This is a genomic window from Nocardiopsis sediminis (assembly GCF_042650565.1).
Classification (GTDB): Bacteria; Actinomycetota; Actinomycetes; order Streptosporangiales; family Streptosporangiaceae; genus Nocardiopsis_B; species Nocardiopsis_B sediminis.
In genome coordinates, this window is record NZ_JBHSBH010000015.1 from 767756 (window position 1) to 825426 (window position 57671).

At 73.0% G+C, this 57671-nt stretch carries 49 protein-coding genes (1 of these 49 cut by a window edge); 23 read left to right on the forward strand and 26 right to left on the reverse strand.

Annotated features, from left to right (window positions below):
• Positions 1–246: 246 nt before the first annotated feature.
• Together ACFOVU_RS25915 and ACFOVU_RS25920 are read right to left on the reverse strand one after the other, a co-directional pair.
• Entirely contained in the window at positions 247–1068 is an 822-nt protein-coding gene (locus ACFOVU_RS25915) for an NPP1 family protein (RefSeq protein ID WP_378537776.1), read from the reverse strand.
• A gap of 414 nt (positions 1069–1482) precedes the next feature.
• Complete coding sequence (locus tag ACFOVU_RS25920; protein WP_378537778.1) at positions 1483–1974, reverse strand: hypothetical protein; 492 nt, start codon at positions 1972–1974, stop codon at positions 1483–1485.
• Between ACFOVU_RS25920 and ACFOVU_RS25925 the strand changes: the two genes are divergently transcribed.
• The 4 genes from ACFOVU_RS25925 to ACFOVU_RS25940 all read left to right on the forward strand — a co-directional run bounded on the left by ACFOVU_RS25925 (position 1964) and on the right by ACFOVU_RS25940 (position 4534).
• A complete protein-coding gene (locus ACFOVU_RS25925) occupies positions 1964–2197 on the forward strand; it encodes a hypothetical protein (protein ID WP_378537779.1) in 234 nt (77 codons plus the stop codon). The genes ACFOVU_RS25920 and ACFOVU_RS25925 overlap by 11 nt on opposite strands.
• Before the next feature lie 124 nt (positions 2198–2321).
• Complete coding sequence (locus ACFOVU_RS25930; RefSeq protein WP_378537781.1) at positions 2322–3548, forward strand: sensor histidine kinase; 1227 nt, start codon at positions 2322–2324, stop codon at positions 3546–3548.
• Positions 3545–4147, forward strand: a complete 603-nt coding sequence (locus ACFOVU_RS25935) for a response regulator transcription factor (protein ID WP_378537783.1) — start codon at positions 3545–3547, stop codon at positions 4145–4147. The genes ACFOVU_RS25930 and ACFOVU_RS25935 overlap by 4 nt, the downstream gene beginning before the upstream one ends.
• Before the next feature lie 69 nt (positions 4148–4216).
• Positions 4217–4534 carry a hypothetical protein gene (locus ACFOVU_RS25940; protein ID WP_378537785.1) on the forward strand — a complete coding sequence of 106 codons (318 nt, stop codon included), beginning with the start codon at positions 4217–4219 and terminating at the stop codon, positions 4532–4534.
• A gap of 19 nt (positions 4535–4553) precedes the next feature.
• Here ACFOVU_RS25940 and ACFOVU_RS25945 read toward each other — a convergent pair whose 3' ends face one another.
• Positions 4554–5855 (reverse strand): hypothetical protein, encoded by a 1302-nt coding sequence (locus tag ACFOVU_RS25945; RefSeq protein ID WP_378537787.1) that lies wholly within the window; start codon positions 5853–5855, stop codon positions 4554–4556.
• Positions 5856–6220: 365 nt separating this feature from the next.
• On the opposite strand from ACFOVU_RS25945, the gene ACFOVU_RS25950 reads away from it, so the two are divergent.
• A complete protein-coding gene (locus tag ACFOVU_RS25950; protein ID WP_378537788.1) occupies positions 6221–7819 on the forward strand; it encodes a hypothetical protein in 1599 nt (532 codons plus the stop codon).
• A gap of 28 nt (positions 7820–7847) precedes the next feature.
• Here the strand turns inward: ACFOVU_RS25950 and ACFOVU_RS25955 are convergent, their stop codons facing one another.
• Entirely contained in the window at positions 7848–10016 is a 2169-nt protein-coding gene (locus ACFOVU_RS25955) for an NB-ARC domain-containing protein (protein ID WP_378537790.1), read from the reverse strand.
• A gap of 278 nt (positions 10017–10294) precedes the next feature.
• Between ACFOVU_RS25955 and ACFOVU_RS25960 the strand changes: the two genes are divergently transcribed.
• The 6 genes from ACFOVU_RS25960 (at position 10295) to ACFOVU_RS25985 (ending at position 19800) form a co-directional block, all read left to right on the forward strand.
• Positions 10295–10807, forward strand: a complete 513-nt coding sequence (locus ACFOVU_RS25960) for a hypothetical protein (protein ID WP_378537791.1) — start codon at positions 10295–10297, stop codon at positions 10805–10807.
• A complete protein-coding gene (locus tag ACFOVU_RS25965; RefSeq protein ID WP_378537792.1) occupies positions 10807–12222 on the forward strand; it encodes a hypothetical protein in 1416 nt (471 codons plus the stop codon). The genes ACFOVU_RS25960 and ACFOVU_RS25965 overlap by 1 nt, the downstream gene beginning before the upstream one ends.
• On the forward strand, positions 12219–13586 hold the full coding sequence (locus ACFOVU_RS25970) for a vWA domain-containing protein (RefSeq protein ID WP_378537794.1): 1368 nt from the start codon (positions 12219–12221) through the stop codon (positions 13584–13586). Before ACFOVU_RS25965 ends, ACFOVU_RS25970 begins: the two co-directional genes overlap by 4 nt.
• Before the next feature lie 14 nt (positions 13587–13600).
• Complete coding sequence (locus ACFOVU_RS25975; RefSeq protein WP_378537796.1) at positions 13601–14716, forward strand: ATP-binding protein; 1116 nt, start codon at positions 13601–13603, stop codon at positions 14714–14716.
• A complete protein-coding gene (locus ACFOVU_RS25980) occupies positions 14713–17646 on the forward strand; it encodes a DUF5682 family protein (RefSeq protein WP_378537798.1) in 2934 nt (977 codons plus the stop codon). The genes ACFOVU_RS25975 and ACFOVU_RS25980 overlap by 4 nt, the downstream gene beginning before the upstream one ends.
• 681 nt (positions 17647–18327) lie before the next feature.
• Positions 18328–19800, forward strand: a complete 1473-nt coding sequence (locus ACFOVU_RS25985) for an acyltransferase family protein (protein ID WP_378537799.1) — start codon at positions 18328–18330, stop codon at positions 19798–19800.
• Here the strand turns inward: ACFOVU_RS25985 and ACFOVU_RS25990 are convergent.
• Complete coding sequence (locus tag ACFOVU_RS25990; protein WP_378537801.1) at positions 19797–20393, reverse strand: hypothetical protein; 597 nt, start codon at positions 20391–20393, stop codon at positions 19797–19799. The genes ACFOVU_RS25985 and ACFOVU_RS25990 overlap by 4 nt on opposite strands.
• Positions 20394–20738: 345 nt before the next feature.
• Here ACFOVU_RS25990 and ACFOVU_RS25995 point away from each other — a divergent pair, with 345 nt between their 5' ends.
• Entirely contained in the window at positions 20739–21215 is a 477-nt protein-coding gene (locus tag ACFOVU_RS25995; RefSeq protein WP_378537803.1) for an NUDIX domain-containing protein, read from the forward strand.
• Between the two features lie 51 nt (positions 21216–21266).
• Here the strand turns inward: ACFOVU_RS25995 and ACFOVU_RS26000 are convergent, their stop codons facing one another.
• Together ACFOVU_RS26000 and ACFOVU_RS26005 are read right to left on the reverse strand one after the other, a co-directional pair.
• Positions 21267–22094, reverse strand: a complete 828-nt coding sequence (locus tag ACFOVU_RS26000) for a carbohydrate ABC transporter permease (RefSeq protein WP_378537805.1) — start codon at positions 22092–22094, stop codon at positions 21267–21269.
• Positions 22091–23095: a carbohydrate ABC transporter permease gene (locus ACFOVU_RS26005; protein WP_378537807.1), complete on the reverse strand. Its 1005-nt coding sequence runs from the start codon at positions 23093–23095 to the stop codon at positions 22091–22093. Before ACFOVU_RS26005 ends, ACFOVU_RS26000 begins: the two co-directional genes overlap by 4 nt.
• A 519-nt stretch (positions 23096–23614) precedes the next feature.
• Here ACFOVU_RS26005 and ACFOVU_RS26010 point away from each other — a divergent pair.
• Entirely contained in the window at positions 23615–24985 is a 1371-nt protein-coding gene (locus ACFOVU_RS26010) for an ABC transporter substrate-binding protein (RefSeq protein ID WP_378537809.1), read from the forward strand.
• Between the two features lie 108 nt (positions 24986–25093).
• Here the strand turns inward: ACFOVU_RS26010 and ACFOVU_RS26015 are convergent, their stop codons facing one another.
• The gene (locus ACFOVU_RS26015; RefSeq protein WP_378537810.1) at positions 25094–25513 is read right to left on the reverse strand and encodes a YchJ family protein; all 420 of its coding nucleotides are present in this window, start codon (positions 25511–25513) and stop codon (positions 25094–25096) included.
• A gap of 230 nt (positions 25514–25743) precedes the next feature.
• Here ACFOVU_RS26015 and ACFOVU_RS26020 point away from each other — a divergent pair, with 230 nt between their 5' ends.
• From ACFOVU_RS26020 to ACFOVU_RS26035, 4 genes are all read left to right on the forward strand, one after another.
• The gene (locus ACFOVU_RS26020) at positions 25744–26454 is read left to right on the forward strand and encodes a GntR family transcriptional regulator (RefSeq protein WP_378537812.1); all 711 of its coding nucleotides are present in this window, start codon (positions 25744–25746) and stop codon (positions 26452–26454) included.
• A gap of 50 nt (positions 26455–26504) precedes the next feature.
• Complete coding sequence (locus ACFOVU_RS26025) at positions 26505–27710, forward strand: MFS transporter (RefSeq protein WP_378537814.1); 1206 nt, start codon at positions 26505–26507, stop codon at positions 27708–27710.
• A gap of 109 nt (positions 27711–27819) precedes the next feature.
• Entirely contained in the window at positions 27820–28386 is a 567-nt protein-coding gene (locus ACFOVU_RS26030) for a Chromate resistance protein ChrB (RefSeq protein ID WP_378537816.1), read from the forward strand.
• Positions 28383–29573 (forward strand): MFS transporter, encoded by a 1191-nt coding sequence (locus ACFOVU_RS26035; RefSeq protein ID WP_378537818.1) that lies wholly within the window; start codon positions 28383–28385, stop codon positions 29571–29573. The genes ACFOVU_RS26030 and ACFOVU_RS26035 overlap by 4 nt, the downstream gene beginning before the upstream one ends.
• On the opposite strand, the gene ACFOVU_RS26040 is transcribed toward ACFOVU_RS26035, so the two are convergent.
• A complete protein-coding gene (locus tag ACFOVU_RS26040) occupies positions 29570–30268 on the reverse strand; it encodes a DUF998 domain-containing protein (protein ID WP_378537820.1) in 699 nt (232 codons plus the stop codon). The genes ACFOVU_RS26035 and ACFOVU_RS26040 overlap by 4 nt on opposite strands.
• Positions 30269–30336: 68 nt before the next feature.
• On the opposite strand from ACFOVU_RS26040, the gene ACFOVU_RS26045 reads away from it, so the two are divergent.
• On the forward strand, positions 30337–31071 hold the full coding sequence (locus ACFOVU_RS26045; RefSeq protein WP_378537822.1) for a TetR/AcrR family transcriptional regulator C-terminal domain-containing protein: 735 nt from the start codon (positions 30337–30339) through the stop codon (positions 31069–31071).
• A 16-nt stretch (positions 31072–31087) separates the two neighbouring features.
• Positions 31088–31795: a dienelactone hydrolase family protein gene (locus tag ACFOVU_RS26050; RefSeq protein ID WP_378537823.1), complete on the forward strand. Its 708-nt coding sequence runs from the start codon at positions 31088–31090 to the stop codon at positions 31793–31795.
• A 167-nt stretch (positions 31796–31962) separates the two neighbouring features.
• On the opposite strand, the gene ACFOVU_RS26055 is transcribed toward ACFOVU_RS26050, so the two are convergent.
• The 7 genes from ACFOVU_RS26055 to ACFOVU_RS26085 form a co-directional block, all read right to left on the reverse strand.
• On the reverse strand, positions 31963–33348 hold the full coding sequence (locus ACFOVU_RS26055) for a choice-of-anchor P family protein (RefSeq protein WP_378537825.1): 1386 nt from the start codon (positions 33346–33348) through the stop codon (positions 31963–31965).
• Between the two features lie 282 nt (positions 33349–33630).
• Positions 33631–34383 (reverse strand): ABC transporter ATP-binding protein, encoded by a 753-nt coding sequence (locus ACFOVU_RS26060; RefSeq protein ID WP_378537826.1) that lies wholly within the window; start codon positions 34381–34383, stop codon positions 33631–33633.
• Between the two features lies 1 nt (position 34384).
• Positions 34385–35431, reverse strand: coding sequence for an ABC transporter substrate-binding protein (locus tag ACFOVU_RS26065; protein WP_378537827.1), 1047 nt, complete (start codon positions 35429–35431; stop codon positions 34385–34387).
• A gap of 59 nt (positions 35432–35490) precedes the next feature.
• On the reverse strand, positions 35491–36348 hold the full coding sequence (locus ACFOVU_RS26070) for an ABC transporter permease (protein ID WP_378537828.1): 858 nt from the start codon (positions 36346–36348) through the stop codon (positions 35491–35493).
• The gene (locus ACFOVU_RS26075; protein WP_378537829.1) at positions 36348–37730 is read right to left on the reverse strand and encodes an LLM class flavin-dependent oxidoreductase; all 1383 of its coding nucleotides are present in this window, start codon (positions 37728–37730) and stop codon (positions 36348–36350) included. Before ACFOVU_RS26075 ends, ACFOVU_RS26070 begins: the two co-directional genes overlap by 1 nt.
• Positions 37731–37735: 5 nt before the next feature.
• Positions 37736–38836 (reverse strand): LLM class flavin-dependent oxidoreductase, encoded by a 1101-nt coding sequence (locus tag ACFOVU_RS26080; RefSeq protein ID WP_378537830.1) that lies wholly within the window; start codon positions 38834–38836, stop codon positions 37736–37738.
• Positions 38829–39875, reverse strand: coding sequence for an aldo/keto reductase (locus ACFOVU_RS26085; RefSeq protein ID WP_378537831.1), 1047 nt, complete (start codon positions 39873–39875; stop codon positions 38829–38831). Before ACFOVU_RS26085 ends, ACFOVU_RS26080 begins: the two co-directional genes overlap by 8 nt.
• Positions 39876–40527: 652 nt before the next feature.
• Here ACFOVU_RS26085 and ACFOVU_RS26090 point away from each other — a divergent pair.
• Positions 40528–42000, forward strand: coding sequence for an MFS transporter (locus ACFOVU_RS26090; RefSeq protein ID WP_378537832.1), 1473 nt, complete (start codon positions 40528–40530; stop codon positions 41998–42000).
• A gap of 49 nt (positions 42001–42049) precedes the next feature.
• Here ACFOVU_RS26090 and ACFOVU_RS26095 read toward each other — a convergent pair whose 3' ends face one another.
• A complete protein-coding gene (locus tag ACFOVU_RS26095) occupies positions 42050–43000 on the reverse strand; it encodes an ABC transporter substrate-binding protein (protein ID WP_378537833.1) in 951 nt (316 codons plus the stop codon).
• A gap of 265 nt (positions 43001–43265) precedes the next feature.
• On the opposite strand from ACFOVU_RS26095, the gene ACFOVU_RS26100 reads away from it, so the two are divergent.
• Entirely contained in the window at positions 43266–44063 is a 798-nt protein-coding gene (locus ACFOVU_RS26100; protein ID WP_378537834.1) for a siderophore-interacting protein, read from the forward strand.
• Between the two features lie 23 nt (positions 44064–44086).
• Here ACFOVU_RS26100 and ACFOVU_RS26105 read toward each other — a convergent pair whose 3' ends face one another.
• Positions 44087–45082, reverse strand: a complete 996-nt coding sequence (locus ACFOVU_RS26105; protein WP_378537835.1) for a LacI family DNA-binding transcriptional regulator — start codon at positions 45080–45082, stop codon at positions 44087–44089.
• Between the two features lie 218 nt (positions 45083–45300).
• Between ACFOVU_RS26105 and ACFOVU_RS26110 the strand changes: the two genes are divergently transcribed.
• Together ACFOVU_RS26110 and ACFOVU_RS26115 are read left to right on the forward strand one after the other, a co-directional pair.
• A complete protein-coding gene (locus tag ACFOVU_RS26110) occupies positions 45301–46278 on the forward strand; it encodes a glycoside hydrolase family 16 protein (RefSeq protein WP_378537837.1) in 978 nt (325 codons plus the stop codon).
• 326 nt (positions 46279–46604) lie between these two features.
• Positions 46605–48227, forward strand: a complete 1623-nt coding sequence (locus ACFOVU_RS26115; protein WP_378537839.1) for a BCCT family transporter — start codon at positions 46605–46607, stop codon at positions 48225–48227.
• 54 nt (positions 48228–48281) lie between these two features.
• Here ACFOVU_RS26115 and ACFOVU_RS26120 read toward each other — a convergent pair whose 3' ends face one another.
• The 8 genes from ACFOVU_RS26120 to infB form a co-directional block, all read right to left on the reverse strand.
• On the reverse strand, positions 48282–49616 hold the full coding sequence (locus ACFOVU_RS26120; protein ID WP_378537841.1) for a M16 family metallopeptidase: 1335 nt from the start codon (positions 49614–49616) through the stop codon (positions 48282–48284).
• 118 nt (positions 49617–49734) lie between these two features.
• On the reverse strand, positions 49735–52035 hold the full coding sequence (locus ACFOVU_RS26125) for a polyribonucleotide nucleotidyltransferase (protein ID WP_378537842.1): 2301 nt from the start codon (positions 52033–52035) through the stop codon (positions 49735–49737).
• 362 nt (positions 52036–52397) lie between these two features.
• The gene (gene rpsO / locus ACFOVU_RS26130) at positions 52398–52667 is read right to left on the reverse strand and encodes a 30S ribosomal protein S15 (protein ID WP_378537844.1); all 270 of its coding nucleotides are present in this window, start codon (positions 52665–52667) and stop codon (positions 52398–52400) included.
• 184 nt (positions 52668–52851) lie between these two features.
• Positions 52852–53829 carry a bifunctional riboflavin kinase/FAD synthetase gene (locus ACFOVU_RS26135; RefSeq protein WP_378537845.1) on the reverse strand — a complete coding sequence of 326 codons (978 nt, stop codon included), beginning with the start codon at positions 53827–53829 and terminating at the stop codon, positions 52852–52854.
• Positions 53830–54056: 227 nt separating this feature from the next.
• On the reverse strand, positions 54057–54947 hold the full coding sequence (truB, locus tag ACFOVU_RS26140) for a tRNA pseudouridine(55) synthase TruB (protein ID WP_378537847.1): 891 nt from the start codon (positions 54945–54947) through the stop codon (positions 54057–54059).
• Positions 54948–55043: 96 nt separating this feature from the next.
• On the reverse strand, positions 55044–55484 hold the full coding sequence (rbfA, locus tag ACFOVU_RS26145) for a 30S ribosome-binding factor RbfA (protein WP_378537848.1): 441 nt from the start codon (positions 55482–55484) through the stop codon (positions 55044–55046).
• Positions 55485–55490: 6 nt separating this feature from the next.
• Positions 55491–55787 carry a DUF503 domain-containing protein gene (locus ACFOVU_RS26150; protein WP_378537850.1) on the reverse strand — a complete coding sequence of 99 codons (297 nt, stop codon included), beginning with the start codon at positions 55785–55787 and terminating at the stop codon, positions 55491–55493.
• 158 nt (positions 55788–55945) lie between these two features.
• The coding region annotated (gene infB, locus ACFOVU_RS26155) for a translation initiation factor IF-2 (RefSeq protein WP_378537851.1) crosses the window boundary (this coding region is incomplete at its 5' end): on the reverse strand, positions 55946–57671 show 1726 of its 2048 nt. The annotated region continues 322 nt past the right edge of the window.

Sequence of the window (57671 nt, forward strand, 5' to 3'; positions counted from 1 at the left end):
CCCGCAGGCCGGCATCGACACCGCCCTGCGCCTCATCGCCCGGATCGACTCCCCCGAGGCGGCCGATGCCGTGCGCCGCGGCATCGGCTACGCCTGCTCCGGCGCTCCGTGAGCGGCCGGCCGTCGCGGCCCCAGTGGTCAGTGCTGCCGGCCGTTCCCCACCGCCGCCGGGTCGGCGGTGTGCCGGAGGAAGAACGGCGCCGGGCGCCGCTGCGGGCAGCGGCGCCCGGCCGGACAGTGCGCCCGCTACTCGCGGGGGTTGAACTCGATGCCGTCGGGCTTGGCGCGGTCGAGGGCGTCCTCGAAGGTGCCGTCCTTGAGGTCGAGCGTGGCGCTGCCGAAGTCGGCCGAGGTCAGCCGGTCACGGATGCCCGCCGGGAAGTTGTTCCAGCTCACCAGGTCGGGGTACTGCCACTCGCCGTAGTGGTTCTCGGGCGGGTCGTCGTGGTCGGCGGCGAACCGGAAGGCGTGGGTGCTCGCCCCGTCCTTGTGGTAGACGATCTTGGCGTGGGTCCCCTCGAACAGCAGCTCCGAGGCGGGCCGGGTGTCGTAGTCGCCGTGCGCCGACGCCGAGACGTACTGTGCCTGGTCGTCGCGCACCCACACCACGACGTGTTCGAGGTCGTGCCGGTGCCCGCAGCAGCCCGGGAGGACCTGGTCCTTCTCGAAATAGAGCGCGTACATGTAGGCGCACCAGCCATTTGCGTTGCACTTGGAGCGCGCGTAGGAATTGGTGTTGTCGAGATCGGACTGGTCGCGGCAGTCGCCGTTCAGCGCACCCGAGGTGTTCAGCCCCTCGGCGATGGTGCCGTCGGGGCCGATGGCCGGGGTGGGGTAGCAGCCGTCGGTGTCGTAGTCGAAGGCCGGCTGCCACTTGCCGTCGGGTTCGGCGACGCTGGAGGGCAGCGCCTGCGGCGGCGCGGCCCACGCGATGGCCGGGGGCATGACGACGACCAGCGCAGCGGCCCCGGCGAGGGCCCGTGCGGCCAATGACGCCGCCCGGCGCCACGGCCGTCTGCGCCTGCGCACGGCGTGATCATCCGTTCCGGCGTTGTCCGTGACGCTCATGAATTCGGCACCTTCCGATCGACGGGGGCAGGGTCCACCTGGCCATATGGCGTCATCGGAAAATGGCCGAGGGGGGATGGGTTCCAGCGGTACGCACACGCGCATTTCCTGCGGTGGCGACCGTGTACTGCGCGAATGAGGTAGAGCGGCGGATAATGCATCGGCGCCACGCGGAACGTCAATATAATGGCGCACACCGGTCACCGCAAGAGGCGGGCCGATCACTTTTCGCATCGTCACATCGCCGCATAATCTACAATTCGGCGAACCATTCTTTTTTCCCTGGAAAAGGACCCCGAAAACATCTGCCGCCGGGCGGGGGCGTGAACCCGCGGCGAAGCGCCGGTGGCCGCAGGAACCGTCCGTTTCGCGGCGGCCACCGGCGCTTGCCCCCTCCCCTCCCCTGCCACCGGGCTAAAACCCGATGGCGAGCTCGATGGCGATCACGATGTCGACCACACAGCACCACTCGGCGAAGGACCGGGACACGACCTTGTCGCGCTTGAGGTGCACGAGGTCCCAGACGCCGTGGAGGAACCAGCCGGCCGCCACCGCGTAGCGCCCCAGATCAGGGTCGACGGCGAGCCCGATCAGCGCGAGCGCACCGAACCCGAGCATCCCCAGAGCCTGGAGCCGGAATACGCCGGACCGGCGCAGCTGCCCGTCGACGGCCCCCCAGACCAGGACCACCAGTGCGATGGCGGTGAAGACGGCCGCCGGGGCGATCAGCTCCAGCCCCTCCAGGACGAAGATCACCGCCACACCGGCCACCAGCAGCGGCCACGTGGCCCGCCGCCTCCCCAGCTTGGCGACCACGAGGTACAGCAGGGGCAGGAGCAGCAGGATCCCGGAGAACGTCGCCACTCCGTCGTCCGACCCGGCCCCGCCCAAGGTCGTGACCGTCATCAGCAGCGCCATCGCCGTAGGCCAGCGGTTCACCAGCGTGCGGGGCCATTCCCTGCGCCCGGGCACCGCGTTCTCCGTCCTCGCGGAGTTCTCCGTGCCCGCGCCGACCTGGCGCTCCGCGCCCGCCCCGTGTTCCGTGCTCACCACGACGATCCCCTTCCGCCACCGGGGTGGGGTCCCCACCGCCGATGTCAGCCTCGCCGAGCGGGGTGGCCGCCAGTAGTGCCGAAACCGCATGCACCGGCGTGGATCCGTCACCGGGCCTGGATGACATCTGTCATCCGGGCGGGATGCGGCGGCCCGGAATCGGCCGGACCCGCCGACCGGTGTGCTGCGACAATTGCCCGGTGCGCGACGGTATGACCGACGACGGCGAAGGGCTGGGCGCCTTCCGCCGCGGCACCTGGTGGAGCCTCACCGGCACCACCACGGTGCTCCTGGTGGTGCTCATCGGGGCCGGGGCCCTGGACCCGCAGACCCCCCGGTGGGCCACGGTGATCGTCGCCGTCGCACTGCCCGCCACCGTGGTGGCCTGTCCCGTGCTGTTCCACCGTCGGCTGACGTCGCCGGCCCCTTCCCCCGAGGCACCCGGCGCCGCCCGCCCCGCTCCGCCCCTGCCGTGGTCGCTGCTGGGCGGCTCCGGGGCCGCCGTGCTCGGCGGGGTCCTGCTCGCGGTGGGCGATGCCGTGCTGTGGTCGCTGGCGCCGGCGGTGATGGTGTCGATCGCCGCAATGTTCCTCCCGCGCGGCGGCAGGAGGGCGCTCATCGCGGCGGCGGTGGCGGGCGCGGCGGTCATCGGCCTCGCCGCGGGCCCGTCTCCCGGCGGGGACTGGATACGCGCGGCTCTGCTCCCGGCCGGGGTGGTGGCGCTCACGGCGTGGACCACGCTGGGCATGCTGTGGGCGTGGGACGTCGCGGAGCGGCTGAACACCGGGCGGCGTTTGGCCGCGGAGCTGGCGGTCGCCCGGGAGCGGCTGCGGTTCGCCGCCGACCTGCACGACATCCAGGGCCACCACCTCCAGGTGATCGCGCTCAAGGGCGAGCTGGCCGCGCGGCTCGCCGGGCCCGACCCTGCGCGGGCGGCCGAGGAGATGCGGGAGGTGCAGCGGCTCGCCGCCGACGCGCTGCGCGATACCCGCGCCGTGGTGCAGGGCTACCGCCGCACGACGCTGGAGGCGGAGATCGCCAACGCGACCCGTGTGCTCGCGGCGGCCGGGATCGAGGTCGCCGCGGACGTCGACCCGGCGGCCGCCGACCGCCTCCCGGCGTCCGGCCGGAACCTGCTGGGGCTGGTGGTGCGCGAGGCGACCACCAACCTGCTGCGCCACAGCGGCGCGCGTTCAGCCGAGGTCGGCCACCGCATCACGGGCGGATCGGCCCGGCTGCGGGTGGCCAACGACGGGGCGGCCGCACCGTCCGGCACGGAGGCGGGCACCGGCCTGCGCGCGCTGGCCGAGCGCCTGGAGGCGGCGGGCGGCGGACTCACCTGGCACCACCGGGACGGGCGGTTCGTGGTGGAGGCCTGGTTCCCGCTCTCGGGAACGGACGCGGCGGCCGAGGGGGAAGCGGGATGATCCGGCTACTGATCGCCGACGACGAGGACCTTCTCCGGGGCGCGCTGACCGCGCTGCTGTCGCTGGAGGCCGACCTCGCGGTCGTGGCCGAGGCGGCCACCACCACCGACGCGGTGCGGCTCGCCCGTGAGCACCGCCCCGACATCGCGGTGCTCGACCTGGAGATGCCGCCGGCCGACGGGCTGCGCGCGGCCGCCGAGATCCGCGCCGCGCTACCGGCCCAGATCATCCTGATCACCCGGCACGCACGCCCTGGTGTGCTGCGCCGCGCGCTGGCGGCCGGGGTCAGCGGGTTCGTGCCCAAGACCACGCCTGCCTCCCGGCTGGCCGAGATCATCCGCGACGTCGCAGCGGGGCGGCGCTACGTCGACCCCGAGATCGCGGCGTCCGCACTGACCGAGGGCCCCTGCCCGCTCAGCGAGCGCGAACTCGACGTGCTGCGCGCGTCGCGGACCGGCGCGTCGGTCAACGAGATCGCCGCCCAGGTCCACCTCGCCCCGGGCACGGTGCGCAATTACCTGTCGTCGGCCATGTCCAAACTCGGCGCCGCATCCCGCCACGCCGCCGCCCACCACGCCTGGGAAGAGGGCTGGATCTAGGACCTGCACCGGGCCGGGATCCGTGGCCGATCCGGACCGGGGATCCGCGGGGCACTTTATGGTGGGGCGGTGAACAGCGAGACCGGAAATGAAAGGTCACCCGCCCGGCGGCTCGCCGAATTGTCGGGCGACGTCGTGAAGCGGCTGGCCGACCGGCTGCCCGCCACGACGACTGAACAGCTGCGCACCTTCCACTACGTAGGTGAACACGGCGAGCTCGCCGACTGCCTCGCGGCGGCCATCTCGAAGGCCCGCGTCCCCCTCACCGGCGACGAGCGCGACGCGGTGGCCGAGCTCCTCCGGTTGTTCGCGATCCCGACGGAGGGGCTCCATTTCGTGGATCGGCGCGAGGAGATCATCGCCGCGCTCAACGTGGTCGACGGATGACCGGCCGGACCGCGTCCCCTCAGGCTCCCGTCGTCGGGGCCCGGCCGGTGAGGGCTTCGGAGCGGTTCTCCCAGCCGGAGCGGATCAACCGCCGGCGCAGCGCGGAGCCGCCGCCGGTATGGGCGCAGACCCAGTCGAGTTCGGCCGCGAGCGTGGTGCCGAAGATCCCGGGGTCGTCGGAGGAGACGACGAACGGCACACCGGCCGCCAGGAACCGGTGCACGGGGTGGCAGGCGGGGTCGGTGATCCCGCCGATCCGCCGGTTGGAGGTCGGGCAGACCTCGATCACGGCGCCCGAGGCGCGGACCCGGCCCATGGCGTAGTCCTGGCGGCGGCGCACATCGTCGAGCCGCGCCGCGTCGTAGTCGGCGGTGACCGTCGCGGTGTCCGGGAGGGCCGCCAGGCGGGAGAGCTCGTCGCGCAGGGACGGCGGGTCGACCCGCACGCCCTCGGCGCGCAGTCCGTCGGCGTGGCGGAGGTCGTAGGCGATCTGGTCCCGGCGTTCGGCGACCGGCTCCGTGCGGGTGTGCGCGCCGTACATCCCGGGGTCCACGCCGAGGGCGATCGCGTGGCCGAGCCGGTGCGCCCCGGATTCGGCCGCCTCCTGGACCCATCGGACGGTGCTCTCCAGGCTCTTGTCGGTGAAGCTCTCCCCGACGTGGTAGAGGATCGCCAGCGCGCGATTGGGGTGGGCGGCGTTGAAGTCCCGCACCGCTGCGAAGAATTCCGCCTGGTCCTTCGGCGGCCGCCCCTCCTCCATGCCCGAGAAGTCGATGCCGGTCAGCACGGCGCCGTGCGGCCCGAGCGCGAGGTCCCGGACGCGTTCCCACCCCGTCCACGGGTCGCGGCGGTCGAGGGTGATCGCGAACCGCTCGATGACCCCCGTGCCGCTGCCGCCGGACAGCACCGGCAGCATGTCCGCGCTGATGCGCAGCTCCGCGTAGGCGAGGCCCTGCCGCTCCTGGTCGGCGCGGATCCCGGCGGCCAGCTCCGCCACCTCGGCCGCCGCCTCCTCCGGTCCGGCATCGGGGTTCCCCTCGGCCGATGCCACCCACAGCAGGTTGGCCTTGGCCTGGAACCGGGCGAAGGCACCGGCGTCGGCGTCATGGAACAGGAAGAGGTCCTCGAACTCCGCCGCGGCGCCGGCGTCGCCGCGCCGGTACCGTTCGACGACCTGACGCGTGGGCGGAACGGCACCGTAGGCGGCGGCCATCCCCGCTTCGTACCAGTCCCACAGGGCGTGGTCGCTCGCCGCGAGGCGGCGGAGGAGGTCCTTCGGGCGGACACAGCCGTGGAAGTGGAGGTGCGATTCGCTCAGCACGCGGCACACCCTCGCATCCGGAGCGAGGGGCGGCAACGGGTTTTCGGTGCGGCGGTCGCGGCGGGTGGACCCGCCACCGGGGATCCCGGGGCGGCTAAGCTGCCCCTACCGGCCCGCCTGCCCGAGAACCGCCGAAGGACTACGCCTGCGACGATGCCAACCGACGACTTCGCTCGCAGCACTGACATCCACGCACGTGAACGGCTAGGCTTTGACTATTTGGAGAGAGCCGGAGAGCCGGAGAGCCGGAGAGCCGGAGAGCCGGAGAGCCGGAGAGCCGGAGAGCCGGAGAGCCGGAGAGCCGGAGAGCCGGAGAGCCGGAGAGCCGGAGAGCGCGGTGGGCGACGTTCCACCACGAGCGCACCGTGCTCGTCATCGCCCGGACGTTCACCTCGCTCATCCGCGTCCTCGAATCGCTCGACGTGTTCCGCGACGATTTCCGGCTGCGCCTCCGGTTCTGCTTCGACGACACCTCGGCCTTCCGCCGCGGCGTCGCCGAGCTGCTGAGCCGCCTCGAAACGCCGCAGGTCGCCTGGGATGAGGCGGTCAAGGGCGAGTACGACCTGATCATCACCGCGAGCGAGAACGTCGACCTCAGCCCCTTCGCCGCTCCCGTGGTCGTCCTGCCGCACGGTGTCGGGTTCCAGAAGCACGTTCCCGACTCCCACAGCGACGGCCGCCGCCTGTCCGGGGTCGTCCCCGAAGCGTCGCGGAACTCCGCCGACGTCCGGCCCGTGGTCTCCCACCCCGACCAGCGCGAACGGCTGCGCTCCATCTCCCCGCGCCTCGCCGGGCACACGACCGTCATCGGCGACCTCGCCTACGACCGGGTGCGGGCGGGCCTGCGCCTGCGCGACCGCTACCGGGACGCGCTCGGGGTCGCCCCCGATGAGCGGCTGGTCGTGCTCACCTCGACGTGGAAGGACGAGTCCGCGGTCGGCGTCCGCAACGACCTGCCGGCCCGGCTGCTGGCCGGGCTGCCCGTCGACGGCCACCGTGTGGCCACGGTGCTGCACCCCAACATCTGGTTCGAGCACGGCCCCTGGGAGGTACGCCGCTTCTACCGCTCGGCGCTCGAGGCCGGCCTGCTGCTGCTCCCCCCGGACGACGGCTGGGGCGCGGCGCTGGCCGCGGCCGACTGTGTGATCGGCGACCACGGATCGGTCACGCTGTACGCCGCGGGCGCCGATCGCCCGCTCTTGCTCGCCGCCTTCGGCGACGAAGCCGTCCCCGGCACGGCGATCGCCCGGCTGGCCGAGCAGACCGGGCGCCTCGACCTCCGCGCCCCACTCGGCCCGCAGATCGACCGGGCCGTCGCTGCGCACGTTCCCGGGCAGCACCGTGCGACCGTCGACCGGGCGTTCGCGCACGTGGGCGAGGCCGCGGCCCGGTTCTCCGCCATGTGCTACGGCCTGCTGGGGCTGGACGCCCCCGAGGGCGGCGCGCGCACGCTCGCGCCGGGGCCGCCGGTCCCCCGCCACCATCGGGGGGTGACGGCGTTCGAGGTGCGCTCGCACATCGACCCGGACGGCGACGTGCACGTGGCCCGCTACCCCGCCGCGGTCCGTTCCGTCCGCGAGGAGCCCGACGGCCTGCGGCACCTGTGCGTCGCGGAGTCCGAGACGGACTCGCGCTTCGCCGACAACGCCTCGGTCGTCCACCTGGACGCCGAGCCGGCGGGCCCGGCGGACGCGGAACGCCGACGGCTGCTGGACCTGTTCCCCGCCGCCCTGCTGTCGGCGACGCCGGTCGGCGGCGGCTGCGACTGCCTGGTCCGCGGCGGCGGCACCGTTCGGGTGCGGTCCGCCGCCGGCACCGCGCTCCCCACCCTGACCGGGGTCGTCTACACCCTGCTGCGCACCGGCCGACTCACCAACGGGGACGTCCGGCTGCGGCTGGACGGGGTTCCCGGACGCGCCGCCGCGACGCCGATCCGCGTCGACGTCGAACCCCCGCCCGGCTGACACACTCTCCGGTGGCCCGGGGCCGCGGTCAGCCGAATCCGTCGAGAAGGGCCTGTACCTGGGCCGCGCGGGGGCTGCTCACCGCGGCGAAGAGGTCGCGCGCCTGCGACCAGTGCTCGCGTGCCCGGTCGGTCGCCTGCATGGCGGCGAAGAGCCGCCCGAGGAGTTCCAGGTTCTCCGCCTCGTAGTAGGTGTCGCCGCTCGCGTGCAGCGACTCGACGGCCGCGGTGCAGGCGGCCACGGCCTCCCTCGTGCGGTCGGCCGCCGTGTAGGCCGCCGCGAGGCTGCCCCGCGCCCGGGCGGCCATCCGGGTATCGGCCGGTTCCAGGGCCTCGAACGCCGCGACGGCGCCCTCCAGCTCGGCGATGGCCCGCGCGGGCTCCCCCTGCTTCATCCGGGTCTTTCCAGCGAAGTAGCGCGCGAGGGCGGCCCCACGCGGCGCCCGGGGATCGTCCGAACGCTCGTTGAGGGAGCGCGCACGCGCGAAGGCGGCGAGCGCCGCCTCCTCGTCGACCGTGTCCAGGTAGCGGCCGTGGAACTCCTGCACGGACGCCGCGAGGAGCAGGTCGTCCTCGTCGCGCACCAGATACAGGGCGCGCTCCAGCTGCTCGAGGGCATCGCCGGTGCGGCCCAGGTCGGTCAGCGGACGCGACACCAGGGCGCGCAGGCGGGCCTCGGTGGCGGACGCGCCGCGCCTGCGGGCGGCGTCGGCGCCGCGCGTGCCGGTCTCGATCCAGTCGGCCAGGTGGCGGTGTTTGAGGTAGAGCGCGGTGGCCGACTCGGCGATGCGGTAGGCGGGGGTGTCCAGGCCGCGGGCTTCGGCCTCGCGGACGGCGGCGAGGATGGTCTCGCGTTCGGCGCTCAGCCAGTGCAGGGCCCGCTGCGGGTCGCCGTCGAAGGGGTCCGGGACGCCGGCGGTCACGTCGGCGGGGTCGGTGGTGCGCAGCCGCGGCCCCATGACGGCCGCGTCCGCGTGGGCGAGCGTTGCCACGTAGACGTCCAGGCAGTCGGCGAGGACGGTGTCGCGGGCCTCGGCGCCGTCGTGCTCTTGGGCCAGCCCGGCGGCGTGCAGCCGGAGCAGCCCGTGCGCGAACCGGAACCTGTTCTCGGAGTCGGTGGTGACGAGTTCGGCCCGGCGCAGGGTGGCGAGGTGGCCGGCCACCTCCCCGGGCTCCCCGCGGCCCGCGGCCGCCGCGAGCCTGAGGTCGAACGCCCCGCCGGGCCAGCGGCCCAGCGCCCGGTAGAGCGCCGCCGCCTCCGCGGGCAGCCCCTCGTAGGCCACGTTGAACACCGTGGTCAGGGTGAAGTCGGCGGTGAAGGCCAGCGCCCCGAGCCGCCTGCGCTCGTCGGCGAGCTCGGCCGACAGCGCGGTCACGCTGAGCCCGGGGTCGGCCTTGAGCCGCCCCGCCACGATCACCAGGGCCAGGGGGAGCCCTTCACAGGCCGCGACGACCTCGGCCAGGGCCTCGTGCTCCGCGCCGTCCGCGAGGCGGTCGCCGCACCGCTTGACCAGGAGTTCCCGGGCCTCCTGCGGGCCCAAGGGCGGCAGGGTCAGCCATTCGGCGTGGTCCTCGGCGAGCTCGCCCAGGCGCGCCCGGCTGCCGACGGCGAGCACCGCGCTCTGCGTCCCCTGCGGGATCAGCTGGGCGACCTGCGCCGCCTGGGTGGCGCCCTCGACGACGACGAGCAGCCGGCGGCCGCTCGTGACGGTGCGGAACTGGGCGGCGCGGTCGTGCAGCCGGGCCGGGATGTCCTCCTTCGCGAGCCCCAATGAGGACAGCGCGTGGCCGAGCGCTTCGCTGGGGCTGGCGATGCCGTCGGGGTCGAGGAGGCCGTAGTCCACGTAGAGCTGGCCGCCGTCGAAGCTGTCGGCCGTGGCGGCCGCGGCCTTGCGCGCCAGCGCGGACTTGCCGATGCCGCGCGGCCCCTCCACGACGAGGACCGGTGTGCCGGCGCCACGGTCGTCCCCCGCGGGCAGGACGAGGTCGCGCACCGTCCGCAGTTCGGCGTCGCGGTCGTGCCACCCGGGTGGAGGGCCGGGCACCTGCCGCGGGATCACGGGCGCGCGGGGAGCTCCGGTGGGCGCCGCCATATGCAGGTCGCCCATGACCGTGCCCACCTGGGACACCGTCTCAGCCGAGTGCACGGTGTTGCGCACGCCCCGGGGAAGCGGGTCGGGGGTCACCGGGTCGCTCACTGCGTCCTCCTGGGCGGCGGGTCCGCGGGAACCGTGATCACGGATGTCCACCCTATGGGCCACGGGACGTGACCGGGTAGGCGGCGCCGCCTGCCGATTGCGGCCACGAGCGCGCGGGGCGCCGCCGATCGCCCCGCCGATGCCCGGTTCCTGCGGAAACGCCTATGCGGCCGGGTTTGTCGCCCGGGTGCGGTATACCTACCGCACCGCTGATCGACGGCGGGGGCACCGCCGTCGACCGCGTTCTCCCCATGACCCATCGCTTGGAGGTCGATGCCGTGGACGCTGAAGACGCCGGAGCAGGAATCGGGCGCAGGAGCGTGGTGGGCGTCCTGCCGCCCGCCCGCGCCCGCAAGCTGGCGAAGGTCCCCTTCGTCGAACTGGCGGACGGGCGGGTGCAGGGGGTGGTGTCGAGCGGGTCGGACATCGCCCGGGTGTACGTCTCCTCGATCGCCGCCGAGTCCCACGACCTTTCGTGCGGAACCAACAACAACCGGCCCTGCGGCGGCCTGTACGGGTCCTCGCCCTGCAAGCACCTGCGGAGCCTGCTGGACGAGGCCGTTCTCCAGTACGGGGTCGAGCGCGTCGCCGCCTATCTGCGGGTCGGCATCGACGCCGACGTGACGTCGGGTGCCGCCCTCATGCAGCGGATGGACACGCACCACGGATCCGCGCCGTCGGGCGTGGTGTTCAGCCGCTTCCTGCGCTACCTGTCCTACCTGGAGGTACCGGGGACCACCGCGCCCCTTCCCGAGATGCACTGGTTCCCTGCGACGGGGGCGGCCCGCTGATGCTCTCCTCCCAACTCACCGGCCTGCTCGACTCCGCCCCGGCCGGGGTCACAGACGCCCTCGCGGTCGTCGACGGGTTCGACGCCGCTCTCGAACGCGGCCTGGCCCGCCTCGATCCCGCCAGTACCGAGGCGCTGGCCGGGCTGGCCGACGCCATGGCCGCCACGCCGCTGGGCCCGGCGGTGGGCGAGGCGGTCGACAAGCTCGCCACGGGGTCGGTCGCCGACGGCCACATCGCCGCGCTCGCGGGCGCGCGCACCGCGCTGCTCGGCGCGGTCCACGACGCCCTGCTGTCCGGTCTGGACACCGCACGGGGACAGGCCCGGGACCCCCTTCCCGCGGCCGGGGCCCCGGCGCCCGCGGCCGGCAACGTGCTCGCCGGCAGCCGCTCCTGGCTCACCGAGCTCGCCATCACCGGCTGGCTCGGGGTCGACCGCGACATCGCCTCCGGCGGGGGGCAGACCATCGAGGCGCTGCTGTCCGATCCGGCCCGCCGCAGGCTGGCGGTGCTGCTCGACGGCCTGGCCGCCGAACTCCAGGCGTCGTGCCCGATCGCGGCGATGGGCGACGTGCCGGCCCGCCGCTGGGCCGACCTGTGGACGCGCGCCGTAGTGCTCTCCCAGGACGGCGGACCGCTGGCCACCGCGGCGCCCGCCACCGAGGCCTCCGGCCGGCTGCTGCCCCTCGGCGCCGACGTCCACGAGCACGGCACGGCCGTCCAGGTGCAGGTGCACGCCGTCTTCGAGCCCGCCGGCGGCGGTGCCGCCCGGCTCGTGCGCGCCACCGTGGCCGCGGCCAAGGTCGACGCCGTCGTGGGCCCGGCGGTATGGAAGCTGTTCGCCGACCACCCCGTTCTGCTGGGGGCGCTGGCCGGGCAGCAGTCCGTCGACATCACCGGCATGCCGCTGCTGGACAGCGGCGACCTGCTCTGGGACGACGGCCGGGCCGCCCCGGGCGAGCCCGCCGACCCCTTCGCCACCGCCCGGCTCCGGCTCACCGACGCGGCGGCGTCCGCCGTCCCGGCGCTGGACCGCCACCCGGTGCGCATCGCCGAGCCCGTGCTCGTCGAGGGGTACAAGGCCACCAAGCCCAAGGGCGACGGCCCGCCGAAGATCTCCTTCGTTCTCGACGGAGTCGAGCTGCCCGTCGACACCGGCCGCCTGCCCGCCGCCGGGCCGCTCACCGCGAAGCTGGTGGCCGCCTCGTCGGCCTGCATCGGCCTGATGCGCTGGGACGCCGGCGGCTGGGCGCTGCAACCCCTCGGCGTCCAGACGACGGTCAAGCGCCAGCCCACCGTGCTCCACAACGGCGACTGGGCGCTGGGCCCCACCGATCCTAAGGTCGCAAAGGCCGAGGCCCGCAACGACGCGCTGGCCGTTCTCCAGGAGCGCGCAGGACGGTTGCTGAGGAAATGAACGACTCCGCGATGGACGATGCCACGGCCGACGCCGACCGCAACCGCCGCCAGGTGCTCTACTGGCGGCTGCTGGCCAAGCTCTTCTCCCCTGAGGAGCAGCCCGCTCTGGAGACCGCGAGCGTGGCCATCGTCGACGACATCGGGCTCCCCCCGGCGCTGCTCGACCCCGGGGTGACGGTGGACACCGTGGTCCAGCGCTTCCCCGAGCTCGCCGCCGAGTTCGACGGCCTGATGGCGGACGACGACGCCGCCGAACCGGGCGCGGCCACCGTTGGCGCGGCCGAGGTGCGGCGCGCCGCCCTGGTGTCGAAGCTGCTGATCAACGTGTTCTCCACGGGCTCGGGCGACGTCAGCGCCACCCGGCTCGCCGAGTGGCAGTCCGACGCCGGCCGGCTGAAGCGCGCGATGTGCGGCCCGCCGGGTGGCGCCGCGCCCGCCGGGGCGGGCACCGCCGCGGGCGATGGGCCGGGCTCGGGCCTGGACGGCGTGCTCGGCGAACTGGAGGGCGACCTCGTCCGCCGGATGCGGCTGCGCGAGGTCCTGGCCGACCCCGCGCTCGCCGCCCGCCTGACGCCGAGCATGTCGCTCATCGAGCAGCTGCTGCGCGACAAGGCCAACCTGTCGGGCGTCGCCCTGGCCAACGCCAAGGCGCTCATCCGCCGCTACGTCGACGAGGTCGCCGAAGTGCTGCGGACCCAGGTCGTGAAGACCAGCGCGGGCAAGATCGACCGGTCGGTGCCGCCCAAGCGCGTGTTCCGCAACCTCGACCTCGACCGCACGATCTGGAAGAACCTGACGAACTGGAACCCGGACGACGAGCGGCTCTATGTCGACCGGCTGTTCTACAAGCACACCGCCAAGCGGGTCACCCCCGCGCGGCTGATCGTGGTCGTGGACCAGTCGGGGTCCATGGTCGACTCGATGGTCAACTGCACCATCCTCGCGTCGATCTTCACCGGCCTGCCCAAGGTGGACGTCCACCTGATCGCCTACGACACCCGCGCGCTGGACCTGACCCCGTGGGTCCACGACCCGTTCGAGGTGCTGCTGCGCACCAAGCTGGGCGGCGGCACGGACGGCCGGGCCGCGCTGAAGCTGGCACGGCCCAAGATCGCCGACCCGCGCAACACCGTCGTGGTGTGGATCTCCGACTTCTACGAGTGGGAGCACCAGGCGGTCTTCAGCGGCATGGAGGCCATGCACCGCTCCGGGGTCAAGTTGATCCCGGTGGGCTCGGTGACCAGCAGCGGCCGCCAGGACGTCTACCCGTGGTTCCGGCAGCGGTTCAAGGACCTGGGCACCCCGGTGCTCTCAGGCCACATCAACAAGCTCGTATTCGAACTCAAGACCTTCCTCGGCTAGGAGAACCAACCGACATGACCGACGAACTGCTACGCGCGCCCGCCGAGGTCAAGTACGCCGACGAACTGGACTGGCTGGAGTCCGTCGACGACGGCGCCAAGCCGTTCTCGTGGCGGCTGAGCCCCAAGATGGTGCGGCTGTTCATCCTCGGCTCGGAGCCGGCCGACGGGCTCGACCGCGAGATCTCCCAGAAGTGGTTCGGCGACCGCACCTTCGTCGAGCGCAGCATCGTGACCCTCGCCTCGGACCGCGGCCTGCTGCTCATCGGCGACCCCGGCACCGGCAAGAGCTGGCTGGCCGAGCTACTGTCGGCCGCCATCAGCCGCAACTCCACCCTCGTGGTCCAGGGCACCGCCGGGACCACCGAGGACCACATCAAGTACTCGTGGAACATCTCCATGGTGATCGCCAGGGGGCAGTCCCGCGACTCCATGATCCCCTCGCCGATCATGACCGCGATGGAGACGGGCGCGATCGGCCGGTTCGAGGAGCTGACCCGGTCGACCAGCGACGTGCAGGACGCGCTGATCTCGATCCTCTCCGAGAAGTACGTGTCCATCCCCGAGCTGGACGACGACAACACCGTGTTCGCCAAGCCCGGGTTCTCGATCATCGCCACCGCCAACAGCCGGGACAAGGGCGTCAACGACCTGTCCTCCGCTCTGAAACGGCGGTTCAACTTCGTGAAGATCCCAGTGGTGACCAACAAGCGCAGCGAGACCGAGATCGTCCGGTTCCGCACCACCGAGCTGCTGCGCCGGCACCGGATCGAGCTGGACGTCCCGCCCTCGCTGCTGGACATCCTGCTCCAGAGCTTCGCCGACCTGCGCACCGCCGCGGCCTCGGCCACCAGCGACGACGACAAGCTCGAATCGGCGCTGTCCACGGCCGAGCAGATCGGCGTCCTGGAGGACGCCATCCTGCACAGCCACTTCTTCGGCGACCGCACGCTGCGCGCCCAGACCCTGGCGGGGTCGCTCGTGAGCTCGCTGGCCCGCCGCTCCCCGGAGGACCTGACCATCCTGAACAAGTTCTGGCACGGGGTGGTCGAGCCCCGCAGCAAGGCCGACGGCGGCGACTGGACGGAGTTCCTGGCCGGCGGCAAGCAGGCGATCGACACCCTGTCATGAGCACCACTGCCACGGCCGACGGCACCGGCATCACGGGCTCCGGCCCCTTCGACTCCCTGCGCGAGCAGCTGCGCGGCGCCGCCACCGCCTTCGCCGGCGGGCCCGGCGCCGTGCCCGGCATCCTGTCGGGCATGGTCGACGACGTCGACCGCGCGCTCGGCGAGGAGCTGGAGATCTTCCCGGTGCGCCACCACTCGCCCGCCTCCGCCCTGGCGATGGCGCGGCGGCTGCGTGAGAAGCGGCCCAAGGTCATCTACATGGAGCTGTGCGAGGACCTGCTGCCGCTGCTGGACGAGCTGCGCAACTGCCGCCTGCCCGTTGCGCTCCAGGCCTACGCCCACGACCTCGAGGGCTTCCCGGAGGGCTCGGGGCCGCTCAGCGTGATCGCCCCCATCACCGAGGCCTCCGCCGAGTACCAGGCGATCGCCTACGCCCTGGAGACGCCCGGGGTGGAGCTGGTCCTCGTGGACCGGTCCGTTGACCACCTGTTCCAGGGGGAGCTGCCCGCATCGGCCGGGTCCGCCTCCGGCGGGTCCGGCCCGGGCGAGGCCGGAGACGGCGACCCCGGGGGCGGCGAGGCCGCCGCCGAGGGCGTGCAGGGCGCCCACGAGGAGAGCGCCGCCCTGCACGGCGACGCCGTCGGCGTGGAGATCGGCGACCTGCGGCCGCGGTTCGCCGAGCTCGAGGAGCACCTGCTGCGCCACGGCAAGGTGCGGCACTGGTCGGAGTGGTGGGACCAGTACGTCGAGCAGCCGCTCGCCGGCGCCGGATACGACACCTACCGCCAGGTGATGGTGCTGATCGGCAGCCTGTTCCGGCGGCTCGCCCCGGCGGGAGGCGACCAGCTGTCGCGCGACGAGGACCGCGAGCGCTACATGTGGACCCGGATCCGCGGGCACCTCGCACAGACCGGCGGCGACCCGGCGGAGTGCATGTACGTGTGCGGCGCGTTCCACGCCGCCAGCCGGGTCGAGGAGTTCGGGCTGGCGGCGCCGGAGACCGGCTTCGAGATCGCCCCCGCCACGGCCACCGAGTGGCTCTACGGGCTCATCCCCTCCAGCCACTCCGCGATCGAGGCGCAGTTCGGGCTGGCCGGGGGCTCGGTGTCGATCGCGTCGGCGGCCTGGGAGAAGCAGGTCGCCGCGGGCGGCGTCGCCCCCTTCGGGCTGAAGGGGCAGAAGCGCAAGGGCGCGGGCGCCGGGCGCGGCCGGGGCGCGCAGGCGCCCGCGGCGGCCCCGGCCGCCGTCACGGACCGGCTGTCGGGGTTCCTGTCGAGCCCGCCCGCCGCGGGCGACCTCGACGAGGCCGAGCTGCTCGGGTGGTGCGTCGACATCGTCCGGCTGGCGCGCCGCAACGGATACACGTCGAGCACGGCCGACGCCATCGCGGTGTTCGAGACCTCGGTCCTGCTGGCCGGGATCCGCGGCCGGGCGCGCCCGACGCCGTACGACTTCCAGGACGCCGCGATCACCTGCATCGAGAAGGACACCGTTCCCGGCCGGCGCGACGTGCGCCACCTGTGCGAGATCCTGCTCGGCGGCGACCGGATCGGCGAAGTCGGCTACAACGCGATGCCGCCGCTGGCGCGCGACGTGTTCGACCGGCTGGCCCCGCTGGGGGTCAGCCCGAGCAAGCGGACGGTCCGGCGCGTGCTGCTGGACCTGAAGGCCGACCCGGAGCTGGAGCCGTGCTCCCGGCTGCTGTGGCGGCTGCGCTATCTGCTGCGCGACGGTGCGGTCCGCTCGATCACCGGCTCCCTGGAGCTGGGCGAGCGGTCGATGCAGGAGAGCTGGGACGTGTCCCTCGGCCGCGACCAGCGCTCCCTCATCGAGCTCGGCTACGAGGGCGTCACGGTCGAACAGGTGCTGGAGCACCGGCTGCGCCGTTCGGCGTGGGAGCCCAAGGCGACGGCGGCGACCGCGCTCGCGGCCGTCGAGGACGCCCTCTGCTACCTCGACAACCCGCGGTTCACCGACGAGCTGGGCGCCCGCGCCGTCGAGCTGCTCGCCGCCGAGCGCACGGTGGACGACGCCCCCGAGGTGCTGCGGCGGTTCCGGCGGCTGCTGGCCTACTACCGCGCCGGGGACTCCGCGCTGCCCCGGTGGTGCGAGTCGTTCGTGACCGCCGGCTACGCGCACTACTGCACGCTGCTGCCGGGGGCGTTCACCGACGAGCACTCCGGTGTCCGCCAGGTCGCGGCGATGCTCGGGTTCCTGTTCACCCTGGAGAACATGGCGCTGTCCCTGGGGTGCGACCGCACGCAGCTCGAACTCGCGGTCAAGCAGTCCCACCCCGAGGCGCCCGCCAAGGTGGCGCTGCTGTGGGCGGCGCAGACCCAGCTCGGGGTGGTGAGCCGGGACGAGTTGCGCACGCGGTGCGCGGAGCTGCTGGACAACCCGCTCGTGGTCCCGGCGTTCCCGCAGTACCTGAGCGGTTTCGTGCAGGCCCTGTCGCCGGCGCCGGCGCTCGCCCCGTTCGTCGTGGAGGTGATGTCCGGCGCGTTCGCGCGGCTGCCGGACACGGTCCTGCTCCCGTGGCTGCCCACCCTGATCACGACCCTGCGCGAGCACGCGCAGGAGATGGTCCCGGTGCTCATCCGCGAGGCGGGCCGCACGTTCCCGGCGAGCCTGCCCGCCGTCGACGCGTGGGTGCCGCCGTGGGCCGCGCGGCCGCAGCAGCCCGCACGGGCCGCTGTGGCGCAGGCGGCGCCGGCCGGTCCGGTGGCGGACCTGCTCGCCGAAAACCCGGCGTCGTGCGACGCCGTGGCGGCGCTGCTGGGGTGTGACGCCACCTGGCCCGCCCCGGACGCGTCGGCAGGTGCGCCCGGGGGCGCGTCCGCCCACCCCGAGGCGGCGGGGCTACTGGACCGGCACCCCGCGGCGGCCGAGGCGGTCGCGGAGCTGATCGCCCCCACTGGGGCACCCGCATAACGGCCCCGCCCGGCGGCGGATACGCCGCCGGGCGGGCCGATGGCTTACGGCCGCCCCCGGATCGGGCCCCGTCTCCGGGCCCGCTCGGCGCGGTGTTCACCCGCCGCCCCCGGAAAGTTTCCCCGGCCCCGCCGCGCCTGGGCGCCGATCGGCGCCGTACCGTCTCGACCTGCGGTGATGGACGGTCGAGGCCGGGGTTGCGCTCATGGGGTGAGAACCTTCCCACTGTCTCCGGTCCGGGTACGCGTCGGCACGGACCGCTCAGGGATGGCATCATTCTCGGAACCCCCCGGGTTCTCCGCCCGGACACCAGAGCGCGAAAGCCGGCACCACGGCGTGCCGGGCACGCGTGTGACGCCCAGCCCCGGGAAGGAGCCACGGCCGACGCCGGTGAGCGCCCTACGCCACGGGCCATGGTGGTGCCTGCACCACTCTTCTCGGTGGGCAGCAGGTCACATCAGAGGGGAGTCAGGCATATCGCCGCCGCCCCGCCCGCCCGCCTAGGGTCTTCTCATCGACACGCGAGGACGAGCATCCCCCCTGGCGCCGCGGGAACGGCCGCCGGTATCCGGGCCGCACCGACGACCCACCTCTCCCCTATCGCGGAGCGAGCGCGTCGTGCCGTGCCGGACCGGGACGCAGGCCCCCGGGCCTGTGAACCCGCGGAGACAAGGAGCGACCATGACCGCCACCGCCGTACCCGAGAGCGCGGGTGCACAGCCGGTCCCCAGGCCCGCTGTACCCGAGCCCCGGAGGACCCGGGAGCCGGGCCCGGCGCGTGACCGCTTCCTGGACGCCCTGCGGCTGCTCGTCATCGTCCTGGTGGTCCTCCAGCACTGGACGCTTCCGGTGCTCTCCTACTCGGCGTCGTCGGGCGAGGTGACAGCGGGCACCGTGATCAGCACCGACGGCGGGTTCGCGCTGACGTGGATCGCGCAGGTGATGCCGCTGATCTTCTTCGTCGGGGGCGCCGCGAACCTGCTGAGCCACCGGTCCGCCGCCGCCAAGGGGACGTCGACTTCGGAGTGGCTGGCCAAGCGCCTGCGCCGGCTGGCCTGGCCGGTGCTGCCCCTGGCCGGCACCTGGATGGCGGCGTCGTCGCTGCTGATCGCGGCCGGGGTGCCCGAGCAGCCGGTCCGGATCGGCGCGGAGGCGGCCGGGATCGTGCTGTGGTTCCTGGCGGTGTACGTGCTGGTCGTCGTGGCGACCCCGGTCCTGGCCCGGGCCGATGCGCGGTTCGGCTGGTACGCCACTGCGGCGCTGTTCGCGGCGGCGGCCGCCGTGGACGCGGTGCGGTTCGGAACGGGCGCCGAGTGGGCGGGCTACCTCAACGTCGCGCTCGTGTGGCCGGCCGTGCACCAGCTCGGCTTCCGCTACGCGGCGGGGGCGATCGGCCGCCTCCCGGCCGTTCTGCTGGCGGCCGGCGGGTTCGCGGCGGCGGCCGCGCTGGCGGCGCTGGGGCCGTACTCCCCCAACATGACCGGGGTGTTCGCGATCGAGGCGTCCAACGTCGCTCCTCCGACCCTGGTGCTCGCGGCGGTGGGGGCGGGGCAGATCGGTGTCGCGGTGCTGCTGCGCGGCCCCATCACCGCCTGGACCTCCCGGCCGGGCCCTGCGCGGGTGCTGGACTGGGCCACGCCCCGGCTCATGGCGGTCTACCTGTGGCACATGGTCCCGCTCGCCGCCGTGGCCGCGGCCCTCGTGCTCGTCCTGGGGCTGGCCACCCCCGCCCCGCTGACCGCCCCGTGGCTGGTGTGGTGCGCGCTGGGCGCCATCGTCCTGATCCCGATGCTGTGGCCGGTCCTGTGGTGGATGCCCCGCTTCGACGAGCCCCCGAAGGCCCTGCGGGGCGACCCCGGCATGGTCCGGGTCCTGGCGTCGGGGGCGCTCACCGGCGGCGGGCTGCTCGTCCTGACGGAGAACGGCCTCGACCCGGGCTTCGTGCCCCTGGCCGGTGCCCTCGCCGTGGCGGCGGGCCTGCTGCTGACCCGCCGCCACCCCGGCGACCGTCCGCGCCGGGGCGGCCCGCGCGTGGTGCAGGCGCCCTTCCGCGCCTCCGGGATCTCCCGTTGGGCCGTCCACGTCGCCGTCACGGTGAGCGCGGGTGCACGGCGGCTCACCACGGCCGCCGCGTCCGGCGGGCTGCTCCGCTAGGCGGTCGGCGGCGGGGTCCGCCCTCCCGGTGGCGGGCCGCCCTGCCCGCTCTGGGGCGGGTGCTCTGCGGCGCCGGGGATCACGTCCGGGCCCTCTGAGCGGTGCCGTCGGCGGACGATGGCCGTGTTGATGACCAGGAGACATCCGGCGAGCAGTCCGAACACGGCGGCCAGGCCGAATACACCCACGAACACGGGGTCGAAGGCCGTCGCGCCCGGCTCGGGCCCGTACCCCACGACGAACGCGTCGGCGAGCCCGCCCTCGCAGGAGACGGTGTGGTCGCCGAAGTCTCCGGCGTAGGTGATGGCGATCTCCGCCGCCGGGTACATGGTCTCGCCGTCGATGGTCGTGCTCGCGGATCCGCCGTCGAAGCCGAGGGACACGTCACCGTCGGGTCCACTGACCGTGCAGCCGTCCTCCACGTCGTCCTCCGCCAGTGGGGCGTCGGCGTAGAGGCGCCACTGCCAGTCGAGGTTGTTCGCCTGGTCGGCCGTGAAGGCGGCCGTCTCTCCGCCCCGGAATTCGGCGACGGTCTCGGTCGACGTCAGGTAGGCGCCGGCGATGAATGCGAACACGGCGAGCGTGCTCCACACGCAGAGGATCGTGCCGCCGATCCAGTACCCCCGTCGCCCCGGGGGTCGCTTCGCAGGGGCGGGCTGTCCAGGATGCATCATCCGACCCCTCCGTCCGGCGCGTGGTGCGCGCAATACCGGTCGGTGACCGGCTCGGGTGCCGCGGGTCTCCGCCGCCCCCGGCCTTCTGTTCTGGTCTCCGTCATGTCCCCTCCGGACCATCGTCGTCTCGCGGGCGTCGCGCCGCGATGCCCGCGGAATTGGGACGGCGCCCCGTCCGGTCCGGTTCCGGACCCCGCGGGCCGGACGCGGCGACACGCGGCGGGCGGGCTCCGGGCGGGACCGGGGTGGGGCAGACTGGGCGCCATGGCGGGCAGGCAGAGCGCGGGGATCCTTCTCTTCCGCGAGCGTGACGGGCAGGCGGAAGTCCTCTTGGCGCACATGGGCGGCCCGTTCTGGGCGCGGCGCGACGCCGGGGCGTGGTCGCTGCCCAAGGGCGAACCCGAGCCCGGTGAGGAGCCCGAGGCCACCGCCCGCCGGGAGTTCCAGGAGGAGCTGGGCCTGCCGGTGCCCGAGGGCGACCTCGCCGGCCTGGGCACCGTGCGCCAGTCCGGCGGCAAGACGGTGACGGCGTGGGCGCTGCGCGGCGACCTGGATCCGGGGCGGATCTCCCCCGGCACCTTCGAGATGGAGTGGCCGAGGGGCTCCGGGCGGACCCGGAGCTTCCCCGAGATCGACCGCGTGGCGTGGTTCGGCCTCGCCGAGGCGGCGGAGAAGATCGTCACCGGCCAGCGGCCGTTCCTCGACCGCCTGGCCGACCATCTGGACCGCCCGGCGGGGTGACGGCCAGGGCCGCGCGTCCCGGCGGGATGACCGCGCGTCCCGTCGGCGCCCCTACTCCTTCACGGCCCCCGACAGCAGGCCGCTGATGAACCGGCGCTGGAGGAAGACGTAGAGCACCATCAGCGGCAGGGCCACCAGGACCGCCGCCGCGGCGGTGACGCCGGTGTCGGCGGCCCGGGTATTGCCCGCGAAGAAGGACAGGGCCAGCGGCGCGGTCTGGACATCGGGGTTGTCGGGCACCAGGACGAGCGCGAGCAGGAAGTCGTTCCAGGTATAGAGGAAGACCAGGAGCGCGAGCGTCGACACGGCGGGCGCGGCGGTGGGCAGCAGGACCCGGGTGAGGGTCTGGAACCGGGTCGCACCGTCGATGGCCGCGGCCTCGGGGAGGGCGCGCGGGAGCCCGGAGAAGAAGGTGTGCATCCAGAAGGTGCCGAGCGACACCGACAGCCCGATCTGCGGGAGGATCAGCGCCCACGGGGTGTTGACGAGCCCCCAGTCGAGCATTTGCAGGTAGAGCGGGATGACCACGCCCTCGTAGGGCAGGACCAGGCCGATCAGCAGGACGCCGAGGATCAGGCCGGAGAAGGGGACGTTCAGGCGGGCCAGTGCGTAGCCCGACAGCACCGACAGGGCCACGGCGACCACGACCACCGTGGTCGCGACGAAGGCGCTGGAGACCAGCGCGGAGTCGAACCGGGCGAAGTCCCACGCCGTCACGAAGTTGGCGAAGGTGAGGCTGCGCGGCATGCCCAGCGAGGTCGGCCGCGCGTCGGGGGTGCTCAGCGCCAGGAAGAGGACGGCGAGCGCGGGGTAGAGCGCGATGACCGTGGCGAGCACGAGCAGGAGGCGGCTGATCGCCGCTTCGCGGCGGGATCTCATCGGCGCGCCCCCTTGGCGTCGTCCTTGGACCGGAGCAGGAAGAGGACCAGGCCGGTGACCGCGAGGATCAGCACCGTGAGCAGCACGGAGATGGCGGCGGCCTCGCCGTAGTCGCGGGTGGTGAAGGCCGCCCGGTAGATGAACACGCTCGGGACGGTGGTGGAGGTGCCCGGGCCGCCCGATGTCGTGTTCCACACGATGTCGAAGTTGCGCAGCGCGTAGGTGATGGTCAGGACGAGCGCGAAGGAGATCTCGCGGCGCAGCCCCGGCAGGGTCACCGTGAAGAACTCGCGGACGGCGCCGGCCCCGTCGATGCGGGCGGCCTCGTACAGCTCGGCCGGGATGCGCTGGGCGCCGGCCATGAACAGCACCATGCACAGCCCGTACATCACCCACGTGCCGATGAGGCCGACGCTGGGCAGCGCGGTGGCGAACTCGCCCAGCCACGCGCGGGTCACCCCGTCGAGCCCGATGAGCCGGAGGACGCCGTTGACGGGGCCGTCGATGGCGTACATCGACCGCCAGGTGACGGCGACCACGACGCCGGGCAGGATCTGCGGGACGAACAGCGCGGCGCGGAAGAACGTGAGCCCGTAGATGCGCACGCGCGCCATGAGCGCGGTCAGCCCCAGGCCGATCGCGGTGGGCAGGGCCGCGTAGAAGACCACGAACACCAGGGAGTTGCGCAGCGCGCCGACGATCTCGGGGTCGCCGACGGCGTCGACGTAGTTGCCGGCGCCCACCCAGGTCGCCTGCGTGACCCCGTCCCAGTCCCACAGGCTCAACCAGAAGGCCTGGCCGAGGGGGTAGAGGACGAAGAACGCGAAGACGGTGAAGGCGGGGACGACGTAGAGCAGCCCGGCCCAGTTCCGCGCGGGCCGGAGGGCGGCGCGGGGGCGCGCGGGGGCTCCCGCGGGGGAACGCCGGCCGCGCGGTGGGGGACCGGCCTCGTCGGCTGCTGGGCCGGACAGAGGTTTCGGCCGGACCCGGATGGCGCACATGGGGAAGGAAGATATTGCACCTTCGGGTTGGCGGTCCACACCTCCGGGAGGATGCGGGACGAGATCACCCAAATGGATTTGCGGAAACGCAAATCCTTTTGGCTTTCGGTCACGGATAAAGTCACACTCATGAGCGGAGAGCGATCGACGGTGAATGCGGGGGCGTCACCCCAGCGCACGTGGGTGCGCAAACGCGGGATCCGCGCTTCGCGGCGGCTCTGGAGGGCCGGGCCGGCCGCCGGAAATCGGCTGTCCGGTTTGTATGCTTATGATGCCCAGTGGGGTTCTTGGCGCCTCGTGTGTACTTCTTTGTAACGATTTCGATATTTCCGGCAATTAGGGCATCTTAGGTTTGAAGGCTATCGTCGCTCACTGTTATGAAGTCGAACCCCGCTATCTCGATTCCGTGCCGTCTCCTTCGCCCCCTGGAGGTACCAGATGCATGCCCCCGACCCGAGATTCCGGAGTGACACACCCAAGCTCCGAGCGCGCCGGGTCCCCTTTGCGGCGCTCGGAGCCGTGCTCGCGACGGGACTCGTCGCCACCGCGTGCGGCGCCCCCGGCGGCGCCGAGCAGACCGGCCCCTACCAGCTGACCGCTGAGGAGACCGTCGACCAGCCCTTCACCCCGGAGGAGGTCGCGGAGCTCGGCGACATCACCCTGCGGGTGTGGGCCGACCAGAACGAGCAGGGCACCCTCGAAGAGCTGATCCCCGCCTATGAGGAGGCCTACCCCAACGTCACGGTCGAGCCCACCTACAAGAGCTTCGACGACCTGATGAACACCGTGGTCCCGGCGCTTCAGGCGGGCGGCGGCGACGCGCCCGACCTCGTCCAGGGCAACCAGGGCTACTCGGTCGACGGCGCGCTGGTGCAGGGCGGGCTGATCCGGCCCATGGACGACATCGCCGAGGCCTACGGCTGGACCGACGGTGTCAGCCCGTCCTTCCTCGCCTCGATGAGCTGGGACGAGACCGGCATGCGGTTCGGCCAGGGCACCCTGTACGGCATCAGCCCCGTGACCCAGCTGGTCAGCGTCTTCTACAACAAGGACATCCTGGCCGCCGCCAACGTGGCGCCCCCGGAGACCTTCGAGGACATGGAGGCCGCCCTCGAAGCCGTGAAGGAGCAGGGCGAGCAGCCGATCATCATGGGCAACGCCGAGCAGTACCCGGCGTTCCAGCTGTACGGCGTCATCCAGGGCGCCTACAGCGAGCCGCTGGGCCTCACCGAGTGGATCAACGGGACCACCGGCGCCGACTTCGTCAACGAGGGCAACCTCCAGGCCGCCGACAAGCTCGTCGAGTGGGAGGAGAACGGCTACATCCAGGACGGCTACAACGGCCTGGCCGAGGCCGACGCCGTGACGAACTTCGCCGAAGGCGACGGCGCCTTCCTCATCGGCGGCGACTGGAACGCCGAGGCGCTGGTCGCGGCCGACGCGGAGAACGTCGGGTTCATCCCCCCGCCCACCGGTGAGAGCGGCGGCCACGTCACCCAGGGCGGGTCGGGCCTGCCGTGGCACATCAACTCCCAGACCGAGAACCTGCCGGCCGCCGCCGCGTTCCTGGCGATGCAGCAGGACCCGGAGTTCGCGCAGACCCTGGCCGACATCGGGCGTATCCCGGTCACCTCCCCCGATGTCGAGGGGACGACCCCGCTCGCGCAGGAGACCATCGACGCCGCCAACGCGCTGATGGCCGACGACGGGCAGATCGGCTACCTCGACTGGGCGACCGACACCATGTACGACACCCTCGCCGCCGAGACCCAGGAGCTCCTGGACGGGCGTAAGAGCACGGACGAGTTCCTCAGCAACGTACAGACGGACTGGAGGCAGTTCCAGACCGAGCACAACGAGCAGGGATCGGAGTCCGGCTCCGACGGGTAGCAGCCCAAGGCTCCGGGGAGGGGTGTGCGGCCGCGGCCGCACACCCCTCCCCCGCGCCGTCCGCGGCACCCTGCGCCGGCGGCGGGGCGCGGCCGCCGGCCGCGCTCGTCAGCCCTGCACGAGCCCGTCGAGGTAGGTCCAGGCCCCGTCGTGCCGCAGGAAGCGGCTGTCCTCCCGAAGCTCGCCCTCGCCGCCGCCGTCGCGGTAGACCGCGCGGAAGGAGACGGTGCCCTCCGTGTGGAACGCGGTGCCGTCGCCCACGCCGATGATCTCCAGCCGCAGCCAGCGCAGCCCGGGGTCGAGGTCGAGGCTCCGGGGGCGGGTGCGCGGATGCCAGGTCCGCAGCAGGTAGCCGGCGTCGCCCACCGCGAAGGCGCTATAGCGCGAGCGCATCAGCCGCTCGGCGGTGGGGGCGGCGGCCTCTCCCCGGTGCAGCGGGCCGCAGCAGCCGCCGTAGCCGGCCGGGGATCCGCAGGGGCAGGGTGCGGCCGCGGTGCGCGGCCGCGCGCGGTCGGAGCGTTTGGACATGTCCCCGATTGTGCCCCCGTCCGCGCGCGGATGCGCCGCCGCCCACGGGAAGGCCCACACGGGGCAGGGCGTATCACCAGGTCAATAGCTGTATACAGGCGAGGACATCGGTCGATGCACCGCGCGGAACATCGGTGCGGTACCGTTCTTTCGCGCAGCCGGAGCATTCCGGACATGCAGCACCAAGAAGCACGGAACGGGATCCACCACGCGGCGGACGGGGCGGGGCGATGATGGCCGAGGCCACGAGCAAGACCGAAGGCGTGTACCGGCTGCTCAAGAGCGAGATCGAGAACCTCACGCTGCGGCCGGGCACGCGGCTGAGCGAGGTGGTCGTGGCCGACCGCATCGGGGCCTCGCGCACGCCGGTCCGCGAGGCGATCCGCCGCCTGGCACGCGAAGGCCTGGTGCGGTTCACACCGGGCGAAGTCGCCCAGGTGGCGCCGGTGTCGCTCGGCGGGGTCCGCACGCTCTTCGAGTTCCGGATGGTCCTCGAACCCGCCGCGATAGCGATGATCACCCGCGACGGCGCCGCCGCCCCGGAGCTGATCGAGCCCTTCCGCGACCTGCTCGGCGGGTTCGAGCGGGTCGAAGCGCGGCTGCCCGGCGCGGGACGCGACGCGCTCGCCGCGGACTTCTCCGCGCTCACCGAGCGGTTCGACCAGGCCCTCATCGCCGCCACGCACAACGAACCCCTCGCCAAGACCATCGCCGACCAGCAGGGGCAGATGGTGCGCCTGCGCAGGATCGCCCGCACCGACCCCGACCAGTTCGCCACGTCGCTGCGCGAGCACCTGCGCATGTGCCGGGCGGTCCTGGACGGCGACCCGGGCGCCGCCGCCGACGAGGTCACCCGCCACCTGGACCGGGCACTGCACACGATCCTCAACGCGCTGGCGCGCGACGCGGCCCTGCCCGCGGCCGTCGATGTCCACATCTAGCCGAGGGGGCGGCGTGACCTGCGAAGACGACCCGCGAAGAGCGGTCCGGCATGCGTGACCGGGCCGCGGGGACGCACTGGCTGGGGTGGCTGCTGGTCAGCGTGGTCTGCACGCAGACCGCGCTCAACACCGCCCGGCCGCTGCTGTCCTACAAGGCGATCGCCCTCGGCGGCGACGCGCTCGCGATCGGGCTTATCACCTCCGCCTACGCACTGCTCTCGCTGGCGGTGGCCGTCCCGCTGGGGCGGCTGACGGACCGGGTGACCCGCATGCACGGGATCGTGCTCGCGGGAACGGCGCTGCTCGTGGCCGCGCCGCTGCTCCTGGCGGCGGCGCCCTCTCTGTTCCTGGTGGGGGTGGCCGGGACGGTGCTCGGGTTCGGCCACATCGTCGTGATGATCGCCGGGCAGGCGCTCATCGCCCACCGTTCCGCCGAACAGCACCTGGACCGCGACTTCGGCTGGTTCACCGCCGCCACCTCGCTGGGCCAGCTGACGGGCCCGCTGATCGCCGGGTTCGTGCTGGGCGAGGCGCGCGGAACGGCCCTCACGGGGCCCATCACCGAGGCGCTGGCCATCTCGGCGGCGGCAGCGGCGTGCGGCCTCGTCGGCGTCGCGGGGCTGGCGCGGGGCGGCCGGCGGGCGCCGGGGAGCGCGCCGCGCACCGCACCGGGGCCGCGGGCCCCGGTGCCCGTCACGGCGCTGCTCCGGCGCCCGGGGGTCCCGGCCGGGCTGTTCGTCAGCCTGGCGCTGCTGGCCTCCGTGGACCTGCTCACCGCCTACCTGCCGCTGATCGCCGACGAGCGGGGGATCGCCCCGTCGGTGACCGGCCTCCTGCTCGGGGTCCGGGCGGGCTTCTCCCTGCTGTCGCGGCTGCTGCTGTCCCGGCTGCTGGCCCACTGGTCGCGGCGGGCGCTGGTCGTGGCCAGCACGCTGGGCTCGGCCGGGGCCCTGGTGGCGATGACCCTGCCCGTGGGAGAGGACCCGTGGGTGCTGGCGGGCGCGCTCGCCTTCGGCGGGTTCCTCCTCGGGATCGGCCAGCCCTTGACCATGACGATCGTGGTCCGCGCCGTTCCCGACGACGCCCGCAGCACGGCGCTCGCGCTGCGGCTGTGGGCCAACCGCTTCGGCCAGGTGGCCCTTCCGGCCGCGGCGGGCCTGGTGGCGGCCTCGCTGGGCGCGACCGGGGCGCTCTGGTTCGCCGGCGCCGTCCTGGCCGCTGCGGCGGGCACGGCCCGCCTGTCCCGGAGTCCCTGACCGCGGGGCCGATCGGCGCGGGCCCGGCCGGCGCAGGGCCACCCGCCTTCACCGGCCCTTTGTGACCACCCTTGACGATGTGAGTGTAACGGGTGATACATTCCATCGCGTGACGAACAGTGCTGCGGACCCGCCGTGGATCATCCTCGTGAGCAAGCTGCCCGCACAGCCGTCCCGGCACCGCGTGGCGGTCTGGCGGGAGCTGCGCAAGATCGGCGCGCTCTCGCTCGGGCAGGGCGTCTGGGCGGTCCCCGACGTTCCGGCGGTCGCCGACGGGCTGGCGCGCGCGGTCGAGCTGACCGAGCGGCCAGGGGGCCAGGCGGTGACGCTGGTGGCCTCCGGGCGCGGGCCCGAGGACTCCGCGCGCTTCCGGGACCTGTTCACCGCGGCGCGGTCGGCGGAGTGGGCGGAGTTCCTGGCCGACTGCGGCAAGTACGAAGAGGAGCTGGCCAAGGAGATCCGCATCGCCAAGTTCACCCTCGCCGAGCTCGAGGAGGAGGAACAGAGCCTGGAGCGGCTGCGGCGCTGGCACCGCGACCTCACGGCCCGCGACGTGTTCGGGGCGCCCGAGGCGGAACAGGCGGGTGAGCGGCTGAAGGAGTGCACCGCCGCCTGCGAGGACTACGCCCAGCGGGTGTTCGACGCCCTGCACGGTACGCCGCGGGAGACGTCGTGACATCGCTCCAGGACGCGCCCGCCGCGCCGCGCACGCGGATGTGGCCGCTGTACGCCGCGGGGTTCACCACCGCCTTCGGCGCCCACGGCATCGCCGCCAACCTCGGCGGGTTCTCCGACGACGCGGTCACCTCGCTGCTGGTCCTGGGCGGCCTGCTCGCCCTGTACGACGGCGCCGAGGTGGTGCTCAAGCCGCTCTTCGGCACGCTCGCCGACCGGATCGGGGCCCGCCCGCTGCTGCTGGGCGGGCTGGTCGCCTTCGCCGCCGCTTCGGCGCTGTACCTGGTGGCCGACGGCCCGGGCTGGCTGTGGGCGGCGCGCTTCGGCCAGGGCGCGGCCGCCTCCGCGTTCTCCCCGGCGGCCTCGGCCCTGGTCGCACGGTTGAACGGGGCCTCCGGCCTCGGCCGGGCGTACGGCTCCTACGGCTTCTACAAGTCCCTCGGCTACACGCTGGGCCCGCTGCTCGGCGGGGTCCTCGTGTGGGCCGGAGGTCTGGGCCTGCTCTTCGCCGTGCTGGGTGTGCTCGGGGTGGCGGTCGCGGTCTGGGCGGCGCTGGCGGTGCCCGTCGTGCCCCCGCTGCCGAAGACCCGGCAGACGGTGCTGGACCTGGCCCGGCGGCTGGCCGACCCCGCGTTCCTCGCCCCGACCGCGGCGCTGGCCGGGGCGACGGCGGCGCTGTCGGTGGGGGTGGGGTTCCTGCCCGTCTCCGGGGCGGCGGCGGGGCTGGGACCGGTGGCCACCGGCGCCGCGGTCTCCGTGCTCGCGGGCTGCGCCGCACTGGTCCAGCCCCGGACCGGGCGCGCGCTGGACGCCGGGCGGATCACGGTGCGCGGCGGCCTCGTCGCCGGGCTGCTGATCACGGCGGCCGGGCTGGGGTGCGCGGTGCTGCCGGGCGTGGCCGGCGTGGTGTCGGGCGCCGCGCTGATCGGCGTGGGCACCGGCGTGATCACCCCGCTCGGCTTCGCCGCCCTCGCCGCATCGACCCCCACCGAGCGCCTGGGCCAGACGATGGGCGCCGCCGAACTCGGCCGCGAACTCGGCGACGCGGGAGGCCCGCTGCTGGTCGCCGCTATAGCCACCGCCGTCGGCCTCACCTTCGGCTTCGGCACCCTCGCCGCCCTGCTCGCCCTGGGCCCGATCATCCTCCTCACCACCCGCCGCCGCCCGGCCCCCACATCGGAGATCTAGCCCTCCGCCCGCGCCACCTCCGGCGGCACACCGGGGGTGGCGCGCGGCGCGGCACGCAGGAGCCGGGCGGCGAAAAGGGCGTACCAGCCGAAGCCGGTGAGCTGGCTGATCCGCTGCCACAACCCGTGCCCGCTGCCGGAGAGGGTGTCCATGTCGAAACCCTGGGCGGCGATGTAGAGCGTCACCGGGGTCAGGATCCCGGCCGCGAGGGTGACAAGGGTCCACCCCCACCCCTCGCTGCGGACGGCCGACCGGAGGGCGGCCAGCAGGATGGCCGCGGTCAGCGCCGCCCAGGTCGGCAACAGGTTGAGGTTGTGGATCCATCCGTGCAGCGTGGGCTCGGCCGGCGGGGCGGTGCCGAGCGGGAAGCCCGGATTCGGATCGGTGACGAAGACCCCGGCGACGATCAGGCCGAACCCGACGTAGCCGGTGAGGACCGGGATCGCGGCGGCTCCCCGGCCGGTGCCCAGCGCCCGGCGCACGCCGACGGCGAAGGCGATCGTCAGCGCGCCCGTGACGACGAAGTTGGTGATCTGCACCCACCCCAGCGGCCCGTTGGCGAGTTCGCTGCCCCAGCGGTTCCACGGGTCGTATCCGGGCGCCAGTCCGCCCAAGCCGAGGATGACCCCGACGAACAGCAGAGGGGCGAACCCGCAAGCCAGAAGGGCACGGGTCGACCGGATGACGGGCATCATCGTCTCCTTATCATCGCTAAATTCCTTAGCGCCGATAAGCTATGTCGGCGGTGCTAGGGTGTCAAGCTGTGGGAGGCAGAACGGCATCGCGCCGTACCGGGCTCGACCGGGCCACCGTCGCCGCGACCGCGCTCACGCTGCTCGACGACGTCGGGCTCGACGGACTGACCGTGCGCCGCCTGGCCGCTGAGCTGGGCGTGCAGTCACCGGCGCTGTACTGGCACTTCCGCGACAAGCAGGAACTCCTCGACCTGATGGCGCAGGAGCTCCAGGCCGCGCTGCCCCTCGCCCCGCGCCGCGACGACGAACCCTGGCCGCAGTGGGTCGCCCGGCGCGCCCGGGAACGCCGTCGGCTGCTGCTGTCCCGACGCGACGGCGCACGGCTGGTCGCCGGGACCGCCGCCGGACCCGCGATCGCCCTCCAAGCCGAGGCCGAGCTGCGCACACTCGCCGACGCCGGGTTCAGCCCGGTGCAGGCCCTGCGCGCGATCACCGCCATCGGGCACTACACCACCGGGTTCGTGATGGAGGAGCAGTCCGCCGGACAGCGGCGTCGCCCACCGGAAGGCCCCACCGCCCCGGAAGCCCCGGACGGGCCGCCCCCGGACGCCGGCGCGACGCCCACACTCATGGCGGCCATCCGCGACGGCGGCCCGCCCGAGGGCGACGAGGCGTTCGAACAGGGCCTGTGGATGCTCATCGACGGCATGCGCGCGCTCCTGGAACGCTCCGCCGCCGGGGCCGCGCCGGACGGGGCCCCCGGCTCCGAGCGGCGGACACGCACATCTCCACCTGCCCGATGACCAGGAGCTTCGTTCCATGACCCAGCCTCCGGAGCCGACCGGCGATCCGGTCCGCCAGAACGTCGAGTTCCCCAGCGCGGGCGCCACCGCCCACGGCTACCTCGCCCTGCCGCCGGACGGCAGCGGGCCGGGCGCGATCCTGATCCAAGAGTGGTGGGGGCTCAACGACCACATCGCCGATGTCGCCGAGCGCCTGGCGGCGGAGGGCTTCGTGGTCCTCGCGCCCGACCTGTACGGCGGGAACGTCGCCCACGACTCCGACGAGGCGCGGCGGATGATGCGGGAGCTGCCGGTGGCGCGCGGCGTCGAGCTGCTGTCCGGCGCGGTGGACTACCTCGTGTCGCGCCCCGAGGTCACCTCGTCGGCCATCGGCGCCGTCGGCTTCTGCTTGGGCGGCGGCTTCGTGCTGTACCTGGCCGCCGTCGAGCCGCGCGTGGTCGCGGCCGTCCCGTTCTACGGCGTGATCCAGGGCGAGCTGCCCGACTTCTCGGGCCTGGCGGCCGAGGTGCTCGGCCACTTCGGCGACCAGGACGCCGCCATCCCCGCCGCCGCCCGGGAGCGGCTGCACCAGGCCATCACCGACCAGTCCGGCATCGAGCCCGAGCTGCGCGTCTACCCGGCCGGCCACGCGTTCTTCAACGACGCGCGGCCCTCCTACCACCGCGAATCCGCCGAAAGCGCCTGGGCGAGCACCCTCGACTTCCTGCGGCGGCGGCTCGGCTGAGACGGGCTCGATTGCCCTGCTGGGGGATCTCCGGCGGCTCGGCCGAGGCTCTCCGGCGGCGGCGCCGAGGCGGACACGCCACGGCCCCGTCCGTCCACGCCATCGCGCGGTCGGACGGGGCCGGTGCGCGGTGCGCCATCACCCCGGGCCTATCAGGCGCAACCGGATCAGGCGCAGTTGTGGGCCGCGCTGGTGCTGGAGGCGATCACGACGTCGATGCCCCCGGGACCGGTCAGGTGGGCGGCGTTGACGGTCAGCTCCCCGTCCTCCTCCACCTGCTCATTGACGACGAGCCGGGTACCCGCGACACCCAGGTCGATATCGACGTTGGGCGCATCACCGATCTCGACCGGCGTCCCCGCCACCGTCAGCGTGAGATCGACGCTGCCGGACTGCTCCTCACAGGAGCTGGTGGACGTCGCCTCCACCCCCGAGATCCCCAGTACCGGCAGCCCAGGAAGGCCGATGGAGGCCTCCTCCAGGCTCGCGGTGGACGTGACACCGCTCGGCCCCGTCTGGGTGGCCACCTCGGCGCAGAGCACGTCCGCGTTCACCAGAATCGCGCCGACACTCTGAGCGCACTCGGGAGCCTCGGTCTCCTCCCCCGCCGTACGCACCTCACCCGTGTCCGGCGTTGGGTCGATCGAAATCGGCAGCCCGAGCAAGGGAACGTCTGCCGACAGGCCATAGGCCTGACCCGTCACGTACTCCAACGGCAGAGCTCCGGAGTCTTCCGACGCGGCATACTCATCGTCACCCGCGAACGCCGCCGACACCGGAACGGTGCCCTCATCGTTCAAAGGTTGTTCCACGAACTCGATCGAGCAGCTCGCAAGCCCCTCCGCGTTGGTATCGCCCGAGCACTGTTGCTCGCTTTCGTCCGATCCAAGGACGAAGTCCACCTGCCGCCCCTCAACGGGATCGTCGCTCTCGTCGGTCAGCACGGCCGACAACTCCGCCGGCGACCCGTTGGCCACCGACTCGGGGCCCGCGCCCTCCAGCGTCGTCTCAACCGGCTCCGGAGGCTCCGGAGGCTCCGGCGGGTCCGGCGGGTCGGGGTCTTCGCCGTCGTCGCCGCAGTTGGTACTCGTAACCGGGGTGCGGCCGTAGTAGGGAATCTCCTCGCCGTCGAGAACGACCCGGACGGGTTCGCCGCTCAGCTGCTGCTCATAATGCAGGTGGGGCCCAGTGGTGTCACCTGTGTTTCCCGCTGTGCCGATGATGTCTCCCTGGCCAACACTGTCCCCCACGGAGACGCTCTGGGAGTCGAGGTGGGCGTACAGCGTGGAGTAATCCCCCTCGTGGTCGATGACGATCCACCTGCCGTAGCTTTCCTGGCCTTCGTCCTCTACCCTCGCCACGGTCCCATCGGCACTGGAGCGCACATTCTGCCCCACGATGTCGGCGTCCTGGAAGTCGACGGAAGGTTCGGGATTGTGGTCGGAGTAGGTGACGGCCTCCCATTCGACATCACAGTCGAACGGCGCCAGGAAGTCCTCCGGAAGGGCCAGAGGTGCGTTGTCCGGCGGGGGTTCCGCATGCGCGGTTCCCATTGATGCGGTGGTGAGAACCGCGGCCGTGAGCAGTGACGTCAGTGCCGCTCCGGTGCGTCTGTGTCGTGTGTGAAGAATGGGATTATGAGAACGTAGCGGGGGAATGGTCCACTCCTCGGTCGGGTCCGCACAGCCTGGCGTGCGGCCGTGGACTCACCAGGCTTCCAAGGAGTGACCGAAAAGTCGTTGGCGCTGCGTTCCCGATTTCTTGACAATGCGTGCGCTCCGAAGCAAAAACCGGCCCGCGGGTTTCAGCGCGGAAATTCCGCTTCCGTTGCCGCCTCAGCGTTCCAGGGTTTCGAGTTCGGTGTAGATCGCGCTCTCCTGCTCCAGTGCGGCGATGTCCCCGCGCTTGCGGGGATGGGGATGGGTGTTGGGGATGACCCGGTGCACGCGGCCGGGGCGGGGGGACAGCAGGACGATGCGGTCGGCCAGGTACACCGCCTCGCCGACGTCGTGGGTGACGAACACGATCGTCGTGCGCTCGTGTTCGCGGATGCGCAGGAGGTCGGCCTGCAACTGGATGCGGGTCAGGTGGTCGACGGCGCCGAACGGCTCGTCCATCAGCAGGACCTGCGGCGACGTCGCCAGCGCACGGGCGATGCCCGCCCGTTGGCGCATCCCGCCGGAGAGGTGGTGGGGGTACTTCCGCTCGAACCCCTCCAGGCCGACGAGGGAGAGGTTCTCCGCGGCGGCCGCGCGCCGGCGCTCCTTGGGTACGCCCTGGATCTCCAGGCCCAGGGCGACGTTGTCGAGGACCGTCCGCCACGGGTACAGCGACGGGTCCTGGAAGACGACCCCGATGCGGCGGCTGCCGGGCCCGGTCAGCGGTTCCCCGCCGAAGGCGACGGTGCCGGTGTCGGGTTCCTGGAGCCCCGCGAGGATCTCCAGCAGCGTGCTCTTGCCGCATCCGCTCGGCCCCAGCAGGCAGACGAGCTCGCCCTCCTCCACGGTGAGGCCCACGTCGTCGAGGGCGCGCACCGGCGGGGAGCCCGGGTAGGTCTTGGAGACCGCTGTGACGTCGAAGACGGCCATGTCAGCTCCCCTGCCCGGCGGGGTCGTCCCCGCCTTCGGTGCCGGTGAACTCGTAGTCGAACGGCTTGACGTACTCCTCGGGGATGAACCGCTCGTCGATGTGGGCCTCGGCGTCGTAGAGGCCGTCCTGGTGACCGACTTCGATCTCGATCTCCTGGGTGTCCCGGATCGCCTCGCGGTCGATGGCGGGGTTGGCGTCCCAGATCGGGTCCTCGGCCTCGATGGCCGCCTCGACCGCGTCGCCGTCGATGGTGTCGAGCTGCTCCTTCAGCCACGGCAGGTACTCGTCGTAGTGCTCCTTGGCGTAGGTGTAGGAGCGGAAGTACGCCTCAAGGCCGTTGCGGAGCAGCTCGGGGTCGGACTCGATGGTGGACTCGCCGGCGATGAGGACGCCCGTGTGGTAGGTCGGCAGGTACTCCCAGCCGCGGGCGAGGGTGACCGTCTCGCCCTCCAGCTCGCCCAGCGCGGGGAAGGGCTGGTGGATGATCGTGGCGTCGACCTGCCCCGTGGTGAGCGCGCCGTAGGCCTGTTCGTGGACCCCGGCGTTGACGAGGGTGACGTCCTCGTCGGGGTCGAGCCCCTCCTCCTGGAGGATGTGGCGCAGCACGGTGTCCAGGTTGCTGCCGTCGGTCGAGTTGCCGACCTGCCGTCCCCGGAGGTCGTCGATGGACTCGATGTCCTTGTCGGCGATCAGCCAGTACGGCCCCTTGCTGCGGAACGCCGAGGAGATGATCTTGATGGGCACCCCCTGCTCCGCCGCCCGCAGGAACTCGCTGGTGGGGCCGAACGCGAAGGACAGGTCGCCCTGGGCGGCGCCGGTGACGGCGTCGTCGACGTTGGTGAACTCCACCTCGATCCCCGCCTCCTCGAAGAACCCCTTCTCCACGCCGAACCGGATGGGCAGCTGGGTGTAGGAGTCGCTGGCCTGGAGGGTCAGGGTCTGGAGGCCACTGTCGGACTCTCCGGCGGCCAGGCCGCACCCGGCCAGGGCCAGGGTGAGCACCGCGGCCGGGACGGCGGCTTTCGTGCGCATTGCGGTTCCGGTCATGGTCGGCCTGCCTTTCGGGGGATCGTGGTCGTGCGGGGGGTGGTCGGGGGCGATGGGGGTCAGGAGTACTTCCACCGCAGCAGGACCTTCTTCTCCAGGAGGTCGACCGCGGCGATGATGAGCACCGAGAACACGGTGATCGAGATGACCAGGCCGAACAGGCTGGGTGTGTCGTAGAGCGTGGTGGCCTCGTTGAGCATGCTGCCGAGCCCGGCCCGCGAGGCGGTGATCTCGGCGAAGAGGGCGGCGACCAGGCCGGTCCCGGCCTCCACGCGCAGCGCCGCGGCGATCGACGCCGATGCGGAGGGCAGGACGACTTTGCGGACGATCTGTCCGCGCGTGGCCCCGAAGGAGCGCGCCACCTTCAGGTGGCTCTCCTGGACCTGCTTGATCCCCGCGATCGTGTTGTAGACGAACAGGAAGTAGCAGAACAGGAAGACGATGAAGACCTTGTGGCCGATCCCGATGCCCATCCAGATCGCGAGCAGCGGGATGATCGTCACCTTCGGGATGGCCATGAGGCCGCCGATGAACGGGTTCAGGAACCGCTCCACGGGGGCCGACAGCCCCATCCAGATTCCGGTGCCCACCCCCGCCACCAGGCCCAGGAGCACCCCGGCCGTGGCTTCGAAGAGGGTGATCAGCAGGTTGCCGAACAGGTTCTGCTCGACCACCAGGTCGGGGAACGCCTCGGCGATCTGGAGCGGCGAAGCGAGGTAGACGGTCTGCACCGTGCCGCTGTCGACGAGATACTGGACCGCGCCGAGGATCGCCAGGACGACGGCGACCTGCCCGGCGATGATCGCGGCCCCGGCTCTGCGGCCCGCGGAGCGGGAACGCGGGGTGCGGGGGGCGGCGAGCCCGGCCCCGAGGGCGTCGCGACGGTCCTGCCGCCGCTCCTGCCGGTCGACGGCCATCAGCGGGCCTCCTTCACGGCGGTGCGCCGCGGCGGCACGGCCAGCCCCAGGTGGTCGCGGAACGTCGGCCCGCTGTACTCGGTGCGGAAGAGGCCGCGCCGCTGCAACTCGGGGACCACCAGTTCGGTGAACGCCTCGACGGAGCCGGGGACGTACTCGGGGAAGACGTTGAACCCGTCGGCGGCCCGCTCCTCGAACCACTCCTGGATGAAGTCGGCGACCTCCTCGGTGCTGCCGACCACGGTGCTGGAGCGGTTGCTCGTCGCGGCGTTGACCAGGTCCCGGTAGGTGATCGGGGCGGGCCCGCCGGGGGTGCGCCGGGTCAGCCGGGTGATCTCGCCGAGCCGGCGCAGGCCCTCGCCCGAGACCGCGCCGAGGGTCGCGGCCGGTACGGGGGTGTCGAGGTCGTTGCCGCGCAGGTCCACGCCGAAGACGCGGGAGGCCGCGGTGAGGTTGCGCTTGTGCCCCTCGGCGAGCCCGCCCGCGCGGATGGGTTCGCCGGCCTCCTCCTCGGGGTCGATGGCCAGCGCGGAGTTGAGCCGGTCGAAGAGCGCGACCGCCTCTTCGGTGGTCGGGGCGACCACGGGGCTGAGCCCCGGCAGGATGGCGATGTCGGCGTCGCCGCGCCCGTAACGGGCGGCCCGCGCCTTGACGTCGGCGTAGTACTCCTTGGCGAGGTCGATGGTGGGCTGCCCGGCGAAGATGACGTCGGCGTCGCGGGCGCCCAGCTCCCGGGAGCGGTCGGAGGTGCCCGCGTGCAGGACGACGACGTGGCCCTGCGGCGGGCGGCCGACGTCCAGGGGGCCGTCGACGGAGAAGAAGCGGCCCCGGTGGCCGATCGGCACGGGCCCGCCGGTGTCGTCGGCTCCGCTGTCCCACAGGTCCTTGACGACGCCGACGAACTCGTCGGCCCAGTCGTAGCGCCGTTCGGTGTCCCAGTGCCCGTCGCGGCTGAAGTTGAGCGCCGCGGCGGCGTCGGCGCCGGTAACCAGGTTCCACGAGGCCCGCCCGCCGCTGACGTGGTCCAGCGCGGCGGTGAGCCGGGCGACGCCGTAGGGGTCGTGGTAGGTGGGGTTGGCCGTGACGACGATGCCGATGTGGCTGGTCGCGGCGGCGATGGCGGAGGCCGCGGTGAAGGGTTCGAGCCGGGACATCTGGGCGGGGTTGGTGGTCTGGAGGGCCGGGTCGGTCGCCAGCCGGTCCCCCAGGAAGAGGAAGTCGAATTTGGCGCGCTCGACGATGCGGGTGATCTCCTGGATGAACCCGATGTCGTAGGCGCCGTCGGCCTTGGCATCGGGGTGGCGCCACCCGGCGGGGTGGGTTCCGGTGGCCCAGAACATCAGCCCGAAGTGCAGTTCGCGCGCGCGGGGCGCAGGGGACATGGCCGTCAGCTCCTCTGTGCGGTGGCGGCCGTGCGCGCCGCCAGGCGGTTGCCCGGCCTGGCCAGGCCGAGGTGGCCGCGCAGGGTCGGGGCGTCGTAGGCGGTGCGCAGCCGGCCGCGGCGCCGCAGCTCGGGCAGGACCAGGTCGGTGAAGGCCGCGAGCTGGCCAGGCAGCGGTGTGAACCGCACGGTGAACCCGTCGGCGGAGCCGGCGTCGGCCCAGGCCTCGATGCGGTCGGCGATGTCGGCCGGGTCGCCGGCCACCACGGCACGGTCGCCGTCTCCGGCGGGCGCACCGATCTCGTCGTGCAGCGCCCGCGCCTCGTCTCGGGTCGGTGCGACCACGGGGGTGATGGCGGCCAGGGTCAGCGGGGCGTGGGGGCGCCCGGTGGACGACGCGTGCGCGGTTGCGGCGCGCGCCCCTCCGGCCGGGGGGGCGCCGATGAGCACGGCGTCGGCCTCGTGCCAGGGCCCGTCGCCGCTGCCGGGCGGCGCGGCCGGGGCCAGGACAACGGGGTGCCCCTGGGGCGGGCGCGCGAGGTTGAGCGGCCCGCGGACCCGGAAGGCGGGCCCGGAGTGGTGCAGGGGGTGGATCCGGTCGCCGTCGACGAACGCGCCCGACGCCTTGTCGCGGATGAACGCCCCGTCCTCCCAGGTGTCCCAGAGGTCTTTGACCAGGGGGACGAACTCGGCGGTGCGGGCATCGCGGCCGGCGGCCGGGTCGGTGCCCTCGCGGCGGTGGTTGGCGTCGGCGCGCTCGTCGGGTGCGGTGGCGACGCTCCAGCCGGCGCGCCCGCCGCTGATGTGGTCGAGGGAGGCGATCATCCGCGCCAGGTTGAACGGTTCGTGGTAGGCGGGGGCCGCGGCGACGACCAGCCCGATGCGCCGCGTGAGCGTGGCCAGGTAGGAGGCGGTGACGATGGCCGCGGGCGGTCCCGGGTCCGATGCCCCGGGGCCGGTGGCGGGCCGGTCGGCCAGGAGCAGGAAGTCGACCGCTCCGGCCTCGGCGCGCCGGGCGGCGGACACCGCCGATTCACGGGCCCGGCCCGCGCCGGCGACCGGGAGCTCGTAGCCGATGGGGATGGGCCGGCGGGGGGTGTCAGGCATCACGGGCCTCCTGGTCCGGGTCGGGATCGGGCAGGGCGCCGGTGGCGCGTCCGGGCGCTCCGCTGAGGTCGCCTGGGAGCAGCTCGCCCAGCTCGGCGAGGTCGCCCGGTGTGGGGCGCCACCGGGCGGCGGCGTGGTTGGCCGCGACCTGCTCGGGAGAGGTCACCCCCGCGATCACGCTGGAGACCCCGGGCCGGGCGAGCAGCCAGCCGAATGCGAGGTGTGTTTCGGTGACGCCCCGCTCCCGGGCGAAGCGCGAGTACCGCTCCAGGGCGTCCCAGGGCGCGTTGTCCACCAGGTGCCGCTTCAGGTTGGTGATCTTGGCGCCCCTGGGCGCGCGGCCCGGTCCGTACTTGCCGGTGAGCAGGCCGTTCTGGAGGGGGAAGTAGGGGAAGAACCCGAGGCCGTAGGCGTTGACGGCGGGCAGCAGCTCCTTCTCGGGCGCCCGCCAGAGCAGGCTGTACTCGTCGGTGGCGGAGACGAAGGGCCGCAGCCCGTTGCGCCGCGCCACGTGGTGGGCGTCGGCGACCTGCCACGCCGCGAAGTTGGAGCTCCCGCCGTAGCGGATCTTGCCTTCGCGGGTCAGGTCGTCCAGCGTCGAGAGGGTCTCCTCGATGGGGGTCGCGGGGTCGGGCACGTGGATCTGGTACAGGTCGATCCAGTCGGTCCGCAGCCGCCGCAGCGACGCCTCCACGGCCTTGCGTATGTAGCGGCGGGAGCCGCGCACGCCCCAGTCGGGGCCCAGGGCGCCGTTGAGTCCGATGCCGAACTTGGTGCCGATGACGGCTTCGTCGCGCCGCCCGCGCAGGGCGTCGCCGAGCAGGGTCTCGCTGAGCCCCGGGGTGTCGCCGTAGGCGTCGGCGACGTCGAAGTAGGAGACGCCGAGGTCGAGCGCCGCGGCCACGATCCGGTCGACCGTGCCGGCGTCGGTCGCGGCCATGCCGGACCGGCCGAAGGTGCTCGCCCCGATGCCCACCTCGGAGACGACGAGGCCGGAGTCTCCGACGGTGCGGTGGCCGTCCACCGTTGTCCGGGGCATGTCCGTGATCCCGCCTCTCCACTCGATGTAAACCCTACTTTTCAGGTATGAAAATGGGTATATCGGAACTCTAATGGATCTTGCTCGATCCGCAACGGGCGCGAATGTGCGCTGCGTCTCACCCCGCCCGCCCCGATCGCGACCGCCCCCTCCTCCGCCCGAGCGGGCACCGGCCCCGCGCGCGACCGCCGCCCGACGCCCCGCCGGAACCGGGCCACGGGCGCGAACCGAGCCCCGCCCCGATATCGGGGCGCAATCGGTGCGACATCCCGCCACGAAATAGGGCGAACGGAGAAGCGCTCCCTCGGACCGCCACCAACGGGGATTCGATCGACAATTCACGCGGCGAAAAAAACGGGAAACCGCGCGACATCTCCCCCATTTTCCACCGACCCAAGAACTGCAATGGGGGAATGTTTACCTTTGACTATCGCCGCGACCCCCGACCCGTATGTAGCCTCGTGGGAAGCCGGTTTCGCGAATCCGACGACCTTTTCCGACGTTCGGACCCCCGGGGACCCCCGCCCCACCCCCGGAATTCCACGCCCCCACCTTCACCGCGCAGGCACCGGCGGACGGAGCGCGCCCCTAAAGCCCGTCCCACCGGCCGAGCAACGTCGCGAACAACCTCTTTCGAAGCAGTTGGTGAAACGTGCCTGAAAACCAGGAAATGCACCTCCCGCCTCCCCGTTCCCAGCTCACCGCGACCCGGCGGGCCGCGCGCGCCAGAGGAGCGCTGCGCGTCTACTTCTTCGTCGTCGGCATGGTCATCGCCGTCTGGGCGTCGCGGATCCCGGAGGTGAAGGACCAGGCGGGGGTGACGGCGGGCGAGCTGAGCATCGCCCTGCTCGGCCTGGCGTCCGGCGCGCTGATGGCGATGCGCGTGGCCGGGCCGCTCCTGGACAGGTACGGCGGACGGGCGGTGGTCCCGCCCGCCGGGGTGGCGGCCAGCGCCCTGCTCGTCGGCCCCGGGCACGTCTCCGGGTTCGCCGCGCTGCTGTGCGCCCTGCTGCTGCTGGGCGCCACCCACGCGCTGCTCAACGTGTCGATCAACGTGCTGGCCACCCGGCTCCAGCAGGAGCTCGGGCGCCCCATCATGGCGTCCTTCCACGCCGCCTGCTCGATCGGCGGCTGCACCGGGGCCGTCACGGGCATGCTCTGCGCGCGCATCGGGCTCAGCCCCTCCGCCTCGTTCCAGCTCGTGGCGGCGGTCCTGGTCTGCGCCTGCCTGCTGGTCCGGCGGGAACTGCGCGGGATCGGGGCGGCCGCCGCCCCGGGGGCACCGGCGCCGGCCGCCCCGCCAGCGCCGCCCGCGGGGCGCCGCTGGGTGGTGCCCCCCAAGCGCATCCTGCTGCTGGGCCTGCTCGCGATGTGCTGCACGCTCGCCGAAGGCGCCGCGACCGACTGGAGCGCCTTGTACATGCGGGAGGTGGCCGGAGGCTCGGCCACCATCGGCGCCGCCACCTACGCCTCCTACTCCGCCATGATGGCGGCGGGCCGGCTCGTGGGCGACCGGGTGACCGCGATGATCGGCGCCGTGAACGTGGTCCGCGTCTGCGGCCTGCTCGGGTCGGGCGGGCTGTGCCTGGCGCTGGCGGCGCCCGCGCAGGGCCCGGTGATCGTCGGGTTCGGGCTGATGGGGGCGGGGCTGTCGTGCCTCATGCCGCACATGTTCACCGCCGCGGCCGAGCACGACCCGCCACGTGCGGCGCGCAACGTCTGCACGGTTTCGGCGATCTGCTACCTCGGCCCGCTCATCGGCCCCGCCGCGATCGGCGCCATCGCCGGGCGGGCGGGGCTGGCCACCGCCCTGGCCCTGCCCGCCCTGCTGCTGTTCGTGGTCGGGGTGAGCGCGGGGATGCTGCGCCCGGTGTCCTCCGGCGGGGCGCGGCCGCGTGCCGCCGGTGCCGCGCGGCGGGCCCGGGCGTCGGGGCGGCTGCGCCCGCGTGACCGGTCCCTGTCCCTGCTGCCCTGGCCGCGCCGCACCCCGCGCCCGCTGCCGCCCGCCCACCGCAGGGACGACGGGCGCGACCGGCGCGAGTTACGGACGGACCGCGGCGCCCCGGGCCGGGGTTCGGCCGAGCGGGCACCACGGCAGCGCCGCCGGGCGGCGCGGCACTTCTGAACACCGGGGAGCGGGGCTGCGGTGGCCGCCCCCGCTCTCCGGCCCCATCTCAGTGGTCGAGCGGTTCGGCCGCCTCGATGTCTGAGGCGAGCGCGCGCACGATCCCGGCGTAGTCGGCATAGCTGAAGGGGGTCTCGGTGGCCCAATCACCGACCTGCCCGGCCTCGACCGCGGGCAGGTCCCGCCACAATGGCTCGTCCGCCAGCTCCTCCAAGGTGGTCCGGCCGGGCCGGGCGTCCTGGAGCAGCAGGTCAGCGGGGTAGGTGTCGGCTTCCTCCCAGCTCAGCTGCTCGAACTGGTCGGTGTCGGGGGCGCCGGTCTCGGGCAGCGACACCCCGTGGTCGGCGTACAGGCCGAGCTCGCCGCCTGCGGCGGCGTTGGCGACGAAGAAGTTGTCGGGGGCCGCCGACACCGCCACGACCCGCAGGCCGGGCCGGGCCTCGGTTGCGGTGTCGAGTTCGGCCAGAGCCGCTTCGAAGTCGTCGCGGGCCTCGGCCACCCGGTCGCTTTCGGGATCGGCACCGAGCGCGACGGCGAGGTCGAGGTGGTCGGCGAGCTGCTGTTCGGCCGAGACCCCGTTGATCTGGACCCGCAGGAGGGGCGCCACGGCCTCGATCTGGTCGGTCGCGCCCTCCGGGAGGTACCAGTCGAGGTCGTCGTATGCCTTGGTGATGATCAGATCGGGTTCGGCGGCGGCGAGCGCCTCGATGCTCATCTCGCCGTAGGTCTGGCTGATGACGTCGACCCGGTCGAGGTCGACGTCGCCGATCTGCGGGTCGCGCCCGCCCCCGGCGGTCTCGACGGGGCCGAACACCCCCACGACCTCGAACCCGTAGTCCCACAGCGCCGAGGCGACGCCCGAGTACGCGACCACCCGGACCGGGCGCTCGGGCAGGGAGATCTCCTCGCCCGTGCCGTCGGTGTAGGTCCAGCCCGCGCCCTCCGGGGCGGGGTCGGGGGCGCCGCCGCACCCTGTCAGCAGTACGACGAGGGCGGACACGCCACCCGCCGCCGCACGGAGGCGGCCCCGTCCGCGCGCGTTCGGTCCCGAAGGGGCGTTCATGGTTGCGACCTCACCGTTTCGATCCGTTGATACAGATAGGCGAGGCTAACCTAACAGTCGATGCTCGACCCGCCGCAGAGCACCCCCACCTCGGCCTTCGACCCGGCATCGATGCCGGGTGGAGCCGGGGTCGCACCGCACCGCCGAACACAGTATGGTAAGCCTAGCCTTAGGAAATGCCGCCGACGAAACCGAGTAGGTCATGAGTCCGGACACCAAGCGCCCGAAGATCGCGCCGCACCGCCGCGCGGTGGCGGCCACCGTGGCCGCCACCACCCCGCTGACCGGACACATGACCCGGGTGACCCTGCACAGCCCCGACTTCGCGTGGATCGACCACCAGGGCCCCGACCAGCTCGTGCGGCTGCTGCTGCCGCCGCGGCCCGGAGCCGGGTTCGACCTGCCCGCCACCGAGCGGTGGTGGCCCGAGGTCCAGGCCATGGCCGCCGACCGCCGCCCGATCGTCCGCAACTACACGATCCGCAGGCTCGACCGCGCCGCGTGCGAACTCGACATCGACTTCGTCCTGCACGGCGACAGCGGCCCCGCATCCGCCTGGGCCGAACGGGCCCGCCCCGGCGACCGGATCGGGCTGCTCAGCGACGGCGCCCGCTATGCGCCCCCGGCCGACACCGACTGGCAGCTCCTCGTCGGCGACGAGACCGCGCTGCCGGCCATCGGCGCCATCCTCGACGACCTCGATCCGGCCACCCCCGCGGTGGCGGTCCTCGAGGCCACCGACCCCGACGCCGCCGACATGCTGCGCGAGCGCGACCGCACCACCGTCGTCCGGCTGGAGCGGTCGGCGGGCTCGGGGGCGTCCGCGCTGGCGCACCTGCGCGGCAACGGCCTGCCCGACGGCACCCCCTACGCCTGGGTGGCCGGCGAATCGGGCCTGGCCACGTCGGTGCGGCGGCACCTGGTCGGCGAGCGGGGCTTCGACAAGGACCGGGTCTACTTCTGCGGTTACTGGCGCGAGGGCGCCGTCACCGGCAGCTGAGGGCCGCTCCCCCGGCACCGCGTTCAGGCCGACTCGCGGACGACCAGCTCGGTGGGCAGGACCACCCGGTCGCCCCCGCGGCCGGGCTCCGGGGTGAGCAGCAGCCGGACCATCGCCTCGGCCTGCTCCACGATCGGCGCACGGACCGTGGTCAGCGGCGGGTCGGTGAACCGCGCGGCCTCGATGTCGTCGAACCCCACCACCGCGACGTCGCCGGGCACGCCGCGCCCCGCCCGCCGCAGCGCCTGGAGCGCGCCGATCGCCATCAGGTCGTTGGCCGCGAACACCGCGTCGACCCGCGGGTCCTTCGCCAGCAGCCGCCGCATGGCGTCGGCCCCCGACTCCCGGGTGAAGTCGCCCACCTCGACGGCCGGCCGCAGGCCGGAGCCCTCCAGGGCCGCGTGGTAGCCGGCCAGCCGGTCCTGCCCGCCGATCATGTCCTGCGGCCCGGCGATGGTGGCGATCCGCCGCCGCCCGCCGCCGAGCAGGTGGCGCACCGCGCGCTGCGCCCCGCCCGTGTTGTCGTTGTCGGCGTGCGGGATGTCCACATCGACCGCCGGGCGGCCGTAGGACACCACCGGCACGCCCAGCCCCAGGATGGCCTCGGGGAGCGGGTCGCTGCTGTGCATGGACACGAACATGACCCCGTCGACGTGCCCGCCGGCCACATAGCCCTGCACCCGCGCCTGTGCTTCGGCGGAGCCGGCCATCATCAGCACGACCTGCTTGCCCGCGCGCTCCAGCTCCGCACCGGCGGTCCGCACCACCAGGGAGAACAGCGGGTCGTCGGAGAAGACCCGGGTGGGCGCCTCCGAGACCACCAGCGCGATCGAGTCGGTCCGCTGGGTGACGAGGCTCCGGGCCGCGGAGTTGGGCACATACCCCAGCTCCTTCACCGCGCGCAGGACGGCCTCCCGGATGCGGGGGCCCACGGTGGACTCCCCGTTGACCACGCGCGAGACCGTGGCCCGGGACACCCCGGCCCGCGCCGCGACCGCCTCCAGGGTCGGTCGTCTCATGTCGCTCAGCCCCCTCCGATTCGATGGCGCCCGGAATAATCCGCGTCACCGGTCTTGCACCCAGAGTGTGCCCCGTGCCATATTCCTCCGCAAGAGAGCGCTCTCTCACAGGGGGAGCCGGGGCGGCCGCCCCACGGACGCGCAGATCGAGCGCGTCCCGGCCGTGCCCGCGCTGGAGAGCCCGGATCCCACCCGCCCCACGACCGTGCGAGGTCACCATGCACACCCCCCGCGAACGCAGACCCACCCCCCGCCGCACGCGCACCCTCATCGCCGCCCTCGGGGCGGCCCTGGCCCCCGTCGTCGCCGCGACGGTGGCCGTCCTCCCGGCCGACGCCGCCGTCCCGCCCCCGCCCGAAGGCTGGCAGGAGGTCTGGAGCGATGACTTCGACGGCGCCGCCGGCTCCCTGCCCTCCGACGAGTGGATCATCGACACCGGCACCTCCTACCCCGGCGGACCGCCGAACTGGGGCACCGGCGAGACCCAGACCTACACCGACGACCCCGCCAACCTGAGCCTCGACGGCGAAGGCAACCTGCGCATCACCCCCATCCGCGACTCCTCCGGCCAGTGGACCTCAGGGCGTATCGAGACCCAGCGCGCCGACTTCAAGCCCGCCGACGGCGAGTCCATGCGCATCGAGGGCCGGCTCCAGGTGCCCAACGTGACCGGCGACGCCGCCCTCGGCTACTGGCCGGCCTTCTGGGCCCTGGGCTCCCCCTACCGGGGCGACTACTGGAACTGGCCGGCCATCGGCGAGTTCGACATCATGGAGAACGTCAACGGCATCGACTCCGTGTGGGGCGTGCTGCACTGCGGGGTGAACCCCGGCGGCCCGTGCAATGAGACCACCGGCCTCGGCGACAGCCGCCCCTGCCCCGGATCCACCTGCCAGTCCGGCTTCCACACCTACGCCTTCGAGTGGGACCGCAGCGGCTCCGCCGAGGAGTTCCGCTGGACCGTCGACGGCGAGCAGTACCACAGCGTCAGCGAGACCGACATGGACGCCGCCACCTGGCAGGACATGACCTCGCACGCGGGCTACTTCCTGCTGCTCAACGTCGCCATGGGCGGCGCCTTCCCCGATGGCGTGCAGGGGTCCCCGACCCCCACCGACGCCACCGAGTCCGGGGTGCCGATGGTCGTCGACTACGTGGCGGTCTACCAGAGCGGGGCCGCCTCCGCCCGGGGCTGACCCCTCCCGCCGCTCCCGGGCCGCGCCCGGGCACACGCGCCGCGCCCACCCCCGCTGGGATACCGGGGGTGGGCGCGGCTTTCGCCGTCGCGGACCGTGTGGCCGGATCCGGACGGATCAATATCCCATAACCAAAGGCCGCATCCGGGACGGGAGCGGGAAGATCGAACATAGGGTTTTAGACCGACATCGATCCGCGGACGTCTGCGCCGGCGGGGCGGCGGGGGGCGACGGGTCCCGGGATCCGGCGGGCCGGGCGCCGGGAAGGGAAGGAGACCTCCATCTCTCGGTTCAGCTCCTACGTCCAGGCGCACACCAACCCCCCGGTGTTCTTCTCCTCCCTCGCCGTGATCCTGGCGTTCCTGGTCGCCGGTGCGGCGTTCACCGACGGCCTGAGCGCCGCGGGCGGGGCCGTCCTCGGCTGGATCACGCGGTACCTGGGCTGGTTCTACATCGTCTCCGCCACCTTCATCCTGGGCTTCTCGCTCTGGCTCATGTGCAGCCGGTTCGGCCGCGTGCGCCTGGGACCCGACACCTCCCGGCCCGAGTTCGGCACCTGGTCGTGGTTCGCCATGCTCTTCACCGCGGGGATGGGGATCGGCCTGGTCTACTACGGGGTGTACGAGCCGGCCTACCTCACCGCGCACCCGGACTACGGCGGCATCGGCCCCGATCCCGCCGGTGACCCGCCGCCGCTCTCCGGCCAGGCCGCCGCCGAAGCCATGAACGCCACGTTCTTCCACTGGGGACTGCACCCGTGGGCGATCTACAGCGCGCTCGGCGCCGCGCTGGGCTACCTGTGCTTCCGCAAGGGCCTGCCGCTGCGGCCCGCATCGGCGCTGTACCCGCTCATCGGCAACCGCGTCCACGGCTGGCCGGGCAGCCTGGTCGACGTCCTCGCCGTCTTCTGCACCGTCTTCGGCCTGGCGACCTCGCTGGGGATCGGCACCCGCCAGATCAACGCGGGCCTGGCGTTCCTCTACGGCCTGCCCAACGAATGGTGGTCGCAGCTGGCCATCGTCGGCGCCATCACCGCCGTCGCCGTCGCCAGCCTGGCGCTCGGGCTCAACCGGGGCATCCGCCCGCTGTCGGTGGCCGCCATGGCGCTGGCGGCGGCCCTGCTGGCGCTCGTGTTCGCCACCGGGCCGACCCAGTACCTCCTGAGCGGGCTGATCGACTCCACCGGCCACTACCTCCAGCACCTGCCAGAGACCAGCCTGGCGGTCGCCGACCCCGCCACGAACGAGGAGGGGTTCGCCTACCAGGCGCACTGGACCCTCTTCTACTGGGGCTGGTGGATCAGCTGGTCGCCGTTCGTGGGGATGTTCATGGCGCGGGTCTCCTACGGCCGCACCGTCCGCGAGTTCATCGCCGGGGCGCTGCTGGCGCCCGCGGGCGTCTCCGTGGCCTGGTTCGGGGTGTTCGGCTGGGCCGGCATCCACTACGACGGCGGCGGCGCGGGGGTGATCTCCGGCAGCCCCGAGGACCAGGCGGTCTTCGCGCTGCTGGAGGCCCTGCCGATCGGCGACGGCCTCCTGTTCACCCTCGCGGCGCTGCTGGTCCTCGCCGCGGTGGTGCTCTTCTTCGCGACCTCCTCCGACTCCGGATCGCTGGTGGTCGACATGCTCACCAACGGCAGCGACCCGCACCCCGTCAAGGCGCAGCGCCTGCTGTGGGGGCTCGCCCAGGGGCTGGTGGCCGCGGTGCTCATCGTGTCGGCGGCGGGCCCCGCGAGCGCCGCCGACCCCATCGTGACGCTCCAGCTGGTGGCGACCGGGGTCACCGGCCTGCCGTTCGCGGTGGTGCTCGTGCTCGTGTGCGTGGGGCTGGCCCGGGCCCTGCGCTCGGAGGACCCGCCCTCGCCGGCCCCTCGCGGGGAGGGCGGGCCGGACACGGTCGCCGCGGTCGACGTCGGCCCGGCGCCCCTCGCCGCCGACGACCCCGTCTGAACCGGGCCGGGCGGCGGGGCTCTGCGGACGCGCCACCCGGTCCCGTCGTGGACCTTAGAACGCACGCCCTTCGTCGTAGGGGCCGATCACGGCCAGCGCCTGCGGGCGCGACAGCACCTCGGCCGCGACGGCGGCCACATCGTCGGCGGTGACCGCGTCGAACAGCGCGAGGTCGTCGTCGATCGAGTAGTGCCGCGGGTAGCCCAGTTCGTGCACGGCCAGCCGCCCCATGCGGGAGTTGGTGCCCTCGGCGCCCAGCACCCACGACCCCTTGATCTGGCCCTTGGCCCGGACCAGCTCTTCGCCGGTCAGGCCCTGCGCGGCGGCCTTCGCGAGCTCGTCACGGCAGACGCCCAGCACCTCGTCGATCTTGTCGGGCAGGCACCCCGCATAGACCTGGAAGACGCCGGTGTCGGCGTAGGAGCTGTGGTAGGCGTGCACGGAGTAGGCCAGCCCGCGCTTCTCCCGGACCTCCTGGAACAGCCGCGACGACATGCCGCCGCCCAGCGCCGACCCCAGGACGCGCAGGGCGTACCAGCGCGGGTCGGTGCGGTTCAGGCCCTCGCAGCCCATGATGAGGTGCGCCTGCTCGGTCTCGCGCGACAGCAGGGTCGACCCCGAGAACATCGGGACGGGCTCGCCGCCCAGCCGCGGCGGCACCGGGCGGGCATCGCCGGCCGCGGCGAGCTGCTCGGCGAACGCCTCGCGCACCTGGTCGACCACGGTGTCGTGGTCGAGGTTGCCGGCGGCGGCCACGATCAGCCGGCCGGGCACGTAGGCGTCGCGGTACTGCTCGAAGATGCGGTCCCGGGGCAGCGCCGCGATGCTCTCGTTGGTGCCCAGGATGGGCCGGCCCAGCGGGGTATCGCCGTAGACGTGCGCGGCGAAGACGTCGTCGACCAGGTCGCTCGGCTCGTCCTCGTACATCGCGATCTCTTCGAGGATCACCCCGCGCTCGGTCTCGACCTCGGCGGGGTCGAGCACCGAATTGGCCACCATGTCGCCGATCACGTCGATCGCCAGCGGCAGGTCGCGGTCGAGCACCTTGGCGTAGTAGGAGGTCTGCTCGCGCGTGGTGTAGGCGTTGTGGTCGGCGCCCACCCCGTCGAGCAGGGCGGAGATCTCCATGGCGTCGCGGGTGCGGGTGCCCTTGAAGAGCAGGTGCTCCAGGAAGTGGGCGGACCCGGCGTGGCGGACGTCCTCGTCGCGGGACCCGGTCGTGGCGGTGATACCGAAGGCCGCCGACCGCACGCCCGGCATCACCTCGGTGACGACCCGCAGGCCGCCCGGCAGCACCGTGCGCCGCACCAGCCCCGAGCCGTCACCCGCCTCCAGGAGCGTGACGGTGGTGCCGGGGTCCTGTTCGGCGGCGGTGGGGACGGAACTCATGGTCCTCTTTCTATGCGATCGGACGGTGCACGGCCACCCGGCGCCCGGAGGTGGCGAGGGGGAGACGACGGACGGCCGCACCCGCAGGTACGGCCGTCCGGTGTCACTCAGGGGCGGATCAGGTGTTCTCGCCCCGGGCGCCGCGGGTGCGCCGGCGGCGGCGCTCGCCGCCACCGCCCCCGTTGTCGCCCTCGGCCTCGGGCGCCTCGGCGGGCGCCTCGCCACCGGCCGGCTCGGCCGCGGCGGCCTCGGCCTCGACGACCTCGACCGGCACCAGCGAGAGCTTGCCGCGGTCGTCGATCTCACGGATCTCGACCTGGATCTTCTCACCGATGCTGATCACATCGTCCAGGTTCTCGATCCGCTTGCCGCCGTGCAGCTTGCGGATCTGCGAGATGTGCAGCAGGCCGTCCTTGCCCGGCAGCAGGGAGACGAACGCGCCGAAGGCGGTGGTCTTGACGACCGTGCCCAGGTAGCGGTCGCCGACCTCCGGCATGGTCGGGTTGGCGATGCTGTTGATGGTGTCGCGCGCGGCCTCGGCGGAGGGGCCGTCGACGGCGCCGATGTAGATCGTGCCGTCGTCCTCGATCGTGATGTCGGCGCCGGTGTCGTCCTGGATCGAGTTGATCATCTTGCCCTTGGGGCCGATGACCTCGCCGATCTTGTCGACGGGCACCTTCACCGTGAGGATGCGCGGCGCGTTCGGGCTCATCTCGGCCGGGCGCTCGATGGCCTCGGCCATGACGTCCAGGATCGCCAGGCGCGCGCCGCGCGCCTGCTGGAGCGCCTGGGCCAGCTGCGACGCCGGGATGCCGTCGAGCTTGGTGTCGAGCTGGAGAGCGGTGATGAGCTCGCGGGTACCGGCGACCTTGAAGTCCATGTCGCCGAACGCGTCCTCGGCGCCGAGGATGTCGGTCAGGGTGACGAACTCGTCGCCCTGGCTGATCAGGCCCATGGCGATGCCGGCCACCATCTCCTTGAGCGGGACGCCCGCCGACATCAGCGACATCGTGGAGGCGCAGACCGACCCCATGGAGGTGGAGCCGTTGGACCCGACGGCCTCCGACACCTGCCGGATGGCGTAGGGGAACTCCTCGCGCGAGGGCAGCACCGGCAGCAGCGCCCGCTCGGCGAGCGCGCCGTGGCCGATCTCGCGCCGCTTGGGCGAGCCCACGCGGCCGGTCTCACCGGTGGAGTACGGCGGGAAGTTGTAGTTGTGCATGTAGCGCTTGGTGCGCTCGGGGTTGAGCGTGTCGACCATCTGCTCCATGCGCAGCATGTTCAGCGTGGTGACACCCAGGATCTGGGTCTCGCCGCGCTCGAACAGAGCCGAGCCGTGCACCCGCGGGAGCACGCCGACCTCGGCGCCGAGCTGGCGGATGTCCTTGGGGCCGCGGCCGTCGATGCGGACCTGGTCGCGCAGCACGCGCTCGCGCATGAGCTGCTTGGTCAGCGACCGGAACGCGGCGCCGATCTCCTTCTCGCGGCCCTCGAAGCCCTCGGCCAGCTTCTCCACGGCCAGCGCCTTGGTGCGGTCGAGCTCGGCCTCGCGGTCCTGCTTGTCGGCGATGGTCAGCGCCTGCGCCAGCTGCTCGCGCACCGCGCCGTCGACCGCCGCGTAGGCGTCGTCCTCGTAGTCGAGGAAGATCGGGAACTCGCCGGTCTCCTTGGCGGCCTGGTCGGCCAGCGCCTGCTGGGCCTTGCAGAGCACCTTGATGAACGGCTTGGCGGCTTCGAGGCCCTCGGCGACGCTCTGCTCGTTGGGGCCGACAGCGCCGTCGGCGACCAGCTTGAGCGTGTGCACCGTGGACTCGGCCTCGACCATCATGATCGCGACGTCGCCGTCGTCGAGCACGCGCCCGGCGACCACCATGTCGAATGTGGCGTTCTCCAGCTCGCTGTGGGTGGGGAACGCGACCCACTGGCCGTCGATCAGCGCCACCCGGACGCCGCCGATGGGCCCGGAGAAGGGCAGCCCGGCGAGCTGGGTGGACATCGAGGCGGCGTTGATGGCGACGACGTCGTAGAGGTGGTCGGGGTGCAACGACATGATCGTCTCGACGACCTGGATCTCGTTGCGCAGCCCGCTCTTGAACGACGGACGCAGCGGCCGGTCGATCAGGCGGCAGGTGAGGATGGCGTCCTCGGAGGGACGGCCCTCGCGGCGGAAGAACGAGCCGGGGATGCGGCCCGCGGCGTACATGCGCTCCTCGACGTCGACCGTCAGCGGGAAGAAGTCGAGGTTCTCTTTGGGCCGCTTCGAGGCGGTGGTGGCCGAGAGGATCATGGTCTCGCCGTCGAGGTAGGCGACAGCGGACCCGGCGGCCTGGCGGGCGAGCCGGCCGGTCTCGAAGCGGATGGTACGGGTGCCGAAGCTGCCGTTGTCGATAACGGCTTCGGCGGAATACGCGCCCTCCATGGGCGACCTCCTACTACACGGTTCGGTTTTCGCGGTTCCCGCGGCCGTGCCCCGGAGGATGGTTCGTCGTCGAGTGTCGTCCCGGGCGGCCGGCGCGCGGCGTGAGCCTGCGGGCGCCGGCGGCCCCTGACGGCCGGCCATCGATCGAAGCCCTCGGCGCGCCCTGCTGGGCGGGCCGGGGACCACTACCGAAGACCGGCCTCGACGCGCGGCAGCCGAGGTGCGAGCGCGGGAGCGCTGGTCGGTGTTCGATTGTGCCGACCCTGACCATGGCGAGCGATCGTGCTGGCCACGATGCGGGTCGGCGCCTCCACATTACTAAGAAAGGGAGTGGCCGTGGCCACTCCCTCGCTTCACGTCGCTCAGCGGCGCAAGCCGAGGCGCTGGATCAGCTGGCGGTAACGGTTGATGTCCTTCTTCTGGATGTACTTCAGAAGACGGCGGCGACGGCCGACCATCAGCAGCAGCCCGCGGCGGCTGTGGTGGTCGTGCTTGTGGCTCTTGAGGTGCTCGGTGAGCTCGGTGATCCGGTGCGTCAGCAGCGCGACCTGGACGTCGGGGGAGCCGGTGTCGCCCTCCTTGGTGGAGTACTCGGCGACGATCTTCTCTTTGGTGGCGGTGTCGATGGACACGACGCTCCTTCGTTTCCTGTACGCGGTGGTCCCGGCACGTCACCCGGCCATGAGGTGGCGCAGGCGCGCGGCGACCGCGCGTAGGAGCAGTCGCCGCCTCAGGGGTACCGGTGCTGCCCAGGCGTTCTCCATGCCCAGGGCAGGCTTCGTCAGCTGTACCTCAACACTACAGCAAACACCGAGGTCATCCGACCGGTGCGGGCGGACCGGCGGCGCCGCCCATCAGCTCCGCCGCGCGGCGCACGTCGCGCGCCATGGCCGCGATGAGCTCGTCGATGCCGTCGAAGCGCTCCTGCGCGCGGATGCGGTGCACGAAGTCGATGGCCATGGGGGCGTCATAGAGGTCGAGGTCGTCGCGGTCCAGCGCGTAGGCCTCGACGGTGCGGGGGCTGCCCTCGAAGGTGGGGTTGGTGCCCACCGAGATCGCCGCCGGCCAGTACCGTTCCGTCCCCGGGGCCGGTTCCGCGTGCAGCAGCCATCCGGCGTAGACGCCGTCGGCCGGGATGGCGGAGGCGGGCGGGTGGTCGAGGTTGGCGGTCGGGAAGCCGAGCAGCTCGCGCCCGCGGGCGGCCCCGTGCACGATCACGCCGCCGACCCGGTGCGGGCGGCCCAGCGCAGCCGCTGCCGCGCCGACGTCGCCGCCGGCGATCAGCGCGCGGATGCGCGTGGAGGTGATCGCCGTGCCATCGTCGGCGACCGGGGGCACGCCCTCGACGGCGAAGTCGTACTTCTCCCCCAGCACCTCCAGTTCGTGGAGGTCGCCGGAGGCGCGGTGGCCGAACCGGAAGCCCGCACCGACCACCACGGCCGCCGCGTTCAGCCGCTCCACGAGCACCTGGCGGACGAACTCCGCTGCCGGCAGCCGCGACAGCTCCTCGGTGAACGGCAGCACGCACACGGCGTCGGCGCCGTTGGCGCCCAGCAGCGCCACCCGGCGGTCGAGCGGGGTGAGGACGGCGGGTGCGGGCCGGCCGCGCACCACGGAATCGGGGTGCGGCTCGAAGGTCACGGCGACCACCGGCAGGTCCGCGGCGCGGGCCCGCGCGACGGCGGCCCGCAGCACCCCCTGGTGGCCCCGGTGCACGCCGTCGAAGACCCCGATGGTCACGACCGAGCGGCCCGGGTTGCGGGGAATCCCCTCCAGCCCGTCCCAGCGACGCACTCGGCGGCCCCCTCTCAGCACGGTTCGCCCGGCTTTACGGGCCTGTGGACAACGCTACTACCGTCGCACCCGAGACCTGCGGGCCCCACACGTGGCGACATGTTCTTTGGGTCACGCTCGCCTCCTCGCTCCGCTCCAACGGCCCCGCGAATCAGGCCTCCGGCCAAGGGGCGGCGCCGCCTCCGCACGCTCGTCGGCTCGCCGTGACGTCACCCACCCAGAGGCCGTCACCCCGCCGGCGCGAAGACGACGGTCGGCTTGCTGTACCCCGGCCGCTCCTCCGCGAGCGCCACCACGGCGCCGTCGGGGCCGAACAGCCCGATCGGGCCGGGGCCGAGCCCGCCCGGGGCGATGCGGTTGCCGTGGGCGACCTTGCGGGCCTCGTCGGCGCTGAGGACGCGCACGGGGAACGCCTCGGCCACGACGCGGTCCAGCGGCACGGTGATGAACTCCTCGGCCAGCCGGTCCAGCGTCCGCGCCTGAGAGATGTCGTAGGGCCCCACGCGGGTGCGGCGCAGTGCGGTCAGGTGGCCGCCCACGCCCAGCGCCGCGCCCAGGTCGCGGGCGAGCGCGCGGATGTAGGTGCCGCTGGAGCAGGTGATGCGGGCGTCGATGTCGATCAGCGTGCCCTCGGCGTCGGCCGTGCGCCGGATCCCGCCGATGGCGAACTCCGTGACGGTCACGGTGCGCGCCTTCAGCTCGACCTCGCCCCCGGCGCGCGCGGTCTTGTAGGCCCGCACCCCGTTCACCTTGATGGCGCTGACCTGCGGGGGGATCTGCTGGATGGTGCCGGTGAGCGCGGCGGTGCCGATGCGCACGGCGTCGTCGCCGACCGCGGCGGCGTCGGCGCGCACCCCCGGCTCGCCCTCGGCGTCGTCGGTGGTGGTGGTCAGCCCCAGGCGGATGGTGGCCTCGTAGACCTTCTCCGTCAGCGCTAGGTGGCCGAGGAGCTTGGTCCCCTTCTCGATGCCCAGGACGAGCACGCCCGTTGCCATGGGGTCGAGGGTCCCCGCGTGCCCCACCCTGCGGGTGCGGGCGAGGCGGCGGACGCGCCCCACGACGTCGTGCGACGTCCAGTCCGCGGGCTTGTCGACGATGACGACGCCGCTATCGGTCATGGGCCGGGGGTTCCTCGCACGGGGGTGGGACGGGTGCCCCGGGACGGGCGCCACCACGGGCGCCCGCGCCCCGGGGTATCGGGCACGGTCAGACGGTCACTCGTCGTCTTCGTCGTACTCGCGCGGCACCTTGTAGGGGTCGGGGTCGCCGGCGTGGCGGGCGCCCGTCGCGGTGCGCGCGACCTCGGCGTCGGAGCGGCGGGCCTCGGCCAGCAGCTCCTCGATGTGCTGGGCGTTGCGCTGCACGTCGTCGCTCTCGAAGGTGAGGCTGGGCGTGTGGCGCAGCCCGGTCTGGCGGCCGACCTCGGTGCGGATGACCCCTTTAGCGCTCTCCAGCGCCGCGGCGGTGCCCGCTTTCTCCTCGTCGGTGCCGAACACGGTGTAGAAGACGGTGGCGTCGCGCAGGTCGTTGGTGAGCCGCGCGTCGGTCACGGTGACGAAGCCCAGACGCGGGTCCTTGATCCGGCGTTCCAGCATCTCGGCCACGATCCGCTGGATCCGGTCGGCCAGTTTGCGCGCGCGTGCGGCGTCGACCATGGGGTATCAATCTTCCTCTGGGCTGAAGAGCCGCTGCCTGGCGGACAGCAGCTCGATCTCGGGCCGGTCGGCGACCAGCCGCTCGCAGGAGTCCATCACCTTCGAGCAGTAGGCGGCCGTGGAGGCCACCACGGCGACGCCGATCTCGGTCCGGCGGTACAGGTCGTGCCCGCCGGTCTCGGCGACCGAGACGGTGAGCTTGCGCTGGATCTCGGCGATGATCGGCCGGATGGCCGCACGCTTCTGTTTCAGGGAGCGGACGTCACCGAGCAGGATGTCGAGCGTCAGTGCGCCAACGAACACGCCTTCACCCCGTGTGCAAGTCGCCGTGTTACGCGATTTCGATGTCAATGTGGGGGCCGCTCAACGGCGCAGCCGGGCCGTAGGGGACATGAATATGCCCTGCGGGATCCCCGGGCCCGGCGGATGCCGGGCCCGGGGGCCGCGGGGTTCAGCGCGCGTCAGTCACGCGGCTTCTCGCGCATCTCGTAGGTCTCGATGACGTCCTCGATGCGCAGGTCGTTGTACCCGACTCCGATACCGCACTCGAAGCCGTCGCGGACCTCGGTGGCGTCGTCCTTGAACCGGCGCAGCGACTCCACGGTGAGGTTGTCGGAGATGACGACCCCTTCGCGGATGAGCCGTGCCTTGGCGTTGCGGCGGATGATGCCGTCGCGGACGATCGAACCGGCGATGTTGCCGATCCGCGGCACCTTGAAGACCTCGCGGATCTCGGCGGAACCGAGCTGGACCTCCTCGTAGACCGGCTTGAGGAGCCCCTTGACGGCCGCTTCGACCTCGTCGATGGCCTGGTAGATGACCGAGTAGTAGCGGATGTCCACGCCCATGCGGTCGGCGAGTTCGCTGTTCTTGCCCTCGGGGCGGACGTTGAACCCGATGATGATCGCATCGGCCGAGGAGGCCAGGTTGATGTCGTTCTGCGTGATCGCGCCGACGCCGCGGCCGATGACGCGGATGGCGACCTCGTCGCCGCCGGCGTCGATCTTGAGCAGCGACTCTTCCAAGGCCTCGACGGAACCGGACATGTCGCCCTTGATGAGCAGGAGCAGCTCGTTGCGCTCCCCCTCCTCCAGGGTCTTCTGCCAGTTGTCGAGCGTGACCCGGCGGCTCGACCGCGCCTGCTGGGCGAAGCGCTCGCGCGCCTCGCGCTGCTGGGCGATCTGGCGGGCGACCCGGTCGTCCTTGACGACCAGGAAGTTGTCGCCCGCGCTGGGCACGTTGGTCAGGCCGAGGACCTGGACCGGGCGGGACGGCTCAGCGGTCAGCACGTTGTCGCCGTGCTCGTCGAGCATCGCCCGGACGCGCCCGTAGGCGTCGCCGCAGACGATGGAGTCGCCGACGTTCAGCGTGCCGCGCTGCACCAGGACCGTCGCCGTGGAGCCGCGCCCGCGGTCGAGGTAGGCCTCGATCGCCAGGCCCTGCGCCTCCATAGCGGGGTTGGCCCGCAGGTCCAGCGCCGCGTCCGAGGTGAGGACGACCGCCTCCAGCAGGGAGTCGATGTTGATGCCCTGCTTGGCGGAGATGTCGACGAACTGGACGTCGCCGCCGTACTCCTCGGTCACGACGCCGTACTCGGTGAGCTGGGCCCGGACCCGCGCGGGGTCGGCACCCTCGACGTCGATCTTGTTGACCGCCACGACGATCGGCACGTTGGCCGCCTTGGCGTGGTCGATGGCCTCGGCCGTCTGCGGCTTCACGCCGTCGTCGGCCGCGACCACCAGCACCGCGATGTCGGTGGCCTGGGCACCGCGGGCACGCATGGCGGTGAACGCCTCGTGGCCCGGGGTGTCGATGAAGGTGATCTTGCGCTCTTCACCGTCGACCTCGGTGGCCACCTGGTAGGCACCGATGTGCTGCGTGATGCCGCCGGCCTCGCCGCTGACGACGTTGCTGTTGCGGATGGTGTCGAGCAGGCGCGTCTTACCGTGGTCGACGTGGCCCATGACGGTGACCACCGGCGGACGGGGACGCAGGTCCTCGTCGTTGCCGGCGTCCTCGCCGAACTCGATGGAGAAGGACTCCAGCAGTTCGCGGTCCTCGTCCTCGGGGCTGACGACCTCGATGACGTACTTCAGTTCCTCGCCGAGGAGCTGAAGGGTCTCGTCGGGCAGCGACTGCGTGGCCGTCACCATCTCGCCCAGGTGCATCATGACCTGCACCAGGGAC

Bases quoted from the DNA above. Each gene is read 5' to 3' on its own strand.
- ACFOVU_RS25915 (WP_378537776.1), bottom strand. From the start codon at position 1,068: ATGAGCGTCACGGACAACGCCGGAACGGATGATCACGCCGTGCGCAGG.
- ACFOVU_RS25920 (WP_378537778.1), bottom strand. From the start codon at position 1,974: ATGACGGTCACGACCTTGGGCGGGGCCGGGTCGGACGACGGAGTGGCG.
- ACFOVU_RS25935 (WP_378537783.1), top strand. From the start codon at position 3,545: ATGATCCGGCTACTGATCGCCGACGACGAGGACCTTCTCCGGGGCGCG.
- ACFOVU_RS25965 (WP_378537792.1), top strand. From the start codon at position 10,807: ATGCTCTCCTCCCAACTCACCGGCCTGCTCGACTCCGCCCCGGCCGGG.
- ACFOVU_RS25970 (WP_378537794.1), top strand. From the start codon at position 12,219: ATGAACGACTCCGCGATGGACGATGCCACGGCCGACGCCGACCGCAAC.
- ACFOVU_RS25975 (WP_378537796.1), top strand. From the start codon at position 13,601: ATGACCGACGAACTGCTACGCGCGCCCGCCGAGGTCAAGTACGCCGAC.
- ACFOVU_RS25980 (WP_378537798.1), top strand. From the start codon at position 14,713: ATGAGCACCACTGCCACGGCCGACGGCACCGGCATCACGGGCTCCGGC.
- ACFOVU_RS25985 (WP_378537799.1), top strand. From the start codon at position 18,328: ATGACCGCCACCGCCGTACCCGAGAGCGCGGGTGCACAGCCGGTCCCC.
- ACFOVU_RS25995 (WP_378537803.1), top strand. From the start codon at position 20,739: ATGGCGGGCAGGCAGAGCGCGGGGATCCTTCTCTTCCGCGAGCGTGAC.
- ACFOVU_RS26000 (WP_378537805.1), bottom strand. From the start codon at position 22,094: ATGAGATCCCGCCGCGAAGCGGCGATCAGCCGCCTCCTGCTCGTGCTC.
- ACFOVU_RS26005 (WP_378537807.1), bottom strand. From the start codon at position 23,095: ATGTGCGCCATCCGGGTCCGGCCGAAACCTCTGTCCGGCCCAGCAGCC.
- ACFOVU_RS26015 (WP_378537810.1), bottom strand. From the start codon at position 25,513: ATGTCCAAACGCTCCGACCGCGCGCGGCCGCGCACCGCGGCCGCACCC.
- ACFOVU_RS26020 (WP_378537812.1), top strand. From the start codon at position 25,744: ATGATGGCCGAGGCCACGAGCAAGACCGAAGGCGTGTACCGGCTGCTC.
- ACFOVU_RS26025 (WP_378537814.1), top strand. From the start codon at position 26,505: ATGCGTGACCGGGCCGCGGGGACGCACTGGCTGGGGTGGCTGCTGGTC.
- ACFOVU_RS26040 (WP_378537820.1), bottom strand. From the start codon at position 30,268: ATGATGCCCGTCATCCGGTCGACCCGTGCCCTTCTGGCTTGCGGGTTC.
- ACFOVU_RS26050 (WP_378537823.1), top strand. From the start codon at position 31,088: ATGACCCAGCCTCCGGAGCCGACCGGCGATCCGGTCCGCCAGAACGTC.
- ACFOVU_RS26055 (WP_378537825.1), bottom strand. From the start codon at position 33,348: ATGGGAACCGCGCATGCGGAACCCCCGCCGGACAACGCACCTCTGGCC.
- ACFOVU_RS26060 (WP_378537826.1), bottom strand. From the start codon at position 34,383: ATGGCCGTCTTCGACGTCACAGCGGTCTCCAAGACCTACCCGGGCTCC.
- ACFOVU_RS26065 (WP_378537827.1), bottom strand. From the start codon at position 35,431: ATGACCGGAACCGCAATGCGCACGAAAGCCGCCGTCCCGGCCGCGGTG.
- ACFOVU_RS26070 (WP_378537828.1), bottom strand. From the start codon at position 36,348: ATGGCCGTCGACCGGCAGGAGCGGCGGCAGGACCGTCGCGACGCCCTC.
- ACFOVU_RS26075 (WP_378537829.1), bottom strand. From the start codon at position 37,730: ATGTCCCCTGCGCCCCGCGCGCGCGAACTGCACTTCGGGCTGATGTTC.
- ACFOVU_RS26080 (WP_378537830.1), bottom strand. From the start codon at position 38,836: ATGCCTGACACCCCCCGCCGGCCCATCCCCATCGGCTACGAGCTCCCG.
- ACFOVU_RS26085 (WP_378537831.1), bottom strand. From the start codon at position 39,875: ATGCCCCGGACAACGGTGGACGGCCACCGCACCGTCGGAGACTCCGGC.
- ACFOVU_RS26100 (WP_378537834.1), top strand. From the start codon at position 43,266: ATGAGTCCGGACACCAAGCGCCCGAAGATCGCGCCGCACCGCCGCGCG.
- ACFOVU_RS26105 (WP_378537835.1), bottom strand. From the start codon at position 45,082: ATGAGACGACCGACCCTGGAGGCGGTCGCGGCGCGGGCCGGGGTGTCC.
- ACFOVU_RS26110 (WP_378537837.1), top strand. From the start codon at position 45,301: ATGCACACCCCCCGCGAACGCAGACCCACCCCCCGCCGCACGCGCACC.
- ACFOVU_RS26120 (WP_378537841.1), bottom strand. From the start codon at position 49,616: ATGAGTTCCGTCCCCACCGCCGCCGAACAGGACCCCGGCACCACCGTC.
- ACFOVU_RS26125 (WP_378537842.1), bottom strand. From the start codon at position 52,035: ATGGAGGGCGCGTATTCCGCCGAAGCCGTTATCGACAACGGCAGCTTC.
- truB (WP_378537847.1), bottom strand. From the start codon at position 54,947: ATGACCGATAGCGGCGTCGTCATCGTCGACAAGCCCGCGGACTGGACG.
- rbfA (WP_378537848.1), bottom strand. From the start codon at position 55,484: ATGGTCGACGCCGCACGCGCGCGCAAACTGGCCGACCGGATCCAGCGG.